This is a genomic window from Anabaena sp. AL09 (genome assembly GCF_001672255.1).
Taxonomy (GTDB): domain Bacteria; phylum Cyanobacteriota; class Cyanobacteriia; order Cyanobacteriales; family Nostocaceae; genus Dolichospermum; species Dolichospermum lemmermannii.
This window is the reverse complement of record NZ_LJOQ01000085.1, coordinates 1-57,671: the sequence shown is the minus strand read 5'-3', so window position 1 is coordinate 57,671 and position 57,671 is coordinate 1. Positions and strand designations below refer to the sequence as shown.

The window sequence follows — 57,671 nt, the reverse complement described above, 5'->3', positions numbered from 1 at the left end:
AATGGCGACAATTATCATTAAAACAACGCATAGAAAGATTTATTAGCCATGAACGAGGAGTAAAAAAACTATGTCTGATAGGAATTAAATCTCGACATCGGAATTTTACTATACAGGAAATTCGTAATTTATTTACCCGTGCTGTATTAGGAGAAAAATTTACTCCTGATTTTCAAGCAAAAGGTATTAATGAAAATATGTGGATTCAAGATTCAATTTCTTTAGCAGGAGAATTACATCAAATTTTGGAATCAATTAATATTGATTACCATGTTAATCGAGGTGTTGCTAGTTCTATTCATGGAGAACCCCGTTCTACTCGTGATTTAGATTTGGTAATAGAAATTAATCAAAATCAAATAGATTTACTGGTAAAAACTTTAGAAGCATCTGAATATTATTGTCCAGCAGGTGCGGTAGAAGATTTACAGCATGGTTGTGGAAATATGTTGAATATTACCCATACAGAAACTATTGCTAATGCTGATATATATATTACTGACAATTCACCTTTTGCAATATCCCAAATGCAGCGGAGAATATTAGTTGATTTAGATGGAATACCTGCTTTTTGGATAGCTTCAGCAGAAGATATTATTTTACAAAAACTTCGCTGGGGAAAGGGAAGTAAATCAGAAAAACAATGGCGTGATGTTTTGGGGATAATTAAGTTACAAGCAGATAATTTGGATTATGCTTATTTAGCCGAATGGGCAGAAAATTTAGATTTAGTTGCTGATTTAAGTGAGGTATTAACTCAAGCTGGAATATGAAAATCACTCATGGTGAAAAACCCAATCTTTCTAAAAAATCAATAATCTTATGTTGATCACCCACATAATTTGCTAAACTCCAAATTTAGAAAAGCAAACAAAAATCTGAGTATTGGGAATTGAGAGAGGTTCGCAAAGTGGTGGAAAGTGAAGACACAGAACAAATTTATCCCCAGGATTTTTCATGGCGGTTTTGGCCTGTTGTGCCAATTTACCCTTATGGTCAACGGCGCACTATCCGTAAAGAAGTTGTCAAAGATACTATCTTGACCTTTGATCAATTACAGGGAATTTTCTATGTAGTTGTGCCAATTCGTATGACTGTAGTTAAGCTAGAAAAAGGCGGTTTGCTGGTTTATGCACCTGTCGCACCCACAGGAGAATGTGTCCGGTTGCTGAATGAGTTGGTGGCAGAACACGGTGATGTTAAGTATATTATTTTGCCCACGATATCGGGAATAGAACATAAAGTATTCGTTGGTCCATTTGCACGACGCTTTTCCGCTGCACAGGTATTTGTCGCTCCCGGACAATGGAGTTTTCCGATCAATCTGCCTTTAAGTTGGTTGGGTTTACCCGGTAAACGTACTCATATACTGCCTGAAAATAGCCAGGAAGCCCCTTTTGCTGAAGATTTTGATTATGCAATCTTGGGACCGATTGATTTGGGTTTGGGTAAGTTTGCAGAGGTGGTTTTTTTCCACAAGCGATCGCACATTCTCTTAGTTACAGATACCATAGTTTCAGTACCAGCAGAGCCACCTGCAATTGTCCAACTTGACCCCTATCCCTTACTCTACCACGCGAAGGATAAAGCCTTTGACATCGTTGCAGATACCTCAGCAAACCGCCGTAAAGGGTGGCAGCGAATCACATTATTTGCCTTGTATTTCAGTCCCAGTGTGTTAGAAGTACCTACATGGGGTGAAGTATGGCGTGATGCCGAAAAAGCTCCAGAACGTTCGAGAAAAGCCTATTTTGGGTTTTTCCCCTTCCAATGGCGGGAAAATTGGCAAGATTCATTTGATATTTTACAAGGAAATGGGCGGATATTTGTTGCCCCAATTTTACAAAGTTTGATTTTAAATCGCGCACCCACAGAAACAATAAATTGGGCTAATAAAGTTGCTAGTTGGGATTTTCAATGGATTATTCCCTGTCATTTTAATGCCCCGATTAAAGTCGAACCGCAACAATTTCGTCAAGCATTTGCGTTTTTAGAAAAACAGCCTGTTGGGGGTTTAGTTAGTAGTAATAGCTATTCTTTGCCGGAGGATGATTTTAAGTTATTGAGAGATATTGATTCAGGGTTAAATAAGTTGGGTATTGTGCCACCAGCAAAAGAGAAAGTGTAATTATAAATAAACTGACAATGAGGTAGGTGTTTCAGATGTTTCAGTCTGTACACTTGGCATAAATAGACATCAGGATTTTTTATGAATATTTATCTGGGAATATTTCGGGTTTTAAAGATGAGTTTTTTTCTACATCCTGTACATCCTTAAATCCTGGAAATCTATCATTTGTCAATAGGTAAATGACAAAAATACCTTTGTTTCGGGTTTGATTTTTAGTTTGCCCCTTTGCCTTTGCAAGAAATAAAAAATATTAATAATTGCTATACTAGAAAAATTACAATTATCTCATAGTAACCGTAAAAATATATGACTCTTAGCCAATTTCAACCCTATATTTCCATAGAAGAATACTTACAAGCTGAAAAATCTAGCCCTATTAAACATGAATATATCCAAGGGCAAATTTACGCAATGGCTGGTGCTAGTGATGCCCATGTAACAATTACTGCTAACTTAGTTGCCCTTTTAAGAAATCATATTCGTGGTACAGGATGTCGGCTTTACGTCGCTGACATGAAAGCAAGAATTGAATCTCTAGATATTTTCTATTATCCTGATATTATGGTAACTTGCGATTCAAGAGATACACAGTTTGAATATTTTAAACGATATCCGAGTTTAATTATTGAAGTTTTATCACCTTCTACAGAAGCCTTAGATAGAGGTGATAAATTTAGTGATTATCAAGAATTAGACACTTTACAAGAATATGTTTTAGTTAGTCAAAATCGGCAACGAATTGATTGTTTCCGGCGCAATTCCGAAGAAAGATGGGTTCTTTATAGCTATAGAGGAAATCAACCATTAGAATTAACCAGTGTAAATTTTTCTTGTCTTCTCGCTGATGTTTATGAGGATGTTGCTTTTCCTCCAAATTTAAGTAAATAAAACTTTAAAGATGAGTTTTTTCTTCATCCTGTACATCCTTAAATCCTGGAAATCCTGATTCAGACAGTAGGGTGTGTTAGCGTTGCGTAACGCACCAAAATTGCTTAAATTTAATCTCATGAATTAATGTGAGTTACGTTTATGGGACAATTATTCATGTAGATATTAGAGATAGAAAAATTTGGATTCAGAGAGATTTTACAGAGGAAGGGGTAGCTAGTGAGTTGGTAGATTTGGGAGTACCAAAAACGGATATTGTTTTAGGTTTTAAGCCACCTTATATGAGACAGTTTACTGATTTTGCATCGGGTTAGATTTTTTATTCAATGTTTTATATTTTGGTAACTTGATAATAGCTTGTCCTTTTGGGATAGGCGTTTTACTTGTCCCTTTTTTTCGCGCAAAGACGCAAAGGAAGGAAGAAAATCTATAACTAAAAATAAAACAAGCTACCGCGAATTTTTTAAAGTTACAATTTAAACTACTTACTAGATAAAACAATTAACGTCTAGCAGGACGTTTTATTATGTCAGGAGGTAATTGCAGTCCATCAAATCTTGAAAGTCGCCGTACTCCAGACATGAAGATGGTATGTATAATATTTAGGGTATCAATAGCTTCTATAGACTCAACAGAACATAAGAAATTACCAAATTTTTCGCCATCAAGGTTTGCCCCAGTTATCAGTTTACCATTATAAATCGAGAAATTTGTGGGTATTTTTTCACAATGTTGGAGATATTCATTTATTGATATGCTTAAGTATCCATTTTTATAAAGTGCCATTTCTATAGTGAAAGGTTTTTGAAACATATCGACATTTACAGGAACTTTAATTGTTTTGTTCAAAGATGTTCTATTTTGGCTAAAAGTTTTAAAGATTAAAAATTTTAGATTGTGTTCACAAGATAAACTAATATTCTTTTGATGCCGATTACCATAAACAAATATAAACCCTTGCTGTAGAGTATTCAGCATCTGCAATTCTAAACAAATTCTAATACCATAATTTACTTGTTCAGCTATGGGGATTTGGAGGTATGAATGGTTAAATAAAAGAGTTGGATCACCATAACCATCTTCGATCAACTGGCCATTATTGACAATCATAGGTTGACGGCTCATAATATCAGAATAGCCATCATTATTACCATCAAATTTTTCAAAAATTCCTTTATACGCTGCAACAAGACAACGGGATATATCATGAATTAACCGTAAAGATGTTTCTGATATTTCACAAATAACATCATTATATAACTGATTTAAATTAGGCTGATTAGCCTCAAAACTAGGTTGCCAATGAATAGAACCACTGTAAGCAATTGCAAACACAAAATTTTGTAAAGTATATAATTCATTTTTGTACTGAATAATGGGGGCAGAGAGAAATTTTTCAACTGTTATTGACTTACTATCTTTATCATTATAAATTTGTGTGCAGCATTCGATATTGGGAGTAATACTCCATCTATTTGGAAATTTTTTATCTACTGGTACAAGTACAATGAGGTCATATTTACTTAACTCATGAGGTAATGATTTTGGAGTATCTTTCTCAAGAATTACATTTCTTATAAAAAGTGCTAAGTCTTCAAAGCGATTATCAAGTTCTTGTTCTGCAAAGACTTGTAATTTTTTATAATATTCTAATCCTCTTGTTGTTTTATTGAAAGGATTTTTGTTGAACTGCTTATTCATATTTATTTTCCCAATAACATACAATAACTGAGGAACAATACCTTAAATATGGGCTGATTTTGCTGATTTTATTTAAATATTATTATATGAATAATCTTGATATGTCAATAATAACACCCGGCGAATATAATTCGCGTCTACACAGACAAAACCCGCCTTCGCGGGTTCAAAAATCTTTCTTTTAGTCCACAAAGGTGGACTTCGTTTGTATAGCCGCGATTTCTAATCGCCAGGGCTTTTTCTGGAGAAATAATATGTATTTTCATCCTTATATCTCTCTCGCTTCACGCAACTTATCCCGCAATTGTGAAATTACAACTTCCCCATTAATACCTTCACCTCTATCTAATTGTTCAATAGCAACATCCACCTTTTCCCGTGTTTCTTCCACCCAATTCTGATAACCCTTATCCCACTCCAAAAGCAATTTTAACGCCTTACTAATTACATCTTCAGGATTTGTATATCTACCTGTGGCAATTTGCGCTTGAATAATTTGCTCTAATTCCGGTTTAATTTTGATATTCATAATTTTACCTTTTTATACTAATTGCTCAAAATCTGGAAGAGAAAAACCTTTCCACTTTAAAAGTGCATAGGCATAAGCTTTTTTTAACATTAAATAATCAGCACTCACTCGCAGAGATTTCAACAATAACCTATCAGATTCACTTAATTGATTATTTTGATTTTTTTCTAACAGTTGAAAATGTAATTCTTGCTGACTTTCTGGAACTTGACTTTGAGCAATATTTAATAATTCCTCAATCGTTAATTCTTGCATAACTGTTAATTCCCCTTGTAATTCCAGAGGTGCATAATCAACAGCAGGAGGAGCATTAATTTGAGTAGTCATACATTTTTATAATAATTTTGTTTTGATTATAACTTATTTTTGATAAATGCCATTTTCAACCCCAACCCTCAACTTCTCTTCCCTTCTTCCTTCGCTTCCTTCGCTCCTTCGTGGTTCATTAACTCTGCGCCTTTGCTCCTTAGCGACTTTGCGCGAAACCTTCATAATCCAGGGGCGGACAAACCGCCCCCATAAAAATCAGGTAACACCAAAAACAATCACCAAGCCCAAAACAGCCCCAAAAACGATCAAGGCATAGAATTGAACCCGACCATTTTCCAAGTATTTCAAACCTTCACCACTGACAAGAGTAAAGAAACCCGTGAGATTAACAGCGCCATCAACAACACGGAAATCAACTTCCATAACTTGTCTAGCCACACGACGCAAACCGAGAACAAAGACACGATGATAAATGTCATCAAAGTACCATTTGTTCAAAGATAAATCGTATAGCGGTTGAATGTTTTTAGCGATCGCACTAGGATCAATTTTGCGGGCTAAATACATCAACACAGCCAAAGTAATCCCAATCACAGAAACCGCCACAGAACTACCCGCCATAATGTAAAACTCATGGGGGTCAAATTCCGCAGCCTTTTCCATAACTTCCGCCAAAGTTTCGGTAGGAGGAAAGATAAACTGCTCAAAATAATTGGCGTAGGGAGTCCCCACCAAACCAATCAACATCGAAGGAATAGCCAACACCACCAACGGTAAACTCATCGTCCAAGGAGACTCATGAGGCTCATGGCTGTGGGAGTCATGGGAGTGACTTGCCAATTCTCCCTTTTTCATCGCCCCAGGACCAAAATTAGGCACTAGTTCTAATGTCCCTGACTTTTCAGCCAAAGCAGCAGCCGCATTTTTGAGTTTTACCTTGATTTTTTCGTCATTACCCCGGAATTTACCTTCAAATGTTGAGAAATACATTCTAAACATATAAAAAGCTGTAATCCCTGCTGTCACCCAACCAATAAACCACAGGAAAGGGTTAGCAGCAAAAGCCGCACCGAGAATTTCATCTTTTGACCAGAAACCAGCAAAGGGAGGAATCCCCGCAATGGCCAAGCAACCAATCAAAAAGGTGAAACTGGTCACGGGCATATATTTCCGCAGTCCGCCCATTAAACGCATATCCTGTGCTAATACAGGGTCATGACCAACAACTGCTTCCATGCCGTGAATTACCGAACCAGAACCCAAGAATAGCATCGCTTTAAAATAAGCATGGGTCATGAGGTGGAATAATCCCGCACTGTAAGCACCCACTCCCATAGCCATGATCATGTAACCAAGTTGGGAAATGGTGGAATAAGCCAAACCCTTCTTGATGTCGTTTTGGGTAATGGCGATAGTTGCCCCTAAAAACGCTGTAAATGCCCCAGTATAAGCAATTACGTTCATTGCGGCTGGGACATTTTCAAATACTGGGTACATCCGGGCAATTAAGAATACACCCGCCGCTACCATTGTTGCCGCATGAATTAGGGCAGAAATAGGGGTAGGACCTTCCATTGCATCTGGTAGCCAGACATGGAGGGGGAATTGGGCAGATTTAGCCACAGGACCCAGGAAGACGAGAATTGCCAACAGAATGGCGAGGAAATTGCTAATAGAGCCGGTTTCTACTAGGTTGGATAGGCGATCGCCCATCACCATAAAATCAAAGCTGCCTGTCGCCCAGAACAGCCCCAAAATGCCCAATAATAAACCGAAGTCACCGACGCGGTTGGTGACAAATGCCTTTTGACAAGCATCTGCTGCGGCTTTGCGGTCATACCAAAAGCCCACTAGGAGGTAGGAACACATCCCCACCAATTCCCAGAAAATATAAACTTGTACTAGGTTGGGACTGACCACCAAACCTAACATGGAAGAGCCAAACAAGCTGAGATAGGCATAGAACCGCACATAACCCGGATCATGCGCCATATAGCCATCGGTGTAAATCATCACCAAAACGGCTACGGTTGTGACAATTACCAGCATTAGAGATGTCAGGTGGTCAATAGTGTAGCCCATCGTCAGGTGAAAATTCCCGGCTGCTACCCATTCCACAGTCCAAAGATAAGACGCATGGCCTTGAAATTGACTCCACAGCAAAGCCAACGACAGTGCCATAGAAGCCCCCATGAGGGAGATAATAACTACAGCATTCAACTGTCGCAGGCGGTTTGTCACCTGATTTATCGAGATTAGCCCTAGACCGACCAGCATTGCTCCCAAGAGAGGTAATACTGGAATCAGCCAGGCATACTGATAGATTATTTCCATCACTAACGCCTACTTTTAGAATTCTGTACAAATAAATGAGAAGATGCCCAAAAAATGAAAATTCAATTGGGGATTGCTGATTGAAAAGAAATAAGCTACTTCTGATAGCCCAATACTTTCAAGTTAGCTTGAATTTTCCCACTTCAAACTTCAGTTAACTGAATAATCAGAACTGCTAATAATTGTGACACACACCGTTCTATAAAACTTACCCAAAATTACCAAAGTCTAGACACATCTGGACAGTCTTAGAATGGCTTCTAAGAGGTTTTTCCGCTCCACAGGCAATCTCGGTAGAACTTACCGTTTCTGACCGTAGTTCCTAAAAGGAACCCCTTGCTCCCTGCCCCCTGACTCCTGCTATATCTATTTTCTCGTGACTTGTATAGGTCAATTTAATTGCTTCTAAGGCTTGACGTAAATCGTCTTTACCGGGAAAACCTTCTAAACGTTGTTTGACTATACCTTTTTCAATTAATAGTAAAGTCGGTAGTGATTTCAGTCTATAGGTATTAGACAACTTAAAATTTTGGTCAGCGTTGACTCCCACCAATTTAAGTTCATCACCACATTCAGCCTGGAATTGTAATAATAGCGGGTGAATGATGCGACATAGTCCACACCAGGGCGCTTCAAAATTAACCAAAACAGGAACTGAAGATTCTAAAACTTCTTGAGTAAATGTCCGTTCATTAACCGACAACACCATGATGCCTCTCGTGATTATAAGGTTTTTATCTCAAAATTAGCTGTCAGCAGCAGCAAATTGGTAAGTTATCCCATTTTGGGGTTTAAATTTTAAATTGAGGATTTTCATGTTTTCCTGCTGACAAAAAAGCCACCGTGATTGTCGCGCTGGCTGTTCTCCATTTCCAATCCTGATTGCTATTGGTTCTGAAAAATTTTACAATGCTGAGAGAGCGGCTGGGTGCAGTCTATACATTGCTATTTATTTACCGTTTCCACTAAGGTAGATGGTGACTTTTTGTCTACGTCCATAAAACCCACTTCAGCCTGGCGGATAAATTCTTTCCCCAATGCCAGTTCTCAACAGTTTAATGATATATGTTTGAGTCTATCATACATTGTTTTGGTAGCAAGTGATCAGCACAAAGTTTTATTAGATTTATATGTTTTGTTGATCTTGGGGATCAGACTAAACTACCACATTATCCTACTTGTTGCCACTAATAACAAGGGGTGCGACCACCATAATAGACCAGTAAAAATGGCAACTCCTAAATAAGCAGGGCGGAGAAATTCTTCCCAGTTCCAAGATTGACGGCCATCAATAATCGCTTGAAAGGGGATAATCGAAGTCCGTTGTTTGACCATCTCAAAAGCTTCTCCATAGCGTTGACTTAAACGGCGATCGCCATGCCATACTCCAAATAGGTGATGTATTACTAAACCGATTGAGGTAACAAGAGTGAAACTAGTTCCTAACCACAGGGTATGGGCTACACACCAAATAACCTGTCCTACCATTTGGGGATGACGGGTAATACGGATAATCCCTGTTTCATAAAGATGAACTTGGGGCTTTTGAATAGCCGCAATTTCTAGTAGATTGAAGGTAGCAGGATATAAAAATAAAAAGGATATAGCTGATAGTACCCAAACTAATGCCCCCACTCCTGGTATACCTTGTACCTGCCAAAGTTGCCAGCCATCGTAACGGTGATTAAAAAAGTAAACAATTAAGATCACAGCCAAAGGCAGGCTAATTAATGCAAAGATAATGCGATAAAGCCTCGGTCCAAGGTATTTTTCTGCCCAAGGACGCACAGCAGCCCCCCCGCTATGGGCGATCGCAAAAACTAATTGTAACCCTAGTATGACAAAATGACTGGAGGTAAACCAAGGATTGGACATCATATATACAACTCAATTCAAAATTCAAATTCAAAGAAGCTACTATTGGTAAACATCTTGACTGGTGTAAGCTATCAGCTATCAGTAGTCAGCCAAGAACAGGAGTAAAGAAGACGAATTATTCATTTTCTTGAAGTTACACCCAGGCAATTAGTTTTAATTACCTGTATTTCCGTCTTAAAATCTGATAGCTGAAGGCTGACGGCTGAATGCTTGATTATATACAGGAAGATTTTTGTCAAGATGTTGTGGTAAGTATTTTAGTTAGTTGTTCAAATCTTAACAATGCCATAAATCATGCTTAGTCACCAAACTATTCATTTTGATTTATTTTTAAAGTTGCTCATGAATCCCAGGTTGTGGGTTAAGCCTTATGTCTGACCTTCCTTTTACTTTAGATCAGTTACGAATTCTCAAAGCGATCGCCCAAGAAGGGAGTTTTAAGCGGGCTGCTGATAGCCTTTACGTCTCCCAACCTGCTGTGAGTTTGCAAGTTCAAAACCTGGAACGACAACTGGATGTTCCCCTATTTGACAGAGGAGGCCGTCGCGCTCAATTGACTGAAGCGGGACATCTACTTCTGAGCTATGGGGACAAAATCCTCAGTTTGTGTCAGGAAACCTGCCGCGCTATTGAGGATTTACAAAATCTCCAAGGAGGTACATTGATTGTTGGTGCTTCCCAAACCACTGGCACTTATCTGTTACCAAAAATGATCGGCTTATTTCGCCAAAAATATCCAGATGTAGCTGTACAATTGCACGTCCATTCTACCCGTCGCACGGCTTGGAGTGTATCTAATGGCCAGGTTGATCTAGCAATTATTGGTGGGGAAATTCCCACTGAATTAGCGGAATCTTTAGAAACTGTTCCCTATGCTGAAGATGAATTGGCACTCATTTTACCCACATCCCATCCCTTTGCCAAATTAGAAACAATTCAAAAAGAAGACCTATATAAACTACAATTCATTGCTCTTGACTCCCAATCAACTATTCGCAAAGTCATTGATCAGGTTTTAGCCCGTTGTGATATTGACACCAGACGGTTTAAGTTTGAAATGGAACTAAATTCCATAGAAGCTATTAAAAACGCTGTCCAATCTGGCTTAGGTGCTGCCTTTGTTTCTACTTCAGCGATCGCTAAGGAGTTACAAATGGGTGTTCTCCATCGTACCCCCATCGAAGGAGTAGTGGTGAAGCGGACACTCTGGCTAATATGTAATCCCAATCGCTATAGATCCAAAGCCGCAGAAGCTTTTAGTCAGGAAATTTTACCTCAGTTTGCTAACCCAGCCTGGACACAGGAGATGTTAAAATTATCACAGATCAATGTAGTAGTAAATAATACATTTGATGTGACAATACCTAATGGTTCTGATGCTGGTTAAACATCTTGTCACCAGTTAAAAGTCATTAGTTAACCATAAGTTGCTAATGACCAGTAACTTGTCTGACCATTGACTCACCAAATAATATGGAAGTCTGCTGCACTCGTCCCCACTGTCAACATCCTAAAAATCACTTTCCTGATTTAGATGATATTCAAACACTAAAAACAGTACCGCAAAAATTTTGCGTTAACTGCGGTATGCCGCTGATTTTACGTGACCGATATTTGCCAATTAAACTTTTGGCTACCGGAGGATTTGGTGCTGCTTTTTTGGCAATTGATCGTGATACTCCGAGAATGCGTCAATGTGTAGTTAAGCAATTTCAACCAAGTGGTAATTTAACGGAAGATGCCTTAGAAAAAGCCAGAATTTTATTTACACAAGAAGCAGGAGTTTTAGAAGAAATAGGTAATGAACATCAGCAAATACCTAAATTATTTGCTTTTTTTACGATTACAGTTCCTAACCTAAAAATAAATAAGTCAGAGCAGTTTTTTTATTTAGTTCAAGAATATATTTCTGGACAAACTCTAGAAGAAGAATTAGTTGAACAGGGCAATTTTTCTGAGCTAAAAATCCTAAAAATACTCAGGGAAATTCTCCCAGTTCTCCAGTTCATCCATGACAAAGGTATTATCCATAGAGATATTAAACCTTCTAATATCATGCGCCATTGTGATGGTAGACTATTTTTGCTAGATTTCGGTGCAGTTAAATTAATTGCTAATACCTCTTCTAGTTCTACAGGAATTTATTCCCTAGGATTTGCACCCCCAGAACAAATGCAAGGTAGTCAAGTATTTCCATCTACAGATTTATATGCCCTGGCTGTCACCCTGATTACATTACTTACTGACAAGGAGGCGAATAAGCTATTTGATGCTTATACTAATCAATGGCAATGGCGTTCTCAAATCAGCATTAACCCCCGACTAGCTGATATTTTGGATAAAATGTTGCTACCTGCTGCCAGTCAACGCTTTCAGTCATCCCAGGAAGTGCTAGAAGCCCTTTTTCCTACCCCATCTGCACAGACGGTATTACCACCAACACAGCCACCTAATTTACAACCACCACAACCAATAAAATCAGTTCAACCGGCTTTTGCTACATGGGAATTATTAGCTGGGGCTGCTTTTAGCGGATTTGAAGGGGCATTAATAGCGATCGCTCTTTTTAGTTTAGTGAAAAACCCGATCATTACTTTAACTGTTGCTGTTGTAATTTTGAATGGTCTAATTTTTGCTCAAACTAAACGCTGGTTAGAAAAATTTGACTTGCTAATTATTCCCGCAGTCAGTTTTGCAATTATATTTTTTATTCCGTTTTTACGAAGTAATATTGCCATTGAGCAAGTAATTATGTTAGCAGCGATAGCTGCATTAATCTCTATAACAGTAACAACATTATTTCGACTTATTTATAAATTAATGTCTTCAATTCTTTAGAAAAAATAGCACTAAAGAAACCACCCATGTCTCAAAAAAAAGAAACTCTGTCACTGCTCTTATCTCTTGTTCTTACCTCTGGATTAAGCTTTGCTGCTTTCTGGTTTTTAATGGAACATTGGGGGCGAATTAACAACAATTCTAGTACCACTAACTCTGCTAATCAGAATCTCACTCAGAACCCCAGTAACAACATTATTAACCCTAATCCGCCACCAGTCAGTAATTGTAAAATCCCCAATTTACCACAAGGTATATTTAGTTATGGTGGTAGTACAACATGGGCTCCTATCCGTCGGGATGTAGACTCAGTCCTCAAAAATAGCTGCCCTCAGTTTGATTTACGTTATACCCAACCCATTAACGAAAAACCAGGTTCAGGAACTGGGATTAAAATGTTGATAGCAAATCAACTAGCTTTTTCTCAATCTTCTCGTCCCATTAAACCAGAAGAAAACGAAACTGCCAAAACCAAAGGATTTAGCTTAAAAGAAATTACTGTAGCCATTGATGGAATTGCGATCGCTGTTAATCATAACCTAAATATTCCAGGATTAACAGTTTCTCAACTCAAAGATATTTACACTGGCAAAATTACTAACTGGCAACAAGTAGGTGGTACAAATTTACCCATTATTCCCCTATCTCGCAGCAAAGAAGCCGGTGGCACAGTAGATTTTTTTGTCGAAAACGTTCTCAATAAAGATAAATTTGGCAACAATATTAATTACATTGGTACAACCACAGAAGCTATCCGCAAAGTAGCTATTGCTCCTGGTGCTATCTATTATGGTTCTGCTCCAGAGATTGTCCCTCAATGTACAATCAAATCCCTACCAATAGGACGGACAAGTGAGCAATTAATAGCACCTTACCAACAACCAAAAATAACTCAATCTCAATGTGCCAACAAGCCTAACCAGTTGAATTCTCAAGACTTTCGCAATGGCAACTACCCAATCACCCGCAATTTATTTGTGATCATAAAACAAAATGGTCAATCAGATCAACAAGCCGGGGAAGTGTATGCAAATTGGTTAGTTACATCTCAAGGTCAAGAACTGATTGAAAAAGCTGGATTTGTCAGAATCAAATAAAAGGAGCCAGGAGGAAGAAAGAAAAAAGAATTATCTATAACCTGGAAAAGTGCTTGGGTTTTCATGATACCAAAAGCCAAGATCAATAATTGGAACCAGGTGGGTGGCCCCAATTTGCCGATCTAGCGTTATGAGTGCCTTCATCATAAATGCGGCACTAGAGAACTTTTTGTCCAGGACATCTTCATTTCATACCCGATTACCCAAAATCTGTTTGTGGTGGTCAAACAGATTCGTAAAAATGAGGAGCAGGCTCACAGAACTAATTACCCAATTTGGACTAGTTAGAATCCGCTGATACCTGCCATTGGTGTGTCCGAGAGTGGCAAGCTCTCAGTCAACATCTATCAATTTGCTGCTCATTAAAGATTTGAACTAGATCCTAGCTGACTCTATTGATAGATTCAGCGGGTAGGCAAATCAGATTATCTCCTTGGGTCAGGATTAAGCCCCGTTGACGTAATTTACCCATTAAACGAGTGACAGTAACACGGGTTGAACCAATGGCGCTGCCTATTTGGGCATGGGTGAGGGGGAAGGGCAAGGAATAACCACGAATGACATCAGGATCAGTTTCGCTCATTGAAGGCTCTCCATATTCCTCAATCAGTAGGGTGAGAAATCCTAAGAGTCTGTCAATTGTGCGACGTTGTCCTAAAGCACTCAACCATAGCAACTTGCGCTGGTGCTGATATCTAAAAGCATCCATAACTTCACGGCGGAAGTGAGGCCAGTTGTCTAGGTCATGCCAGTACATCCACAGCACTGCTGTTTGGTCAACGTGGGCGTAGGACTGGAGTGTAAATGGAGACTGAGCAACAATTTCAAAAGGTTGACCTGCTCCCACAAAACCCAAGAAAGCTTCTTCTGGAGTTCTGTTAATCCGTCTAGATGTTAACTGACTAGCAGTAGCACTGACTTGGGCAGTTCCTACCATGCGAATAGCACCTCTTTGGACTAAATAGAGCAAACCAGGTCTAGCTGGAATCCGCTCATCTTTACTGAAGGTGCGGCAGCGGTAGTGTTCTTGGGCCCAGTCAAGGATTCGCTGCCAAGTTAAGAAAGGACGTGAAGCTTCGGAAAAGGAGGATTGAGATTGCATAGGTAACAAAGAGTGTTTGGCTGAGAACAAAGACGTGATAAGAAAAGTGCAAGGAGTGTCTTTGTGTTAACGGGGTAGGCATAACGCCTAACAGCGTCAGCCCTCCAATGGGATAGAAAGCTAAATTGCTCTCTATTTTTTCTTATACTTCCTACTGTACAACAAGCGTAGTAAAGATTACCCATTTTTTATACATTATTCATCAAATTTTATCCTACTCTCATTTTTCCTTACATAGACTAAACTTCTGTCTGAAGATAGATGGAACAGGATAAAATGATGCACACCATAAATTTTTTACAAAGAAATACGTGTGTTATAGACTACTTTTAGATCAAAATAAAGCAATTAAGCATTTAATAACTGGATATTTAGTGTCTTTCTTCAGTATTTTTACCAATAGTGGGGAAATTACAAGCATAAAAGGGAAAAAAGTTCCTCTCTATCAGGGAGGATATAATCAGAAAATTTTATATATCTCTGGTATGGCTATGAGCATATCAAAATCTCAGAATTCACCAGCGATGGAAATTGCTCAGGCGATTGTTGAGCATTTATCCCGAAATAGTGCTAGTTTATTTAACGTTAAAGTAGTTCCCCCCGGTTGGATTCATATAGAACTCGTTGACTCTACCTTAGCGGCTTGGTTACACTGTCTCACTGTCAGCGGAAATGAGGAATGCTCACTAGAACAAAGTGAACAGGAAAAAAGCAAAATTTCTGTTCCTAATCGCCAATTAACCAACTCATTAACAATTTTTAAAATTCAATACGCTCATTCACGATGCTGTTCTTTGTTGTGTGCAGCAGAAAAGGAAGGATTAATTGAACTTGATAGGACAAATATTAAAAGTTTTGTATCTGTCAACCCTATATCTTGGCTCAATTGTGATCAAAAACTTCGCCTTAATCACGCTGATGAGAGTTTTCTGATTTACCAATTAGTCAAGGTGGTAGATGATTTGGTTTGTGCTGATAGTGGTAGTTCCATTAACTGGTCAAAAGCAGGTGAGAATTTGAGTCAAGCTTTTGAGCGGTTTTGGTGTAATTGTCGGATTTGGGGGGAAGTGAAAATTCATGATCCAGAATTAGCTCAAGCAAGATTAGGATTGCTGATAGCGACTCAATTGGTTTTAAGGTCTGTGTTAGAAGACAAATTGGGCATTGTCGCACCTGTAGAACTTTAATAGCTAAAATTCAAAAATTCAGATCCCCGACTTCTCAAAGAAGTCGGGGATCTATCTTTCTATCTTGTCGGAATTTTACAAAAACTTTGAGAAATTCTCTTGACAAAATAAATATCTCCGACTACAATCACAGGTGTGTGAGGAGCGAAATTAGGAAGGACACCGAGACGAAACACGGCCAGTCGTCGGTGTCTTTTCTTATTTTTGGATTTTTAATTAAGTAAGAATTTTTCCATTGCTATGGCTGCACCATCTAACTCTACACTAGGTGCTACCCAATCAGCGATCGCTTGCACTTGGTCTGGTGCGTCACCCATAGCGACACTAATGCCAGCATAACTGAGCATTTCTACATCATTGAAATTATCACCGATAGTCATGACATTATGACTTTCTAAACCTAGCATTTCTTCAGCTAGATAACGGACAGCATTGCCTTTATTAACATGAGTGTTAGCTGCTTCTATGAAGGTGGCTACAGATGTTGTCATATATAATTCTGTGGGTTTATATCTATGGCGTAAATTAGTCAAAAGTTGTTGAATTAGACTCGCATCATCACACAAAGCTAAAATTTTAGTGGGTTCATGATCTAATAATTGACGTAAATCACCAACGGGAATAGCATTCACACCACAGCGTTGTTGATAACTTTCCGTTTCTTTGGTAATTTCTCGCACATAAAGCTGGTCGTTGATGTAAAAATGGACTGAGAGGAGCGATCGCAAATCTGGCTGTTCAAAGTATTCTAGGAGTTGCAGGGCAATTTCTCTAGATACAGATAAATGACGGTGAATTTCCTGAGTATTTGGATCTTGAATCCAAGCTCCCTGATAAGCTACTAAAGGCAGCGTAGAGCCAATTTCTTGATGAAACCGCAAAGCTGAACAATACATCCTTCCTGTGGCTATAGCTACCTTAATTCCCTTGGCTTGTACAGCAGCAATCACTTCCTTGACAGGATGACTGAGAGTATTGGATTGTCCAGCAATTGTCCCATCTATATCTAAAACCAACAGTTTAATATCTTTTTCGTCTTGACTCTGATTTAAAGGCATTGTATCCATAAACTCCCCAGTTTTTAGTATTGTTTAAAATTATACGGGTATAAATAGCTCATTTAACCCAACACCATCCCAAATTTGCCCTAGAGATAAGCCATTTCATTGATAAACGCAAGTAACTGATTCGCATTACCGCAGAATCAGGATTTATTCCCTCAAGAATGTAATTTGTTAACTAAGGGACTTCCAATTACAATATAACTAAAACTTATAAAAAACCAATAATAGTTTTAATATTCATAACTTATGATAATTCAGCTTTAGATTTTCTTAAGAATTAATTGAGAATAATTTTTATTTAGCAACGAGCTTGCAATACTTTTGAGAGTTTGCTACAATTGTCGAGAATTTCATAATTGGGTTATTGTTGTCAATTTTCTAATTGACTGATAAGGCTATTTCCAAAAGCCTTTATTTATGGTTATTACAGAAATAAATCCCGAAAAATAATACAAAACTTTACAAATTAACAGCAAGTTCCGAGACGAATTTTTAGACAGCAATTATCCAAAGAATTATATAGGACAAATATACTATTGACATACAGAATATTTTATGATGTGCGACAGTAATTTTCGGTTGGATATAAAACCTTTAAATCACTATGTTGTATATTAAATCTGGAGAAAAAAATTAGAATAGACAATTACCAGAAACCAGCAGGAAATAACAATGGATAATTTTTCGTTTTTGACCAGTGTATTCCCATCAGTTGATATTTTTATAGGATTTAAACCAGCTTTAAAAAGAAATACAAAAGGCAAAACAATTTTTACTTTTTCTGATGTTGATGACAATTTATTAGGGAGTCGGGTATTAAAAGAAGCAAGAGGTCTAAAAAAACTCGCAGTTCCTTCCATAACTCATAAGATACATATTAAATCATTCAATGAAGATTACTATCTCGCTGATGTCAAATTAATGATTGAGGACTGCATTAAAGATAAAATTGCCTATGTCAAGAGAGATTATGGGTTAACACCTGAAGAATATTATCAAGAAATACTAGAAACTCGTGCAAAAGCAAATTTAATTAAAGAGGCTGCTTTAAAAATTGATAAGTCTAAATTTCCCAGTGGTGAGGAATTTGAAGTTGAAACTGAGTAGTTGACACTCTCAAGGTATTGTCTCTATGCTGTACTGATAAATCCAAACTAAATAGTTGCCATAATTACACGCCCAAAGAGGGTGCTAGGGCTAACGTTTTTGTCAGATCAGCAAGGAGAAAGAGATCGCAGAGGTTAAACAGTTCTACTTCAGTCTGCGCCCGTCTCATCAGCCGCAGGAAATTACCTTCAGTGTCAACACTTAAAGCAATGTAGTTAAGGAACATTTTCAGGTAGCCTACCCGCGCTCGCTCTGGCATAGTTGAGGCTGTGGGAGTTTGACATAAACGATCAATATAATTGCGTACATCTGCTAAAGGAACAGGTGTGATCTGTTCTCCTCGCAAAGCCTGGCGAATTTGATTAAACAGCCAAGGATTGCCAATTGCCCAGCGTCCCACCATCACACCCGCTGCACCGGTTTGCGAAAGCACTTCCAGGGCAGTTGTCGCCGAGTTGATATTACCATTGGCAAGCACTGGACAATCTACCCGTCTTACCGCTTCCGCAATCAAATCATACTTAACTTCCCCGTGATACATATCTTTCACCGTGCGACCATGTAAACTGAGCAAATCAATATTGTGGCGATTGATTATATCGAGAATTTCGGAAAAGTTATCTGTATTTTCAAAGCCTACACGCATCTTCACGGTCAAAGGTTTATCATTCACAGCAGCACGCAGTTCTCCCAAAATCCGCTCGACTTTTTCCGGTTCTCTCAGCAATCCACCGCCAACATTTTTGCGATAGATTCTCGGCGCGGGACAGCCCATGTTTAAATCTACTCCCGCGATATTATATTTGCAGAGTTCCTTTGCTGTTCTCACTAAATCGGGAATACTTTCGCCAATCATTTGTGCAAAAACAGGGCGACCGGTATCATTTTCGGTAATTGCTGCCAGAATTTTAGAATTGAGCCGTGAGGTATCATTGACGCGGAAATACTCGGTAAAGAAGTAGTCAGGACTGCCGTAGTGGGCAATAACTTTCATGAACCACAGGTTTGTCACATCTTGCATGGGCGCAAGAGCAGTGAAGGGTAGGTTTTTCTGAAGCGATTGGGGGAGCGATACCTGGAACATAGAGATGAAGAGCTTTCAACAAAGCATCACTGGATCAAAAAATGGTGACTTAGCTTCTTCAACATAACGCATAAAAAAAATTAGAATAGATTATAGTTTCCCGATTCGGTTAAGCAGTTGACTTTTAATTCTTCAGTTATCAACAAGCCTACATTCATCTTAATTGATGGACACTCACTAGCTTTTCGTTCCTATTTTGCTTTTGCTAAAGGTAGAGATGGTGGACTTCGTACAAAAGCTGGCATTCCTACCAGTGTTTGCTTTGGTTTTTTTAAATGTTTGTTAGAGGTAATCGCTACACAACAGCCCCAAGCAGTAGCTGTGGCTTTTGATTTGGGTTCACCTACTTTTCGTCATCAAGCTGATGATACTTATAAAGCTGGACGTGCAGAAACTCCAGAAGACTTTATTCCCGACTTAGAAAATCTCTATGAGTTACTGCAAAGCTTGAATTTGCCCATACTTACTGCACCTGGTTATGAAGCAGATGATGTATTGGGAACATTAGCACAAAAAGCCGCAGCGTCTGGGTATCGAGTTAAAATACTTTCCGGGGATAGAGATTTATTTCAATTAATTGATGCTGATAAAGAAATTACAGTTTTAAATTTTACTCCAGAAGCTTTAAAACATTCTACAAATAGTATTGCTGAATTTAAAGCAGAAGAAGTTAAAGAAAAATTAGGAGTATTCCCGACACAAGTTGTTGATTTTAAAGCCTTATGTGGTGATAAATCAGATAATATTCCGGGAGTAAAAGGAATTGGTGAAAAGACAGCAGTACAACTATTAAATACTTATAATTCCCTGGAAGAAATTTATGCAGCTATAGATGATATTAAAGGTGCAACTCAGAAAAAACTAATTACTGGTAAAGAAGACGCGGAAAAATCTCGCTATTTAGCCAAGATAGTTTGTGATGTTCCTTTAGAAATTGATTGGGAAGATTGTCAATTAACAGGTTTTGATAATAGCTTACTCATCCCAATTTTAGAGAAATTAGAATTTAAAAGATTTTTAGAGACAATTAATGAGATCCAACTAAAGTTTGGTGGAGAAGTTGTAGAAAATAAAGTATCGGAAATAATCGCCGAAACAGACGATGATTTGTGGTTTTTTAGTGCAGAAGACACAGCACAAGAAATAAAACAAAATGCTTCACCGATTCAACCACGCATTATTAATACAGAAGCTAAATTAACGGAATTGGTAGAACTTTTAAGAAAGTTCACAAATCCAGAAAATCCCGTTTCTTGGGATACAGAAACTACTGCTTTAGAACCACGAGATGCAGATTTAGTGGGAATTGGTTGTTGTTGGGGAACAGAACCAAATGAACTTGCTTATATTCCTATTGGTCATAAAAACGGTGATAATTTAAATCGAGATTTGGTATTAGCAGCACTGCGGCCAATTTTGGAAAGTGCTGATTATCCCAAAGCTTTACAAAATGCTAAATTTGATCGGTTAATTCTGCGGTGTCAAGGCATTAATTTGGCTGGAGTGGTGTTTGATACTATGCTAGCCAGTTATTTGATTAATCCCGATAGCAGTCATAATTTAACTGATTTATCTTTGCGATATTTGGGATTAAGTGGAAAAAGTTATGGAGATTTAGTTCCCAAAGGGAAAACTATTGCTGATATTAGTATTTCTGCGGTTGCTGATTATTGCGGAATGGATGTTTATTCCACATTTGGCTTAGTACCAAAATTACGGGATAAGTTAGCAGAAACACCAACTTTATATAAACTGTTGAATGAAGTTGAACAACCGTTAGAAGCAGTTTTAGCGGAACTTGAATATACAGGAGTTCGCATTAATTCAGCTTATCTCAAAGAACTTTCACAGCAGTTAGAAATAGAATTAGCAAGGTTAGAAATAACAGCTACCGAAATTGCTGGGGAAAAATTTAATTTAGGTTCTCCTAAACAACTGAGTCATATTCTCTTTGAGAAATTATGTTTAAGTACCAAATATTCTCGCAAAATTCAAACTGGTTATTCTACAGACGCTGCAACTTTAGAAAAACTTCAAGAAGTTGATAATACTGGATTTGTAGAAGCGATTATTGAAAATCGGACTTTATCAAAATTAAAATCTACCTATGTAGATGCTTTACCAGCTTTGGTACATCCCAAAAGCCAAAGATTACATACTGATTTTAACCAAACTGCAACTTCTACGGGTAGGTTATCTTCTTCTCATCCCAATTTACAAAATATCCCCATTCGGACTGCTTTTAGCCGACAAATTAGAAAGGCGTTTTTACCGGAATCAGGTTGGTTAATGGTAGCTGCTGATTACTCACAAATTGAGTTAAGGATTTTGGCGCATTTGAGTCAAGAACCTGTATTAATTCAAGCCTATCAGCAAAATGAAGATATTCATACTGTAACGGCAAAATTAGTCTTTGAGAAAGAAGATATTAGTTCAGATGAAAGACGTTTTGCGAAGACGATTAATTTTGGGGTAATTTATGGTATGGGAGCGCAAAAGTTTGCCAGAGAAACGGGAATAAATCCGATAGATGCGAAATTGTTTATTGAGCGATTTAATGAAAGATACGCCAATGTTTTTGCATATTTGGAGAAAGTGAAAAAAGAAGCTATTGCTTATGGTTATGTGGAAACTATTTTGGGTAGACGACGTTATTTTGAGTTTACTAGTAATAGTTTACGGCAGTTAAAAGGTAGTAAGTTAGAAGATATTAATTTGCAGAAGTTAAAGAATTTAGGTCAATATGATGCTGGGTTACTCCGTTCTGCTGCCAATGCACCAATTCAAGGTTCTAGTGCGGATATTATCAAAATAGCAATGGTGCAACTCCATGCAGTTCTGAGGAACTATCAAGCGCGGTTATTGTTACAAGTTCATGATGAATTAGTCTTTGAAGTTCCTCCCCAAGAGTGGTCCCAATTGCAACCACAAATTAAGTCGCTAATGGAAAATGCTGTTTCTTTATCTGTTCCTTTAGTCGTTGATATTCATGCGGGGGATAATTGGATGGAAACTAAGTGAACTACCTATATCCCACATTCCGTAATCTCACTTTCACAATTGGTAATTATTGCCGAAAAAATGTAAATCAAGCATAATTAACCCTCAATACCTTGGCCATTTTTCTGCTGTGTTGGGTTTGATGCTATTGCTTTGTAAACGTTCCACAACCCAATCTATAAATCAATATTTTTTTCCATTTGGCAAAGGTATTGATATAATAGTGGTTTTATCTGAAAATTTAGGTTTATGCCGCTTTACTAAATTAATTATGAACACACAACCAACAAACCAACCTATTCGCGTCGGAGTCCTGGGATTTGGTGGACTCGGACAAGCAGCAGCAAAACTCCTCGTCAGCAAACGAGAAATGATCTTAGTTGCAGCCGCAGACCAAAAGGGCTACGCTTATTCCACCCAAGGCTTAAATACTCAAGCTTGTATTACCACTTACCAAAATCAAGGTACAGTCGGTTATTTAGAACCAGTTGGAACATTAAGCAATAGCAGTATTCAGGATTTAATCGCCACCGGTCAACCTGTAGATGGTTATTTTCTGGCTTTACCCAACCTTCCTAATGACTTTATTCCCTCGGTAGCCAAAGAGTTCATTAAAGCAGGTTGGCGCGGTGTCCTAGTGGATGCCATTAAACGCACCAGTGCAGTCGAACAACTCCTGGCCATGAAAGACGAACTGCAAGCAGCGGGAATTACATACATGACTGGCTGTGGTGCTACTCCTGGACTGTTAACCGCCGCCGCCGCTTTAGCTGCCCAAAGTTACGCCGAAATTCACAACGTGGAAATTACCTTCGGTGTGGGAATTGCTAACTGGGAAGCCTACCGCGCCACTGTTCGGGAAGATATTGGTCATATGCCAGGTTATAGTGTAGAAGCCGCTAGAGCCATGACTGACGCAGAAGTAGAAGCATTACTCGATCAAACTAATGGTGTGTTAACTTTGGTAAATATGGAACACGCCGATGATGTCATGCTAGAAGTCGCGGGAATTTGTTCACGGGATAGAGTCACAGTTGGTGGTGTTGTTGATACCCGCAACTCTAAAAAGCCCCTAAGTACCAATGTGAAAATTACAGGACGTACCTTTGAGGGGAAGATATCCACTCACACCTTTACATTAGGCGATGAAACCAGCATGGCCGCTAATGTCTGTGGTCCTGCCTTTGGTTATCTCAAAGCCGCTCAGGAATTGCATCAACGCGGCATTTATGGCTTATTCACGGCTGCGGAAATCATGCCTAAATTTGTGAAATAGGTCAGTTGTCAGTTGGAGAAATCTACCATCTACTCCCTGCGGCTGCTTCTGCTTCTTTCTCTAAGGGGGTGTTTGAAAAGTCTAATTTATTACACCCCTAGGTGTAGTAGCGATTTATAATCGCCGGCAACTTTTCAAACACTTTCCGGTGTGATGAGGTACTTATGTAGCGGGCAAGATGCCCGCACTACAAGAGTTTCATAATTCAAGTTTGTATCTCATTAGAGTGTCAATCAGCAGTTACCAATTCAGTGCTACCTTTTGTCCGTTTCCGAGTCATGGCATTGTAAACCATGATGCCAATCGCTTTAATCAAATTACCTTCCAACTCTTGGAACATCTTCATGTTCACACCAAAAGCGGCATTTGCTTCTTCAGTAATGCGATCGCCTGTAGTATCATCAATAGGCATAGCATCTAAATTGGCTCTATACTTAGCCTTAAATGCCTTCTCATCGGTAATATCTGCAAATTCATAAAAAGCAGTTCCTTCACCTTCACCCAATTTCATCGCCGTTTGGGCAATATTTTTGAGGATTTGTCCCCCGGATAAATCACCTAGATAACGGGTATAGGAATGAGCAATTAATAATTCTGGTTCAGTCGCAGAAATTTCCCGAATCCGGTTTACATAAGCCGCACCCGCAGCAGATAATTTAATTTCCTCTCGCCAATTGTAACCATAGTAGTAAGTTAAGTCTTGCTCCAAGGTATGCTTGCGGTTAAGTTCAGGAAAGTAAATTTTGCTCAAAATTGGGTGATGCTTGTGTTTTTCCATTTCCTCTTCCATAGCCGAGTAAATGAAGTAAAAGTTAGCAACCAACTTGCGGTAGGAGTTTTTTTCCACAACTCCCTTCAAAAAACACTTGACAAAACCCACGTTTTCTGCCATGGTGTGTGCTTTCTTTGTACCTATGCGTAATTTGCTTGCTAAATTGCTGCTCATATTAAAATTCTCAACTGTAAAAAAATTAACTGTGAAAGTTTTCTGCCCATAATGGTGAAAAAACCCCATTAAAACGTAAGATTAAAACTATTTGATGAGAATTTATATTAAAAATAATTAAGCAATGAGTTCCTTTGGCGTTTTATTAACGTCAAGGATAATGGAAGAAAGTGCTATTGTCCTGTGTGATTGTGTGGAGTTTTTAAATTTATGGTTTCATCAATGGCTCGAACTCAAGACTGCATTTCCGAAATTGAAAATAGTGGGATGTTCAATTCCATACCACTACCAACCAATGCTTTATTTGGTACAGATGGCATTCGCGGCAAGGTGGGAGACTTACTGAATGCACCTTTGGCTTTACAAGTGGGTTTTTGGGCGGGAATTGTCCTCCGTAATTATGCCACTGATCTAGGACCAATTATCCTAGGACAAGACTCCAGAAACTCCAGTGATATGTTAGCCATGGCTTTGAGTGCTGGGTTAACCGCTGCTGGTTTAGAAGTGTGGTATTTGGGATTATGCCCCACACCTTGTGTAGCCTATCTGGCCAGCATCACTAATGCCATTGGGGGAATCATGATTTCCGCCAGCCACAATCCCCCAGAAGACAATGGAATTAAGATCTTTGATGCCCAGGGTGGAAAGTTATCCAAAGCCCTACAAGGGGAAATTGAGGCGGGATTACGAGGTCAATTATCCCCCGATTTGAACATAAATAATTGCGGCAGACATTATTCACGAACAGAGTTAATTAAAACATATAGCCAGTCTATCCAAACACCTTTAGCATCTGGACTGACTCTCCAAGGCATGAAGATTGTTTTAGATTTAGCTTGGGGTGCAGCGGTGGGTTTAGCACCGGCGGTATTTACAGAAATGGGTGCGGAGGTCATTTGTTTACATAATCAGGCAGATGGCGATCGCATTAATGTCAATTGCGGTTCTACACATTTGGATATTCTCCAAGCCGCTGTAGTCGCCAATCAAGCCGATATGGGTTTTGCTTTTGACGGCGATGCAGATCGGGTTTTAGCTGTGGATAATACGGGCAGATCCGTTAATGGTGATTACATTCTTTACCTGTGGGGTCGCCATTTACAACAAAAACAACAACTCCCAGATAACTTGATAGTTTCCACTGTTATGGCTAATTTAGGCTTTGAAAGAGCTTGGGAACAAATAGGTGGTAAATTAATTCGTACCGCTGTTGGTGATCAATATGTGCAAGCGGAAATGCAGAAAACTGGGGGAATGTTGGGAGGAGAACAATCGGGACATATCCTGTGTAGTCATTATGCCATGACTGGAGATGGTTTATTAACAGCTTTGCATATTGCAGCGCTAGTGAAAGAGGCTAATCTTTCCTTGGGAGAAATGGTAGATCAAAGTTTCCAAACCTATCCCCAAATCTTACGGAATGTGCGAGTATTAGATCGGGAACGACGCTTAGGATGGGAAAGTTGTCAACCTGTGCAACAAGCGATCGCTAAAGCCGAAGTCGCAATGGGTGATAATGGCAGAGTCCTCGTCCGGGCTTCGGGAACAGAACCTGTAATTAGAGTTATGGTAGAGGCCGCTAATGCTGAACTTGTCCACCATTGGACAAATGAATTAGTCTCAAAAGTTGAGGAACACCTAACTTAAAATTTTGTTGCAAACCGCGATAGCCCGATAGGATAATCGGTCTTTTGTGTCATAATGTCACGGTAGAATATAGATGTCTTTTTAGAATACAGGGAATCTTACATGACTCTTCGTCTTGGTGATACAGTACCTAACTTTACTCAAGCCTCTACTCATGGGGAAATTGACTTTTACGCCTGGGCTGGTGATAGCTGGGTGGTACTATTTTCTCATCCTGCTGACTTTACACCAGTTTGCACCACCGAACTCGGCACAGTTGCCAAACTCAAACCAGAATTTGACAAACGCAATGTGAAAGCGATCGCATTGAGTGTTGATGATGTAGAATCTCATAATGGCTGGGTTGGTGACATTGAAGAAACCCAAAGCACCACTCTCAATTACCCAATTTTGGCAGATCCAGATCGTAAAGTTTCGGAACTTTATGATATGATTCACCCTAACGCAGCGGCGACTGTTACCGTGCGTTCTGTGTTTGTCATTGACAACAACAAAAAACTCCGTCTGACTTTCACCTATCCTCCCAGCACTGGCCGCAACTTTGATGAAATCTTGCGCGTCATTGATTCTCTGCAATTAACTGATAATTACAGTGTTGCTACCCCCGCAGACTGGAAAGATGGTGAAGATGTGGTGATTGTCCCTTCTTTGAAAGATCCTGAAGTCCTCAAGGCTAAGTTTCCTAAAGGTTATGAAGAAATTAAACCTTATTTGCGGATGACTCCTCAACCTAACAAATAGGTTTTTATAACAGCAAATATTGCTTTCTATTGTAGGGTGGGTTAGCAACGGTGTAACCCACCATTACTTGTTTTTTGTTTTACACTCTCGTTGCATTACTTATTTTTTGTTGAAGAGAAGTAATAATTTCAGGAGTTAATTCTGCTTCTGGTTGTACCACTTCACGTTCGGCTAAAACCGATTTAATTTGACTTTCGGAAGCTTTTCCTAAACCTTGTAACAGTGTTTTAAAGCTTTGATTACTAGCTGTGTTAGTTGTCATAATTTGATATTTGGTTATTTGAAAACTTGATTGCTAATCTATTTATTAGATTAAGTAACTTTAATTCTTTTTCGATTTTTCCTTTGTCTTCAGATTCTTTTATATTAATTTTAATAAATTGCCTATTTGATACTAAAGTTACATGATTGATATCATTTGATAATAAATAGTTGATATAAATTCCTTCTCTATCCTGACCATTTGAAAAGTTTTTAGAATAATATTCATCTTGTATGCGTTTTGGTAATGCTCTTGTTGTTAAAATTTCTTCAATAAATAAAGTATTTGATTCAGTAATTTCTTGATGATTATATTTGTCCGTCCATTCATTTAACTTAGAAACATAAGGATATAGTTCAGCCTTATTCTTATATTGAATTGGTAAAATAATGAAACCTTTTAAAGCCTCTTCGGCTATTTCTTTCTTGGGAACTCTTGAAGTAAATGGAGTTAATAAAATTCCTTGAAATTTAATTTTTAGTTTTGTAGGTAAATGATCAGAAATTTCACTTTTTAAAATATCTCTTAATTCTAAAATTTGTTCTATTCCATGTTTCAACTCATCACTACTTTTACCTTTCATTTCAATAATTGTACAAATGCAAGATTTAGAATCAATATAAAGAGACATATAATCTGCTCTTTTGACTTTTTCACCTCTTATTAAAGGATCATTTTTACAATGATCTCTATCTATTTTGAATAAAATACATATAGCATCATTTTGAGAATCTAAAGTTATACGAAAATGTACTCCACTTTCTTGTGGAGCATTTCTTCCTGGCATTGTACGCATTGTAGCAAAAACCAGCATATTTTCTAGAAAATTAAAATTTTGCCAATTGAGTTTATCTTGTTTGTCTTTGAGAATTTGAGCAGGATTATTCTTCTGTTTCATCTGCTTTTCCTTGTCCTGCTTCATAAATTTGAAAAAACTTTTGTTGAATATCTACAGAAACATCACTTAAAGTATCCCATTTAATACCGGAATCTGGATCATTTAATGAAACTAATTTATTATCTTTCATTTCATACGCGCTAACTTGATCAATAGGTAAAAATGCTCTTTCATCTTGAAGATATAAATATGAACATTGATGTTTTAATAGTTCAGGATTGTTATGATTACCATTAACTAAATTTTCCAGATGTGCCATAATATATGGACTATGGGTTGTGAGTAAAATTCTTACACCAAGATTAACAAGAATAGATAATGCTTCCAGCAGCTTTGCTTGTGATTCTGGGTGTAAGTTCATTTCTGGTTCATCTATTACCAGAAAATCACCTTTACTTGCACGATATCTTAAATATAAAAGTAATGGTGCAAGTTGCCTGATAGAAGAAGAAGCATTATATAGATCAATTTCTAAACCTTTTTTAACTAAAACTTTTATTTCTTTTCCACCTAGCTTAGTAGGTTTTAAATTAGTTTTATTTTTGTTTTGTAGCTGTTTTTCAATTTCATCTGCTAATTTCTGAAATTCGTTTTTATTTATTGGATTAATCTTCGGTATTGTTTGAAGTTCTATTTCAGATAATAAATGTAAAAAATCTTCCACTGGTTGTGGATAACGAACATCATCTTGATCGCTTTCAGATAATAAATTTAAAAAATCTTCTAAATCTTCTACTGCTTGTGAATAACGAATATCATCTTGATCGGTTTGATCTTTTAACACATCAAATAAACTAAGCTGTTTTACTGAATCACTGTTACTAAATAATTCTCTTTTATTTTTTTTAAGAAGTTCATATCGTCTATTCTGTAAGATTTTATAGGTATTTATAAAAGCATTTCTTTCCGCAGGGAATGGGTAGCTGCTACCAAAAAGTTTCCGTTTAATGTTAAGGATAAATATTACATCAGGTTTATGTTTAAAAGCACGCATAAATTCTGATATATTTAAGTTATTTTGTTCAGTTTTAGCTAAATCTCTAGATTGGAGTTCAAAGCATAAAATATCATCTTGATAACTTATTTTATAATAAGTAGTATCTGCTAAATGTAAATATTCTTCCTGAATTAATTTATTGATTGCATTTTTGACTTCTTGGCGAGAAATTATCATCTCAAATGATGTTTGATAAAAAAGTTTACCACTTGAATCTTGAAAAAATGATTTTAGAATTTCTCCTTTAAAAACCCTGGACATCTCTTCAGACTCTCTGATAAAAAAATCCAGCAGCTTATTATCTATTTTCAGTGACCAAAGACCTTCACCTTTCTGTTCAATCCCTAATTGATCAGATGTAATATTGGTTGAATTGATATTTGTACCAGCACGCTGCCATAAACCATAGGTAGAATAAGCAATATAAGTTTTACCTGAGTTATTAGGTCCAATAATTACTGTCAAAGGACGCAAATCTAACTCTGTTTCTTGAATACTGCCTAAGTTAGAGAATTTGATTTTCATTTTTCGTCTATATTCCAAATAGAAAATACCATTTTAGTATCAACGGCGTTCATGCAGCATCTCCCGTGTAAAATGAGGTGCATTTAATGGAATCGGATTTTGCTGCATTCGTGAAATTAGAGATTTGAGAAAACGTTGTTTACTTTCTACATCGGAAATGGGAGGTAAAACAACAAAATTTGATTGGATGAGTAATTCCACTTCAGAACCTTCAGGTAAATTACAGGCTGTTTCCAAAATGAATGTGCCGTTACGATAGACTGCTTTTAGGGTAGGGGGCATAATAAAAAACTCCATAACTTAATTATTGTAGAGCAAGTTAAGCCAATAATCAGAATCACCCATCAATTAACAAGTTAATATTACATTCAAATACAACCATTTTGCCTATCTCTCACATTGTCCCTAGCAGTTATAGAATAATAACGATATCCTTGTAAAGCCTACCAAGAGCAAAAGGTAGAGGTTAAGTAGCAGATTTGACAGAATTAAAACACCAAAACTCTGTATCCAGAAGAAATTAGTAGCATTTTAGAAGTTAGTAAGATTTTTATGGTTTCCCAAATTCGGTTTTTGATGTGCGCTCCTGACCATTATGATGTGGATTATGTGATTAATCCTTGGATGGAAGGGAATATTCATAAGTCATCACGCGATCGCGCCGTAGAGCAATGGAATAAATTATACAATGTAATTAAAAATCACGCCATTGTTGATTTAGTGCCTCCCCAAAAAGGCTGGCCTGATATGGTATTCAGTGCTAATGCGGGTTTAGTCCTTGGTCAAAATGTCGTTCTCAGCCGCTTTTTACATAAAGAACGTCAAGGTGAAGAACCGTATTTTCAACAGTGGTTTGAACAAAATGGTTTTAATGTTTACACACTTCCCAAAGACCTCCCCTTTGAAGGTGCTGGTGACGCACTCCTCGACCGAGAAGGACGCTGGTTATGGGCTGGATATGGTTTTCGGTCAGAATTAGATTCTCACCCCTACCTGGCTAAATGGCTGGACATTGAGGTGATTTCTCTACGCTTAATGGATGAGCGTTTTTATCATCTTGATACCTGTTTTTGTCCTTTGGCGAATGGTTATTTGCTGTATTATCCTGGTGCATTTGATTCCTACTCCAACCGCGTGATTGAAATGCGCGTCGCACCCGAAAAACGGATAGCTATTGAAGAAGCTGATGCTGTCAACTTTGCTTGTAATGCGGTGAATGTGGATAGCATCGTGATTATGAACAAAACCAGTGAGAGTTTAAAATCACGGTTAGCAGAGGTTGGTTTTCAAGTTATTGAAACACCATTAAAGGAATTTCTCAAAGCCGGTGGTGCGGCTAAATGCTTGACTTTGCGGGTAACAGAACCTATTGGCGAGGAAATTCACGCTAATGCTTCTGTAGAAAGTCGTGTCATCCGCATGGAAGGACACTTATTAGATGCAGGTTTAATTAACCGCGCTTTAGATTTAATTGTGGAAATGGGGGGAAGTTTCCAAGTTCTCAAATTCAACTTGGGAGAACAACGTCAAAGTACATCTGCGGCTGAGGTGAGGGTATCTGCACCATCTCACGATGTGATGGAAGAAATTATCTCCCAGTTGATTGATTTGGGTGCGGTTGATTTACCCCAAGATGAACGAGATTCTAAGTTAGAACCTGTGATCCAAGCGGGTGTTGCTCCTGATGATTTCTATGTCAGCACGATTTATCCCACTGAAATTCGGGTAAATGGACAATGGCTGAAGGTGCAAAATCAACGCATGGATGGAGCGATCGCTATTTCCACAACTCCTAATGGTATAGTAGCAAAATGCAAACTCCTCCGTGATTTAGAAATAGGCGATAAAGTAATTGTGGATGTGTTCGGTATTCGCACCGTTCGCAAAGCCGAATCACGCGAACAACGCAATTCCCAAGAGTTCAGCTTTATGTCTTCCGGTGTTTCCAGCGAAAGACGGGTGGAATTAGTTGTGGAACAAGTGGCTTGGGAATTACGTAAAATCAAGGATAGCGGTGGTAAAGTAGTTATCACTGCTGGACCCGTTGTGATTCATACAGGTGGGGGTGAACATCTCTGTCGCTTAGTGCGAGAAGGCTATGTACAGGGTCTTTTGGGTGGAAATGCGATCGCTGTTCATGATATGGAACAAAATATCTTGGGTACTTCCCTGGGTGTGGATATGAAGCGGGGTGTAGCTGTGCGTGGTGGACACCGACATCATTTAAAAGTAATTAATACTATCCGCCGTTTTGGTAGCATTGCTAAAGCTGTAGAAGCGGGAGTGGTGAAAAGTGGGGTGATGTATGAATGTGTGAAAAATAACATTCCCTTTTCCCTCGCTGGTTCAATTCGGGATGATGGTCCCTTACCCGATACCCAAATGAACCTGATTTTAGCACAACAGGAATATTCCCAAATCATCCAAGGTGCAGACATGATTCTGATGCTGTCTTCCATGCTGCATTCTATTGGGGTGGGAAATATGACTCCGGCTGGTGTGAAGATGGTTTGTGTGGACATTAACCCGGCTGTGGTGACAAAATTGAGCGATCGCGGTTCAATAGAATCTGTAGGTGTGGTGACAGATGTGGGTTTATTCCTCAGTTTGTTAACTCAGCAATTGGATAAGTTAACGAGTCCTTATGTTGCTAATGTAGGTTAATATCAACCGCATAGTTTTTTAGTCAAAATTGCGGGCTTTTGCCCGCATCACAATATGGAAATTTGTTATTATTACAATAGTGATGGTTAAATGAGGATAATATTATGGCTATCCAAGTTAATGATAAAGAAATAATTTCCCTAGAAATTAGCACAAAAGATAAAAAAAGACTAGAACAAATTGCTTTAGTTAAAGGAGTAAGTCTGAATGAATATTTATTAGCAATTGCTCTCAATGAAGCTGAAAAAATCGAGAATAATTTAATTAGTGAGGAAATTAATCTTTCTGATAAAGATTGGGAAATTGTGATTTCATCTATAGAAAATCCATCAGCAATTAATCCTAAATTAAGAAAAGCGATTGAACGTTATCAAAAAGAATATCAATAATAAACATGACATATATAATTTGTTCTATAAATGACAAAAGAGTTATTAGGGATAACTTTGATTGTGGTGTTTCCGAATTAAATGAATATCTGAAAAAATATGCTAAACAAAATGATAAAAAGGGAATTGCTAAAACTTGGATAGCCATTTTAGACGATAAAGAGGGAGATGCTTTAGGTTATTATTCTATAATAATCCTGAACAACTTTGGCTACGCTGGTGGGATTTAGATAGTAATTTGTTATTGGTAGGTCAGGAAGAAGCCCAATTACAAAAATTAAGGGCTGAAAAAGCAGAAGTTAAAGCTGCAAAATTAGCAGCACGTCTACGGGAAATGGGTATAAATCCAGATGATGATTTATAATTAAATAAACGAACCACTCCAGGCACAGAGGACACAGAGAAAAATGCAACGGGCTATTTTACTAAGAGATTTACAGTTTAAACAAGTTAATTGGGTAAGTTTTTTGGCTGATTTCCTGTTAGCTGGGATGGTTTTTGGTCCCCCTATTGCACCTTTTTTGGCTGCGTCTGCTGTGTTTTTGCTTCCGGGGATTGCGGACATTATTTACTTTATGGGTAATCATGTATGTCCGCAGCCTACTATGGGTTTGGAGTTATCTCCACCTTTCATTATGGCGGTTTGTATGCGCTGTTATGGAACGGTATCAGGTTTATTGATGACTCGGATTTTGTATGGTTTAACTAATGGCAAAGGCGTTTTTTGGTTAAGTCAATATGCTTGGACTGGTGCGGCTTTTGCTAGTGTGTTGATGATGGCTTATCCCTTGGAATTAGCAGCGCAGATTTTCGGTTTATGGGATTTTAATAATTATATTGTTACCCCTTTTGGTTTAATTACGGGTTTGGCTTGGGGTTTATTTGCTATGCCAATTTTGCATTTTCGCAGATAGGAAGAGGGAGATTTACTCCCTATTTATCAGTAGTATTCTTTGAGGAATTAGGGATCAATAAATTAAATAAAAATTTATCTAACCTACCAATTTTTGCCAAGTAATTGCCCCAATAATACCATCAGCAGTTAAACCGTTTTGTTGTTGAAATTTCTTGATTGCTGCTTCTGTTTGTGGACCATAGATACCATCAGGATCAGCACCGACACGATATTGTAAATATCTGATAATTACACCACTAGTATGAGTTCCTTGCACAACTCGTTTAGCTAATATTTGATTGAGGGCATCCCAGGTGGTATTACCTGCTATTCCTGTGGGTAAAACTCCCACAATTCTCTGAAATTTTTCCGTTGCGGAAGATGTAGCTTGTCCCATGCTATTATCTTCGACTAGGGTCCGATTATTTTTATCAGTAATTTTCAGCCGATTTAAAGCTTTTTGTAGTCTGAGAATGCTCTTATCTTTATTCTGTTCTTCATCTATAACAGTATTTACAGGAGCATTAGGCACAGGATTTACAGGCACATCAGAAGCAGGATTTACAGAAGTATTTGCTACTTTACCTGTCAACCCGGCAACTATCGCATTAGCCATTGTTTCACCATCATATAGTTGTATATCTTTGGCAGAATCAATGAAGCAACATTCTATAAGAATTCCTGGCATATTTGTTCTTCTGAGAACATACAAATGTGAGCCACTTTTAACACCACGATTAAAAAAGCCCAATTTGACAATTTCATCTAATACTTTTTGGGCAACTTTTTTGCCAGCGTCGCTGATAGCAAATACTTCTGTTCCATTAGCTTGTCCATTAAAAGCATTAAAATGAATAGAGACAAAAATATCTACTCGGTTACTATTGGCTTTTTCGCACCGGCTACCTAAAGATTGATTTACTGTCCTGGCACTATTCGGTTTACAGGCAATTACTGTATGTCCTAAATTTTCTAATTTAGCTATAACCTTATTACCCACTTCCATTGTTAACTTATTTTCGGATTTAATTCCCTTTGCACCACTATCGGGAGGGCAATTGTGACCAATATCAAGACCGAATTTCATTTGTATCTCCTTAATTGACTTTTTTACTATGCCAAGAGTCTGCTACTGGTTAATATAGTTCCAAAAAGCATAGACATTATTTTAATCTCTAGGTAGAGATTCCCCCATTAATCTCCAAAAATGTTTAAGATCAATGTAAAGAAATATTTCGTAGCAAAAGCGCATGAAACGCATTGTCTTGATTGCTGGGTTTGAATCGTTTAACGCGGACTTGTACCGAAAAGCGGCTGATTTGGCTAATTCCCGGTGTCCAGAGTTGGATATTCGAGTATTTAGCGATCGCAATATTACCACCAATAGCACGGAAGTAGCAGCGGCACTTAAAAACGCAGATGTATTCTTTGGTAGCTTACTCTTTGATTATGACCAAGTTGTATGGTTGCGGGAGCGTGTCGCTAACATCCCTATCCGGCTCATTTTCGAGTCAGCACTGGAATTAATGAGTTTAACCAAAATAGGAGCATTTGCGATTGGTGACAAACCCGCAGGAATGCCCAAACCCATTAAATTCATCCTGGACAAATTCAGCAACGGTAAAGAAGAAGACAAACTTGCCGGTTATATCAGTTTCCTGAAAATCGGACCAAAGTTATTAAAATTCATCCCCGTCCAAAAAGTCCAAGACCTTCGTAACTGGTTAATTATCTATGGTTACTGGAACGCCGGCGGTTCAGAAAACGTCGCTTCCTTATTTTGGACAATTGCGGAAAAATACTTAGAGTTAAAAGTTGGAGATATACCCCCACCCATGGAAACCCCCGATATGGGGTTATTACATCCTGATTATCAAGGATTTTTTACATCACCCAAAGCATACTTAGAATGGTATCAAAGAAGGAGTCAGGAGTCAGGAGTCAGGAGTCAGGAGAAAGAAAGGAATAAAATTACCCAGTCCCCAATCATCGGTATTTTACTTTACCGAAAGCACGTCATCACCAAATTGCCCTATATTCCCCAACTAATCCGCTATTTTGAAAAAGCGGGTTTGACTCCCTTACCCATCTTTATCAACGGTGTAGAGGGACACGTAGCCGTTAGAGATTGGATGACCAGCGACTACGAAACCCAAGAACGTCAAAGAGGTAAAATTGAAACCCTTTCCCTTTCCGCAGAATCGGTAAAAATTGATGCCATAGTTTCTACCATTGGTTTTCCCCTGGTTGGTGGTCCGGCTGGTTCAATGGAAGCCGGAAGACAGGTGGAAGTAGCTAAACGCATTCTCACAGCCAAAAATGTTCCTTATATAGTTGCTGCACCCTTATTAATTCAAGACATTCATTCTTGGACAAGGCAAGGCGTAGGCGGTCTGCAAAGTGTTGTCTTATATGCTTTGCCAGAATTAGATGGCGCAATTGATACAATTCCTCTCGGTGGTTTAGTTGGGGAACAAATTTATTTAGTTCCTGAACGAATACAGCGATTAACTAATAGAGTTAAAAGCTGGATTTCTCTCCGCCAAAAACCTATTTCTCAACGGAAAATTGCCATTATTTTATATGGTTTTCCCCCTGGTTATGGTGCTGTAGGAACTGCTGCATTATTAAACGTTCCTCGCAGTTTAATTAAATTACTTCATGCACTGAAAGAACAGGGTTATACAGTTGGTGAAATTCCCGAAGATGGTGAAGAATTAATTCGCCAAATTAAAGCAGCGGATGAAATTAATCCCCTGGTAGAAAATAACATAAAAGACATCACAACTGTTAATGCTAGAACATTAGAAAAATGGTTGGGCTATCTTTTTACATCTCGCATTGAAAAACAATGGAAATATCTGACTGGTAGCGGCATTAAAACCTATGGAGACGAGTTTAATATTGGTGGTGTGCAATTAGGAAATGTGTGGATAGGTGTCCAGCCACCTTTGGGAATTCAAGGAGATCCCATGCGGTTAATGTTTGAAAGAGATCTAACCCCCCATCCTCAATATGCAGCTTATTATAAATGGTTACAAAACGATTTTCAAGCTGATGCAGTTGTTCATTTTGGAATGCACGGAACCGTAGAATGGTTGCCCGGTTCACCATTAGGAAATACTGGCTATTCTTGGTCTGATATTCTCTTAGGAAATCTGCCCAATCTCTACATTTATGCCGCAAATAATCCTTCAGAATCAATTTTAGCCAAACGTCGCGGTTATGGCGTGTTAATTTCTCACAATGTCCCTCCCTATGGACGCGCTGGTTTGTATAAGGAATTGGTAAATATCCGCGATTTAATTGCAGAATATCGAGAAGATCCAGAAAAGAATTATCTGTTAAAAGAAGGCATTTGTAAAAAGATAGTTGATACTGGATTGGAGGTGGATTGTCCTTTTGATGATGCGAAAAGGTTGGGTATTCCCTTTACGCCGGAAAATGTGAGGATGTTTAGTAATCACGCTTTTGATCATTATTTGGTGAAGTTGTATGAGTATCTCCAAGTTCTCGAAAATCGTCTTTTTTCTTCTGGTTTACATACTTTAGGTGAAGCACCAAATCAGGAGGAGTTAACTGGTTATTTGGATGCTTATTTTGGGGGAGAGAATGAACCACGTTCGCGCAGCGTCCCGGAGGGATATAGAAGCGAAGAACACGAAGGAAGAAAGGAAGAAGAAAGAAAGGAAATTACAAGGTTATTAAATCAGTCTACTGATGAGTTAACGAATCTTTTAAGGGGTTTAAATGGTGAGTTTATTCCTCCTGCACCTGGTGGGGATTTGTTAAGGGATGGTGCTGGGGTGTTACCTACGGGTAGGAATATTCATGCTTTAGATCCTTATAGAATGCCTTCTCCTGCTGCTTTTGCACGGGGTAAGGAAATTGCTAAGAAAATTATTTCTCAGTCTTTAGATGAAAATAAGAAATATCCCGAAACTGTAGCAGTTTTATTATGGGGTTTGGATGCTATTAAGACTAAGGGTGAATCTTTGGGAATTCTCTTGGAATTGGTGGGTGCTGAACCTGTGAAGGAGGGAACTGGACGCATTGTTAGATATGATTTAAAACCTCTTGCTGATGTTGGACATCCCCGTATTGATGTGTTAGCAAATCTATCGGGAATTTTCCGGGATAGTTTTGTGAATATCATTGAATTGTTAGATGATTTATTTCAACGGGCTGCGGAAATTGATGAACCGGAGGAAATGAATTTTATTAGAAAACACGCTTTGATTTTAAAAGCCCAAGGTGTGGAAAATTCTTCCGCAAGATTGTTTTCTAATCCCTCTGGTGATTTTGGTTCTTTGGTTAATGATAGAGTTGTTGATGGTAATTGGGAATCTGGAGAAGAGTTGGGGGATACTTGGGAAAGTCGCAATGTTTTTAGTTATGGTAGAAATGATAAAGGACAAGCTAGACCAGAAGTATTGCAGACATTATTAAAAACTAGCGATCGCATTATTCAAGAAATAGATTCGGTAGAATATGGTTTAACCGATATTCAGGAATATTATGCCAATACGGGAGGTTTGAAAAAAGCTGCCGAAAAGCAAAGTGGAAAAAAAGTACAAGCCAGTTTTGTCGAAAGTTTTTCTAAAGACACCACACCCCGCAATTTAGATGATTTATTGCGAATGGAATACCGAACTAAGTTATTAAATCCCAAATGGGCTGACGCAATGGCTAATCAAGGTTCTGGTGGTGCTTTTGAAATTTCCCAACGCATGACGGCTTTAATTGGTTGGGGTGGTACTGCTGATTTTCAAGATGATTGGGTTTATGATCAAGCCGCAGAAACTTATGCTTTAGATCCAGAAATGGCGGAAAAATTACGCAAAGCCAATCCTGAAGCTTTTAGAAATATTGTGGGGAGAATGTTGGAAGCATCGGGACGCGGTTTATGGCAAGCTGATGGAGATAAGTTGGATAAGTTGCGAAAGTTATATGATTTGACTGATGAGGAATTGGAAGGAGTGACGTAAAAAATCTCAATAATCACCCACTTCTTAGGGCAACAATTGGGTCTAACATCGCTGCTTGTCGGGCCGGAAATACACCAAAAATCAAGCCTATACTCCCGGATATTCCCACCGCGACAACAATCGCATATAGAGGAAATTGAGGAGTCAAAGGCGTGAAGAAGGCTAACGGCATAGTTCCCCCAACTCCTACAATTATGCCCAGCAGACAGCCAGAAAGAGAGAGAATAATTGCCTCAATTAAAAACTGCGCTAAAATATCATTCTGAGTTGCCCCAACTGCCTTACGCAACCCAATTTCTTGAGTACGTTCAGTCACAGAAACTAACATAATATTCATAATACCAATTCCCCCAACTAACAAAGAAATAGCCGCAATTAAAGCTAATAATAATGACAAAACACCAGTTACCTGAACTACCAATTCTTGAAACTTCTTATTAGCAAAAACAGCCACATCATTTTTCCCATGTAGTCGAGCCAGAATATTAGTAATTTGAAAACCTGCGGCGCGAATACTATCTCTATTTTTGGCAGTCACTAAAATATAACTGAGAGGAATATCAGATATTGATCTGCGTCCCACTAACCTATTAGCAAATGTTGTGAGGGGAACAATAGCAGTTTGATCAGAATTCTCCCCACCAAATGCACCCTTTGATTGCAATAAACCAATAACTTGAAACGATATATTATTAATAAGAACTTCTTGCCCTACAGGATTTTCATCGCCGAAAAGTTTCCGACTAGTTTCTGCACCCAAAACAGTAACTTGAGCCTGTTCTTGCTGTTGTATTTGGTTAAACATTCTGCCAGTGACAAGAGTAAGATTCTGCACAGCAAGCAAATCAAACGTAGTGCCTTTAACAGTTGTTGATGTTAACTTGTTATTAAAACTAATTGACATTTTTTGCTCATCTATAGGCGCAACTTTGCTAACACTAGGAACTTGAGCCTTAATTGCTTCTGCATCTGAAAGCACCAATTGAGCATCAGGAAATTTCATGCCTTCATCATCTTCAAAAGTGCTATATACCGTCAGTTGATTTGCTCCAAACGCCTCAAGTTTACCCAACACAAGATTCTGTGCGCCCTGTCCAATCCCAATCATACTAATAACTGAAGCATTGCCAATAATTATTCCCAACATAGTTAATCCGCTACGGAGTTTATTAGCAGCGAGAGTTGCAAAAGCCATATTCACACTTTCCAGCAAATTCATAATTCATAATCCCTTCCCAGCATAAAATTACTTAATTTCTTCCTTCCTTCTTTCTTCTTCCTTCTTTCTTCGTGTTCTTCGCTCCTTCGTGGTTCATTTAATCAATATTCTTCCAGTAGAAAGAGAGTAGACTAAGATCCAGTAACACGATCAATACCATCAATTAATTGATTAGCTGGTGGCTGAATAAAAACCCGTTCACCTTCGGAAAGTCCGCCTAAAATTTGGGTTTTATCACCAGAAGTAATTCCTACCTGTACAGGATGAAATTTTGCTTGATTATCTTTATCTGGTAACAGTACACCCACCTGCCCTCCCTTCCCAGAAACCACCGCAGCCGAAGGAATAACCAAGGCATTGCGAATGTCATTCACCAAAAAAGTTAACTTCACATTTAGCCCTACCTTGAGTTTATCTTGACCCGTTGCCAAAGCAATCTTGACTCGCATAAAAGTGACATTTTCTTCCTTAACTCCTCTAGGAGCAATCAAACGGACTTTCCCTTGAAAAACTTGATCAGGAAAAGCATCAAGGCGAATTTCTACAGGCTGATTTTTCTGAATTTGCGCCATATTCACTTCGGGAACTTTAGCTTCTATTTCCAAACCACTGGATAATTCAGCAATGGAGGCACTAGTTCCCCCTTCATTGGTAGAAACAGAAGTATTTGGAGTTACGAAGTCCCCCGCTTGGGCAAAACGTCGGGTAATTAAGCCAGCAAAAGGGGCGCGAATGAAAGTATTTTCTAATTGATTTTCGTAAAATTGTAATTGGGCAGTTGCTTGAGCTACTTCAGCACCAGCTTTGGTAATTTCCTCAGTTTGATAACCGGAAAGTAGTTTTTTCACTTGTTGTTGGGCAGATATCAGACTAAATTTAGCTTGTTGTAAGTTATCCCTAGCGCTTTTTTCTTCGTTCAAGACGGCATCTAAATCATCACGGGATACTGCTCCTTGAGATGTAGGATATTGCCTGCGCTTGACTCGTTGAGAGGCTAATGCCAAGCGAGATTGAGCTTCCCTCACTTGCGCCGTGTACTTACGCACATCAGCTTGAGCGATCGCAATTTCTTCCGGTCTGTAACCCTTACGCTTTTCTTGTAATTCGGCTTTTGCCTTCCATAACAGCGCTCGATACTGATTCACCTGGGCTTGAAAGGCTTGACGCTCCATTTCTGCGATTAATTGCCCTTTTTGAACAGAACTACCTTCATCTACATAGAGTTTGGCAATTCGACCGGCTTCTCTTGGGCTAATATTAATTTTGCGAACTGGTTGGACAACTCCATTGGTTTTAATTTTAATGTTTAAGTTGCTGGTAGTGACAGGGACTGTCAAATCTGTAATATCATTTTTGCTTGGTTGATACCAATGGCTGAAGTAAGCAATACCCATTCCAGATAAACCAAATGCAGTCAGCCCAATTAGCCAAGGAATCGGATTTTTGATCTTCATAGCTGATGTGTACCTTGCATACTGAGGAATCTAAAACTTTGCGTCTTTGCTCCTTTGCGTCTTTGCGCGAAACATAATTCTGTGCAGCCTCAGATAACATTGGTATTACACCCCATATTGTTCTACCTGCATATTCCAAAGCGCGGTATATTCTCCTCCCAGTTGTAAAAGTTCTTGATGAGTACCATCCTCAATTAAATGACCATCTTTGAGGACTAAAATCCGGTCAGCCATTCGCACCGAGGCTAATCTGTGGGTAATCAGAATGGTAGTTTTGCCTTCCGCTAGTTCCACAAACCGCAGGTAAAAATCACACTCGCTGCGGGGGTCAAGGGCTGCGGTAGGTTCATCCAAAAGTAGTAATTGGGCTTCTTTGCGAACAAAAGCACGAGCTAGAGCTAATTTTTGCCACTGTCCTCCAGAAAGTTCTGTACCGCCAAACTGTTTACCCAATTGTGTATCTTCCCCACTGGGAAAATCATCAACTAGTTTGACGATATCGGCTTTTTCTACTGCATATCTAAGAATCTCTCGATGTTCTAACGCTGCTAAATTTCCTAATGCAATATTTTCGCCCAAGGTGAGTGAGTAATGGCCAAAGTCTTGGAAAACCCCCGCAATTTGCCGCCGCCACTGTTCTAAATTTAAATCTCTCAGGTCTATCCCATCAACGATAATCCGTCCTGTGGTGGGGTCGTAGAGCCTCGTTAATAGCTTGACTAGGGTGGTTTTACCTGCGCCATTTTCGCCAACGATAGCGACTGTTTGTCCTGGGTAAAGTGTAAAAGAAATGTCCTTGAGTGCTAATCTACCATCTGGATAGTGAAAATCAACTTGCTCAAAAGTAATACCTGCACGAATCGGAGTGGGGATTTTTTCTCCGGGTATGTTCAATACCATGGGGGTAGGACTGTCGAGAAAGTTGAAAAACTGCTGCATATAAATAATATTCTCGAACAAATCCAACCAATGACTGACAAGTCTAAATAAACTATTCTGGAAGTAAGTTAATGATTGTACGAACAGAAGTACACTTCCTGGGCTTAACAGTCCTCTAAAGGCTTGTTTGACTACCCAATAGAAAGAAAATCCGTTTCCTAATGTACTCAAAATAGCTAAACTAGATGACCAAAATGCTTGTTTACCTCGCAAATGACGCATGGATTGATGTAACGATTGAAATGCTTGTCCGTAAAGCTGCATGAAAAATGCACCTAGCTGAAATAATCTAACTTCTTTGGCATAGGTGTCAGTCAGCATTAAAGAGGTGTAATACTGCATTTTTCGGGCTTGAGGACTGTTTTCAAATAAAGTGATCCAAATCTCTCTACCATATTGGGAAGAAACTACTATTTGGGGTATAGTAGCGATCGCAATTACCAATGGTATCCAAAAAGCCAGGGGAATCAATAGCCCAATTACTACGATTAAAGTAATCAATGAGCGACTTAATTCCACCAAGTTCTCAACTAAGTTTAAGGGTTTATAGCTAACTTGTTGTTGCAGAATTTGTAACTCATCATAAAATTCAGCATCTTCAAAACGGCTCAAGTCGGCAAAACTATCAGCTTTTCGCATTAATAATAAACTAATATGCGCCGCTAATTTATCATTGAGATTTCCTTGAAGTGCCAATATCCAAGGATAGAGAAGGTTTTCTAATAGCAAAGCTCCCACCCATGCTGCTACCAAATACCACAAAATTGAATCATCTAATGCTTGACCAGTTGTTAAGGCTGTAGCCACAGTATCTACTACCAGTTTGGTAATCCAAACACTAACCCCAGGAAGAAACCCTTGCAATAAAGTCACAGCAATTAAAAACACCATTTCTTGAGGTGCTGCTGTCCATAATAAGGGTAAAGAACGAAATAAAATTCTAGTGTAGTCTCCAGCCCAAACTCTTAAATCGCTCATTAATTAAACCTGAATTTTTATAAAGGGTTAGATAATTCTCTGATTTCCAAAAGTTTGATATTTTCTGAGTAATAACTAGATTTATCACTTGAGAGAGTTTATTTTTCAAGAATCAAATTTTATCCTTTTCCAACTTAACCAGCAATCAGTCGCTGCAAAGTTGATCAGGAATTTTTTCGGATTCTGCTATCTATTACTTTAATATTCTACTTTTGAAAAATTTTGTTCTCCACTTCTTAGGGATGAATATTTCAAAAATTTTCAAATGTCTGTTGTTCAGAATTTTCACGGATATCAAAACAGCCTAGAACCAATATAACCTCGATCATTAAAGGATGATCAGATATTTTATTTGCTATTTTTAGATAAATCCTGAAAAGTAATCAAGTCTGATAACCTTACTAAAGGAGTAATTATAAAGAAATAGAGCTACGCTTTTAAATCGGTCATAAGCATTATTTTAAATTCGCTTTAACTATAAAATTATTCTATGTTACAAGAATTCTCATTCACCATTAGCACAATTTCATAAATTGATTCCTCCTCTATCAAAAGATAAAATAATACTACTTAAGAAAGAAGAAAATTATCTAGAAAAAGATATTCTTGTAAGAATCGGATAAGCAAACAAAGACATAATTGGCGACTCTGAAAAGAGCAATTTTCATAAAAGACAAGGTTTTACAGAATATAAATCCCATCTGATAGTTCTCCACACTAATCAGAAAGTGGTTTTGCTCTTTTGTGGACTAATACCGCAGGGCGGAATTAAAAATTAACAATTAAAAATTAAAAAAGCAGATTGTATAAGCTTTTTATGAATCTTTAATGGTTAGTTGACTTACGCCGTTGTGGACTAGTGTAATTTTGAAGAATTTGTGAAAACTGGTTGATTTAAAAACATCATTCCAGCTTTCTATCAACTCGAATAGAGATTTGCAAACAGGTTATTAAATTTAAGTTGAAAGGAGTAGGTGACAATGCTTGCAGAAAAAACACTCGACCAACCAATATATGTAGAAATGCGTTTGGTAGATCAAGCAGACAAACTAGAAAGACTTCTGTTGTCTGAGGAGGAAATAGCAGCTTTAGAAAAATTAGCAATATCGGGAGAATTCGACTCTGAAACCACCCAAAGATGGTTTGCTAATTGGGGTGGTGGTGGTGGTGGTGGTGGATGTGGACACTGTAGACACTGTAGACACTGTAGACATTGTAGACATTGCAGACACTGTAGACATTGCGGCGGTGGCGGTGGATGTGGTGGTGGTGGTGGATGTGGTGGTGGTGTTGGTCATGCAACAGTATCAGGTGTATTGGAGGACACTGATGAAATTGGATTTGGATACTAACTAAACCTAGAGAAATAACAGAATGTAGAGACGTTACATGGAACGTCTCTACATCTAGAAAACGCACTGACAAGCATTCAATTCCTAAAACCAATTTTATGAAATTAAATGATGGTAAGCGGTTACGGCTACTAGAACACGTTGTTATTAACGTGATGCCGGCAGATTGTAGTGGCGAAGAAAGTATGATATTTAATACAACACGACGAACCCTGAGAGTCCAGGGTCAAGCTCTGCATAATGTAGAAAACATTGTTTTACCTTTACTAGACGGCTCTCGAACCATAGGAGAAATCCGCAATGCAATTGGCGAACAATTGACAGATTCTTCCCTCAATCAATGTTTAGAGTTTTTGATGGACAATCGCCTAGTAGAAGAGCCTCTAGAAAATACAGATGATTTAGATAGTCGTGCTTATTTACTTCCTCAAATCAGCCTTTATCATGAATTAGGCTTTGACCAAAAAGATGCTCGAAAAAACTTAGCCAATGCGAGGATTGCTGTTTTTGGACTGGGAGGTTCGGGACTGATAGCAGCAATTAACCTAGCTACTGCTGGGATTGGTTTTGTCCGTTTGTGTGATGATGCCTGTATCCTGCCGGCGGATTCCCTGATGATGTCAGGTTCGGGATTGAATAAAATTGGCACTTTTCGCAGTGTGGAAGCAGCGCGACAGATTGAGTCCATTGGCGGAATCACCGAGGCTGAGATTGTCACAGATGGTTTAAATGACGACGCAACCATCAATTCTTTGCTGGAGGACGTTGACCTTGTAATTGTCGCTACTGATGCCGTATCTGTGAATCTAGCCTATCGTCTGAACAGACTATGCCTGAAGATGCAGCGCCCATTACTACCCGGTGGAGCGGCTGGGGTTGAGGGAACTGTCGGTCCGCTGGTTTTTTCCCAGGACAAACCCTGTTATCTATGCTATCGAATGCGGTCTATGGCTTGTTCCAAGTTTCCAGAGGCGGAATTGGCGGTTGAACAGTTGCTCAACCGAGAACGACGTTCTCAACCAAGGCTACGGGAAAATTTACCGATAGGTCAGATGTTGGTGGGTAGCTATTTAGCTCTTGAGGCTGTGAAAATGATGCTCGGTTTGGCGATCGCTACTGACGGAAAACTACTACATATAGACTTACTTGGCACAAAACTTACTCATAACGTTGTCCTCAAAAAACCAGGTTGTCCCCATTGTTCAGTCAAGATAGGGAACGGAAAAAGATAGGAGAGAACACAGTGAATACAGCGATTGCACGTCCCCGTTGGCAAGATCTAGTCAGCCCCCATACTGGCGTTATCCGCTCCTTAGATAGATTCACCAAGCCTTATACAGAGTTCGATTTTCCCGTTTTGTGGCAAGCCGAATTAGCCAATTTTCAGCTTCGTAAACAGTCTGATGATTTACGCTACGGTGTCGGTAGGGGCATGACAGATGAACAAGCCATTTTTGGGGCTGTGGGCGAAGCTATAGAAAGATACTGCGGTGGTATTGTTGATTATCGGCAAATAATTGTTAGTAGCTACGAAGAATTAGGTAATCGTGCCGTCCCTTCGACCGTTTTTTCTCCTTTTTCTGACCAACAATACTCTCACCCAACTTTCCCTTTCCCGGCCTTTAATCCCACAACGCAGACTTCGTGGATGAATGCCCTTTCCTTAACCAGTAAGCAACAGGTTTTAGTTCCAGCCTTCTTGGTTTATTTAGACTGGGGTGGCGACCAACCAGGAGATCATATTTTACCTATTAGTTCTAACGGTATGGCTAGTGGACCATCTTGGGAGTTTGCTGCCTACCGGGGTTTGTGCGAATTAATTGAGCGTGATGCTTTCATTATTACCTGGTTAAATCGCCTCCCTGCCCCACGCATCTATTTTGACCACCTACCAGGAATTGAGACGGAAATTGCTCGCCACTACGCCCGATTTGGCATTGAGTTAGTTGTCTTCGAGTTAACTACTGATATTCAAGTCCCGGTTTTCATGGCCATGTTAATTGACCGTTCGGGCAAAGGTCCCGCTGTGTCCACTGGTATGGGATGTCATCTTGATGCACCAACGGCTTTCCACAAGGCAGTTTTTGAAGTTTGTCAAGCTCGCTTTGGTGACATAGAACGGATGAAAACTGGCGCTGGGGCTAATCTCCATCAATATAGTGATATTCAGAATTTAGATGATCACAACGCTTTTTTTTACACGACGGCTCGGCTAGGTGAGTTGGATTTTCTATTTCACCATGACCAATCTTGCCAAGTTGAATATTTACCAACTTACGAATCTGAGTCTGAAGCAGAGAATTTGCAATCAGTAGTTGCCAAGTTAAATTCAGTAGGTGTTGAACCTTATGTAGTGGAAATTACTGCCCCTGATATCGCCTCTCTTGGTTTTCGAGTGGTGCGGACTTTAGCCAGTGAAATAGTCCCTATATATTTTGGTTATGGACAAGAACCACTGGGGACTCGGCGGTTATTCGAGGTCCCAGAAAGGTTGGGTTATGGTGGCCGACGGACTAAAAATGACTTAAATCCCTGCCCACATCCTATGGCTTAAAACGAGGAAATTAGCACAATGCACACAGCCAATGAACCTCTGGAGTTAGCTCTTCTCTATCATTTAAACTCTCCAGTCCCTAAAAGTTATGTTAAGCGGGTTCCGGCTACTGAACTGCGATATCTGCCAGAAGCTCCTTTTCTGGAATTGCCAAAAGCACCACGTGATAACCCGCTGTCTGAGCTTTTAGCGCGACGTACTTCTGTCCGATCATTTGAGCGTCAGGTAATGCCACTTGTCGCCTTAGCTCAACTGCTCGACTCAGGATGTGGACTCAACGGACTGCGGGAAGTGGATGGTCAATGCTATGAGGCTCGTAACTCTCCTTCTGCGGGGGGACTTTATCCCCTGGAGGTGTTCGTATCCACACAAGCGGTAGCAGGTTTGGTTAGCGGACTATATCACTATGAACCTCGCGGACACGGGTTACATTGGGTAAATGATGCAGTCCCAACAGATTTTGTAGAACCATTATTGCAGCAAGATTACATTCTCAATGCCAATGCTCTGTTTGTATTCACATCGGTTTTTATGCGCTCAATGGGCAAATATGGGGCGCGGGGCTACCGCTTTGCTCTTTTAGAAGCTGGTCATCAAGCCGAAAATATCTGCTTAATGGCTGGGCAATTGGGGCTGGACAGTCTTTGTATTGGTGGATTTCATGATCTGGGTTTAAATGCTATGTTGGGTATTGATGGAGAACGTCATGCTGCTCTTTATTGTGTTGCTGTCGGGACTGGTCAAAAAGAACTTTAAAAGATGCTGCTGCTGTTAATTCTACAAGGTGGGATTTATTTCCAACTTTGAAATAAACAAAGATTACCAATTATAATGGCTTATGGGGGAAAAAAAAATTTAACAAAGGTATGGTATCTACTCCTATAAGATTCTCGGATATTCAAGGTCATTGGTCCCAAGGGTTTATTGAAGCTTTAGCAGCACGGCGAATTCTCAGTGGGTATTCTGATGGAACTTATCGCCCTAATAACTCTGTGACTCGTGCTGAATTTGCAGCTATTATCGCTGCAATTTTTTCCCTGCCTGTCAAACGGGAATATGTACCTTTTGTAGATGTTCCCCAGACGCATTGGGCGATAAACGCGATTAAAAAGGTCTATGAAACTGGATTTTTAACGGGTTATCCAAATCGGCGGTTTGGGATAGATGAAGGTATTGCTAGAGGTGATGCTTTAGTAGCAATGGTCAATGGCTTAGAACTTGCTGGTCAAGTTGACCTAGATTTAGTAAGTAAACTAGCAGAAATTTATCAAGATGGATCTTTAATTCCTTACTATGGGATTAATCAAGTCGCGTTAGCAACTCGTGCTGGTTGGGTAGTTAGTTATCCGAACAGAAAAATACTTAATTACAAAACAGCCGCTACTCGTGCAGAAGTCGCAGTAATGGTTTATCAGGCTTTAGTATATTTAGAAAAAGCGGAAAAAATCCCGACTGATTATATTGTTGTTCCTCCAACCATCCCTAAACCTACCACTGCTCATACTGTTAAGCTAAATCATCGGCGGGAATTTCGGGGGGCTTGGGTTGCGTCTGTATGGAATAGTGATTGGCCTTCTCGACCGGGACTGGCTGTGGAACAGCAAAAAGCGGAATTATTAGCGATTATTAAACAGTTACAAGCTTTGAATTTCAATGCTTTAGTTTTGCAGGTAAGACCAGAAGGTGATGCTTTATATGCTTCGGAATTAGAACCTTGGAGTGCTTGGATAACGGGAACTCAGGGAAAAGCCCCATCACCATTTTATGATCCTTTGGAGTTTGCGATCGCCGAATGTCATCAACGCAATATTGAATTACACGCTTGGTTTAATCCTTATCGTGCTAGAGCAAATAGTCGAGTTTCTACCGTTCGTCCCCACATTGCAGTTACAAACCCCGAAGTTGTTTATCAATGGGGTACTCAACAATGGATGGACCCCGGTGCAAAAATCGTTCAGGACAGAGCATACAACGTCATTATTGATGTTGTCCGTCGTTATGATTTAGATGCTATTCATTTAGATGATTATTTTTACCCCTATCCCATATCTGGTCAACCTTTTCCTGATCATAAAACCTACGCAGCATATCAAACCAGTGGGGGTAAACTAAATATAGAAGATTGGCGACGCGAAAACGTCAATCAAATGGTATTGCGACTTTCTCAAGGAATTAAAGCCACCAAACCTCATGTAAAGTTTGGAATTAGTCCCTTTGGTATTTATCGTTCTGGAGAACCTGGGGGAATTGTCGGTTTAGATGCCTACAGTGTCCTCTATGCAGATTCTAAAAAATGGTTACAGCAAGGCTGGATAGATTATATTGCTCCTCAACTCTACTGGCGTACTGACCAAACCAAACAAGCCTATCAAACTTTACTGCAATGGTGGACCGAAATCAATACTAAACAGCGTCACATCTATGCAGGTAATAATCTCGGACAATTAGATGGTAAGGAATGGAAAAATAGCGAAATTGCCAAGCAAATTCAGATTTCTCGGAATTTAGCAGGTAATTTGTCTTTAGGTAATATCTTTTTTAGTATGACTGGCATTCAGGAAAATCGCCAAGGCATCGCTGACCAATTTAAAACCTATTATCCCACACCTGCCTTAATTCCCACTATGTCATGGCAAAGTTCCATTACGCCACCACCTCCCAAAAACCTCAAGTTTATGGATGGTAAATTAAACTGGGAAGCAGGAGATGATCAACCTGTGCGTTCTTGGACTCTGTATTTGCAAAATAGCAATAATTGGCTAATTCAACGCATTTTATCCGCTGGTACTACCTTTGCGACAGTTCTACCAGGAACTTATGCAGTCTGTGCTGTGGATAGATTAGGGAATGAAAGTGCAGGTATGATGATTACCGTAACTTGATAATTAGCAAGTTGGGTTTTCTCGTGTCAACCCAACTACTTTTTAACTTATGGTTTTTTCCAAAACCTATAAGTTTTTTCAATCAGATTTTCAAAAAAAAGCGCATTCCTCTCTATTGTCAATAATCTTGAGAATATTCTCAATAATTGCCCCTAAAAACGTTCATTTCCGGACTTGATATTCTCAACTATTTTTTTTACAATAATTTTGATTATGATCCAACGGGTGTTTTTTATTTAATTTATTAACACATCAAACTAACATTTAGCAAAATTCTCAAAATAAATATAAACTCGGTAGATATATAATTAGTCTACTGAGTTTTTTTATTTATTGGTACTGAGTAATTATATGAATGAAAGTAGTTCTTCTATTCCTCATAAAATTATTGGTGTTGCTGTTATTTGGAATGACCAAAAACAGATTTTAATTGATAGACGACTTCCTACAGGGACAATGGGTGGTTTATGGGAATTTCCAGGGGGGAAAATTGAAGTTGGTGAAACTATTCAAGAATGTATTAAACGAGAAATTTCGGAAGAGTTGGGTATAGAAATTGTAGTTGGAGAACATCTGATTACTATTGACCACACTTATGCCCATTTGCGGGTGACTTTGACAGTTCATCATTCTCAACATTTAGCGGGTGTTCCTCAAACCATAGAATGTGATGAAATTCGCTGGGTAAGTTTGGATGAATTGGATAATTTTACTTTCCCAGAAGCCAATGGGGAAATTATTGCGGCTTTGAGGAAATATCATCAGGAGAATTGATAAATTAGATAGTTATTAGGAAGGGTTTAGCAATGCTAAACCCCTACGAAATCTGAATTTAATTATCAATTTTGATTTTAACAAAAACCTGTTCCTTGGCATTTTTGACATTTGGATAATCTGCGTGAACCATAAGAGGATGTTTGAAAATTACGGAATACCACTTTTCAAACACCCTCTTAGCACTTAGTTCTGCTCTAATGAAATCTTTGGATTGACAAGCCTCGGAAATCGTTTTGATATATCCGCTTTCAACATCATAAAGAGTTCTTTTTGCTCGGTCACTGGTGAGTTCATTTTCTGATGCTGAAGCAAGGCGATCGCATTGAGCAATCGCCTGAGAATCATGATTCAAAGCCGGAGAATCATGAATTTTTATCGTCCGCAATACCAAGAATACGGGTTGTATCTATCTTCCCAACTGTGGGAGATTGTATTTTCCGCATTGCCAAGAAACCGGTTCGCGATCCTCATCATAATCATGAGATCTAAGAACAAAAATCCCATTGCCTTTCTTTTTCATACAAGAACTCAAGTCAATTCGATTCTTATTTATTCGTCCATTAGGCAGACGTTCGGCGCAAGCCCAGTCATACGTAGTTCTACCGTCAGGCTTTATCGACGCAGTCCCGTTTAGTAGATGATACATATATTTATAGCAGTCGCTTACAGTTGGTAAACTAGGATCAGGATCAATAGGATTAGCTAAAGCGGATGAAATTGAGCCGATACCAATGGAAGATGCGAATGCAACTCCAGCGGTTGCTGCAACTGCTTTGATAAAACGGTTTAGATTCATAAGTCTCTCTTTTGTTAACTTTGATTTATCGCTCAACACTGGGTTGTGTTTTGCAATAAATTGATTAGAACACTGATCTCAATTGACGTACACCCACGTATTCCCTTATTTATACTGAGAGAATTTTGATTTTGCATCGGATTCCCTCAAATTGCCCTGAGATTGCCCTAAAATAAACGGTAAATTAGCGATCGCAGCCAAGCACCAGGTGGTATAATTCGATCAGGAAAATTAGCACCTGTATTGAAATTGTGAGATTTTCAACTGAATCACCTAAGTAAGTAGACGAAAATAAATCAAAGTTGATTAATAGAGTTTAAGGAGGGTATTTTGATGGACTGGGCTGAGTTTATAAAAGAAATTGCACGTCAAAAATTACATAAAGAGGTGCATCGGTTGACTTTTATTGAAATATTTGGAGACAACGAATCACCAACAATAGATAAAACAATAGAGGGTCATTTGAAAGGAATATACGCACTCTTTGAGGCAGAATGTTCAGCACTTATAAATCCAAAAAGAGGCAAAAAGGAAATATTAAGGAAACATTTGCAAACTCTATATGCAAGTCAGAAAGATGCTGGTGAAATTAGCGATCGCAGTGACAGCATCTTTTCCCTTAATACATCTAACAAGCAAGACACCCATACTCAGGAATATGATCCTAACTTCGTAGGTCGGGAAAGTGCGATCGCTACACTAATTGCTAAACTTAGCGGAGATTGTCGAGTATTAATACTTACTGGGATAACTGGCATTGGTAAAACTGCTTTCGCTGGCCGATTGACAGCAGAATTACTAAGGAATTTCCCTGAATCTATTAAAATCAATTTTGACCATTACCAAGATACAGATTTTGCCAGTGTAGCGGCTTTCATCCTCACCAATTCAGGCGAAATACTCACACCAGAAGACCGCAACGATTCACAGCTATTGTTTAACTGGATAGTTACCCGCTTAGAAAATAATCCCTATTTGCTGGTGATTGACTCTTTGGAATTCATCCTCAAAGGAAATGGTGATTTTCACGATGAGTATTGGGAAAAGTTCTTTAATTATTTGCTGTCTGCAAACTCTTGTAAAAGTAGAATTATCATTACTTCTCAGGATTTACCGCAGGAATTATATATTATTGGCTCGCGTTATCCGACTTATTGGCATTGTGAACCGCTGAAAGGATTTAATGATATAGAGCAATTAGAATTTTTTAAACAAGCTGGGCTAAATATTGGCACAGATTCAGATAAGTCAGATAGTAGAACCTATCTAAAACGAATTGGTGCTGCTTATGAAGGACATCCCTTAGCATTGAGAGTAATTACTGGAGAAATAACCAGTCATCCTTTTTATGGAAGTATTGTAGCTTACTGGAAAAAATATAGACATGAAGTAGAAAAAGTTGAACAAAGTCAGAAAGAAGAAAAAGCTAAATCAGATCATGATGAGATGAGGCTAGATAGATATACTAGCAGTTTGCAAATGGCTGTAAAAAAGCGTGTTGAAAAGACGTTTAAGAGACTAGCTAATGATGTGCCAAATGCTTATTTTATGCTTATATTTGGCTCTGTTTATTCCTATCCAGTAGGAGAGAATTTTTATTTTAATACTTTGGAAACTTTGGGTTTAGAGGAAGAAGATAAATATGCAGTGTTAAATACATTACGTGATCGTTATCTAATCGAAGAAATGATTGATGATAATGATGATTATTTATTGAGACAACATAATTTAATTCGTACTGTAGCTTTAGAACACCTTAAAAAGTCGAAAAATGGAAAATAAGCATGACGAATAACTTTAATGAAGTAGAGTTAAAAACTCAACAACCTTTAGAAACAATTGATTTCACACAATCTGGAGAATTAGATGGGTTAATTTAGCATAGTAAGTACCGAAGAGCCAAAAATATTTTTCGAGAAATTAGTAGTATAATAACAAAAGATATTAAGGAGCTAATTATATGCAAATAAAACTTAAATCAAAAGTTGATGCAGAAGGTAAATTATTTCTACAACTTCCCCAACAATTAGCTAATCAAGAATTAGTAATTATTATTACTGATTCTTCCGAACAAACAATACCAACACCAGAAGAATTAGGATATCCTGCTGATTTTTTTGATAAAACTGCTGGAAAATGGGAAGGTGAAGTTTTAGTTAGAGAAAATTTAGTTGATTGTGATCAAAGAATTTGGGATATTGAATAATGATTTACTTGTTAGATACTAATACCTGTATTCAATATTTAACCGGACGTAGTGAAAATGTAATTAATAAATTTAAAACTACTCATCGTGAAAATATTTATTTGTGTGATGTTGTCAAAGCAGAATTATACTATGGAGCTTGTCGTAGTGTAAAAAAAGAGCAAAATTTAGCTTTATATGAGTTATTTTTCTCTCAATATATCAGCTTACCTTTTGATGGAAAAGCAGCTAAAATTTATGGTGAAATCCGTTCTCAACTATCAAAATTAGGCACTCCTATCGGTGCTTATGATTTTCAAATTGCTGCTATTGCATTAGCTAACAATCTTATTTTAGTAACTCATAATACTAGAGAATTTCAAAGAGTTAAAAATCTACAACTTGAAGATTGGGAAGTACAGTATTTGCAGTAATATTAGTTCCTGATTTTAGGAGAATCATATCTATACTCAGCACAAAATAATAACTTGATGGCTTTACAGAAGCTTTTGGAGGCAATATTCAATAAATGGTAAATTAGTTGATGCGATCTCTGTACGTGGAGATATTTATGGTTTTAATTAATTAAAAATTTAGGCTTTTATGGTACAATGGCATTGCTAAAAATGCTTTTTAAACAAAAACAACGTTTATTTTTAAAATGAAAAGTAACAATCTATTAACTGTATTTTATTTGTTACCAATAATTTCCTACAATAGTTAAAAAGACTTTTATAAAAGGTGCAAGTAAAAAAATGTCTAAAACCGTTGCTGATGTGATGAGTCGTGATCCTATCCTCGTCCGTCCTCAAACTCCCTTAAAAGAAGCTATCCAAATTCTGGCAGAAAAACGAATTAGCGGTTTACCTGTAATTGATGACGCAGGTAAATTAGTCGGAATTATCTCAGAAACAGATTTGATGTGGCAAGAAACTGGTATAACTCCCCCTGCATATATCATGATTTTGGATAGTGTGATTTATTTACAAAATCCTGCTACTTATGAACGAGATTTACATAAAGCTTTAGGACAAACAGTACGGGAAGTTATGAGTAAAAATCCCCTAACTATTTCTCCTGATAAACCATTAAGAGAAGCTGCAAAACTAATACAAGAACACAAAGTTCATCGTCTCCCAGTCCTTGACAATGCGGGTAAGGTAATTGGTATTCTAACTCGTGGTGATATTATTCGCACTATGGCCGCAGAGTAGCAAAGGAGAGAAATATTATCTGACAACTAACAACTGTACGGGCGAAGCCGCCCCTACTAACAACTGTACGGGCGAAGCATTTGGAGAACTATTTTTGGCAATGACCGATAATTTATCTTCCAAATGCTTCGCCCCTACTGACAATTGACAATTGACAAAGGACAATTAAATGAGTGTGTCTGCTGATAGTATAAGAGAATTACTGCGTTCTGACAATTTAGGCGATCGCTTGCGTGCAGTCAATCAAATTCGGGAACTAGAACCACAAATCGGTTTAGAATTAGTACAAACTGCCATCCTTGACAGCAGTGCGCGTGTGCGTTATTCGGCCGTAAGTCAAATGGATACCCTGGGAACACAGGATTTACCATTATCCTTGAATATCCTCCGGGGTTTACTTCATGATCCAGAAGCAGATGTTCAAGCAGCCGCAGCAGACTGTTTAGGTGCGCTGAAATTACATGACGCTTTTGAAGACTTACAACAGCTTTACCAAGAAACACCAGAATGGCTGGTACAGTTTAGCATTATTGCGACATTAGGAGAATTAGGAGATCCGCGAGCCTTTGAATTGCTTACCCAAGCACTTGCTTCCGATAATGGCTTAATTCAAACTGCGGCCATTAGTTCCTTTGGTGAATTGGGAGATCCAACAGCAGTTCCTCTCCTAGTTCCATACAGCACTAATCCAGATTGGCAAGTACGTTACAGAGTAGTACAAGCTTTAACTCGTTTGGGTAGTGATGAAGCTAAATCTATTCTAGCAACCTTGGTAAATGACGAAGTAGAGGCGATCGCCAAAGAAGCAAAAGCTGGTTTACAGTTAGTTTAATTTAGTAGTTGCGTTTACGTAATCAAGCGCAACTGCTCACCTAATTTTAGCAAATAGCTAAATTTTTGATTGATACAAAAACTCTATCTAAGTTAAAAAACCAACCATCAGCCTATATTACTACTGACGACTATTTCTGTGAGTCAGTGAATTCTGCTTAGTGAATAGTCCTAAAAAAGTAGTACATTGAAAAGTGCATCTAGTAGCATTAAAATCTTGATTAAATCACCTGTGCGGAAAATCGTTATTGCTGGAAACTGGAAAATGTTTAAAACCCAGGCAGAATCCGCAGAATTTTTAAGCGGATTTTTGCCTCACCTGGAGGAAACCCCCTCAGAACGAGAAGTGGTATTATGTCCTCCCTTCACCGACTTAAGCCTGCTGTCCAAATCTTTACATGGTAGCCGTGTAAATTTGGGCGCGCAAAACGTCCACTGGGAAGAACATGGAGCATATACAGGCGAAATTGCTGCCCCCATGCTCACGGAAATTGGTGTGCGCTTTGTCATTGTTGGACACAGTGAAAGACGGCAATTCTTCGGAGAAACTGACGTAACTGTCAATCTCCGTCTTAAAGCCGCCCAAAAGCATGGACTCACACCCATTCTTTGCGTTGGGGAAACTAAACAACAACGAGACGCAGGGGAAACAGAATCAATAATTAGCAACCAATTAAAAAAAGACTTGGTAGATATTGATCAAACTCACCTAATTATTGCTTATGAACCAATTTGGGCAATTGGTACTGGTGATACCTGTGAATCCAAGGAAGCAAATCGGGTAATTGGCTTAATTCGCAGTCAATTAACTAATCCCCTAGTTCCTATCCAATATGGCGGTTCAGTCAACCCGAATAATATTGATGAAATTATGGCACAACCAGAAATTGACGGCGCTCTCGTTGGTGGCGCTAGTCTAAAAGCTGATAGTTTTGCCAGAATTGTCAACTATCAATAATGGGGATTGGGGATTGGGGATACATCAATTAAAAGTTAAAAAATTTCATGTCTAACAACTTAACTATCCGAGATCACTGTTTTACCTGGGGAAAGCGGACTTATCTCATGGGAATTTTGAATGTCACCCCGGATAGTTTTAGTGATGGTGGTAAATTTAACACCACCTCAGCGGCTTTAACCCAGGCACAAGCAATGGTTTCGGCTGGTGCTGATATCATTGATATTGGTGGACAATCAACCCGTCCAGGGGCAGAACAAATATCCCTAGAAGCAGAACTTGAGCGGGTGCTATCTGTCTTGGAGTTGCTACGTCCAGTTATTGATATTCCTATTTCTATAGATACAACTAGAGCAGAAGTAGCTAAAGCAGCAATTATCGCTGGAGCAGATATAGTTAATGATATTTCTGCTGGAACATTTGACCCCCAAATGTTGCCAACTGTGGCTGGTTTAAATGTGCCGATTGTGTTAATGCACATCCGAGGAACTCCCCAAACTATGCAAAAATGTACTGATTATGAAGATCTAATTGCTGATATTTATCAATTTTTATCTCAGAAAATTACCGAAGCTACACTTTTGGGAATTGACAAAAATAAAATAATTATTGATCCTGGTATTGGTTTTGCTAAAAACCATGAGCAGAATTTAGAAATTTTTCGCCGCTTAAAATCACTAAAAACACTTAATTCTCCAATTTTGGTGGGAGCATCTCGTAAGAGTTTTATAGGTAATATTCTTAATCAACCAGATCCGAAATTGCGAGTTTGGGGAACAGCCGCAGCCTGTTGTGCAGCGATTTTTAATGGTGCAGATATCCTCCGAGTTCACGATGTTCAAGAAATGCAACAAGTTACTTTAGTAGCAGATGCCATTTATCGTGAAGGTTAGGAGTCAGGAACAAGAAAGAATATAGAACCAGAAAAAGGGGTTGATGTTTAGAGGTTGTTTGATAGCGAAGCGTGGCGTTAGCCATAAAGTATTAGATGAAACCCATAATCTGTGAACTACCCACACTGACCTGACGGTACAGTGTGGGCTTCCTGCCCAACAGAAAGCACAGTAGTAGACTTCTTTCGTCCTCTATTACTG

52 protein-coding genes and 1 pseudogene (1 of these 53 running past the window's edge) are annotated in these 57,671 nt (G+C 38.6%); 32 read left to right on the top strand and 21 right to left on the bottom strand.

Annotated elements, in window-relative coordinates:
* From AN490_RS16815 to AN490_RS16800, 4 genes and pseudogenes are all read left to right on the top strand, one after another.
* Positions 1-773 carry the 3' portion of a hypothetical protein gene (locus tag AN490_RS16815; RefSeq protein ID WP_300005663.1) on the top strand. Its footprint begins 103 nt before the window's first position, so the window shows 773 of its 876 coding nt (coding positions 104-876); its start codon lies off the left edge, out of view; the stop codon is at positions 771-773.
* Positions 774-910: 137 nt separating this feature from the next.
* Complete coding sequence (locus AN490_RS16810) at positions 911-2,128, top strand: DUF4336 domain-containing protein (RefSeq protein ID WP_300005661.1); 1,218 nt, start codon at positions 911-913, stop codon at positions 2,126-2,128.
* Between the two features lie 309 nt (positions 2,129-2,437).
* Positions 2,438-3,019, top strand: coding sequence for a Uma2 family endonuclease (locus tag AN490_RS16805; RefSeq protein WP_300005659.1), 582 nt, complete (start codon positions 2,438-2,440; stop codon positions 3,017-3,019).
* A 140-nt stretch (positions 3,020-3,159) separates the two neighbouring features.
* Positions 3,160-3,333 (top strand): annotated as a pseudogene (locus AN490_RS16800) (element excision factor XisI family protein); the annotation flags it as partial.
* A gap of 187 nt (positions 3,334-3,520) precedes the next feature.
* Here AN490_RS16800 and AN490_RS16795 read toward each other — a convergent pair.
* From AN490_RS16795 to AN490_RS16770, 6 genes are all read right to left on the bottom strand, one after another.
* Positions 3,521-4,720 (bottom strand): hypothetical protein, encoded by a 1,200-nt coding sequence (locus AN490_RS16795; protein ID WP_300005657.1) that lies wholly within the window; start codon positions 4,718-4,720, stop codon positions 3,521-3,523.
* A 268-nt stretch (positions 4,721-4,988) separates the two neighbouring features.
* A complete protein-coding gene (locus AN490_RS16790; protein ID WP_300005654.1) occupies positions 4,989-5,249 on the bottom strand; it encodes a type II toxin-antitoxin system ParD family antitoxin in 261 nt (86 codons plus the stop codon).
* Between the two features lie 12 nt (positions 5,250-5,261).
* A complete protein-coding gene (locus AN490_RS16785) occupies positions 5,262-5,576 on the bottom strand; it encodes a hypothetical protein (RefSeq protein ID WP_300005651.1) in 315 nt (104 codons plus the stop codon).
* Positions 5,577-5,774: 198 nt separating this feature from the next.
* A complete protein-coding gene (locus AN490_RS16780; RefSeq protein ID WP_300005649.1) occupies positions 5,775-7,853 on the bottom strand; it encodes an NAD(P)H-quinone oxidoreductase subunit 5 in 2,079 nt (692 codons plus the stop codon).
* Between the two features lie 322 nt (positions 7,854-8,175).
* Positions 8,176-8,562 (bottom strand): thioredoxin domain-containing protein, encoded by a 387-nt coding sequence (locus AN490_RS16775; protein WP_300005646.1) that lies wholly within the window; start codon positions 8,560-8,562, stop codon positions 8,176-8,178.
* A 452-nt stretch (positions 8,563-9,014) separates the two neighbouring features.
* Positions 9,015-9,731 carry an NnrU family protein gene (locus tag AN490_RS16770; protein WP_015081038.1) on the bottom strand — a complete coding sequence of 239 codons (717 nt, stop codon included), beginning with the start codon at positions 9,729-9,731 and terminating at the stop codon, positions 9,015-9,017.
* A 370-nt stretch (positions 9,732-10,101) separates the two neighbouring features.
* Between AN490_RS16770 and AN490_RS16765 the strand changes: the two genes are divergently transcribed.
* The 3 genes from AN490_RS16765 (at position 10,102) to AN490_RS16755 (ending at position 13,666) form a co-directional block, all read left to right on the top strand.
* The gene (locus tag AN490_RS16765; RefSeq protein WP_300005643.1) at positions 10,102-11,118 is read left to right on the top strand and encodes a LysR family transcriptional regulator; all 1,017 of its coding nucleotides are present in this window, start codon (positions 10,102-10,104) and stop codon (positions 11,116-11,118) included.
* A gap of 86 nt (positions 11,119-11,204) precedes the next feature.
* Entirely contained in the window at positions 11,205-12,569 is a 1,365-nt protein-coding gene (locus AN490_RS16760) for a serine/threonine-protein kinase (RefSeq protein ID WP_300005641.1), read from the top strand.
* 26 nt (positions 12,570-12,595) lie between these two features.
* Entirely contained in the window at positions 12,596-13,666 is a 1,071-nt protein-coding gene (locus AN490_RS16755; RefSeq protein WP_300005638.1) for a PstS family phosphate ABC transporter substrate-binding protein, read from the top strand.
* A gap of 382 nt (positions 13,667-14,048) precedes the next feature.
* Here the strand turns inward: AN490_RS16755 and AN490_RS16750 are convergent, their stop codons facing one another.
* Positions 14,049-14,768 carry a Crp/Fnr family transcriptional regulator gene (locus tag AN490_RS16750; RefSeq protein WP_015081034.1) on the bottom strand — a complete coding sequence of 240 codons (720 nt, stop codon included), beginning with the start codon at positions 14,766-14,768 and terminating at the stop codon, positions 14,049-14,051.
* Positions 14,769-15,079: 311 nt separating this feature from the next.
* On the opposite strand from AN490_RS16750, the gene AN490_RS16745 reads away from it, so the two are divergent.
* Positions 15,080-15,955 carry a DALR anticodon-binding domain-containing protein gene (locus AN490_RS16745; RefSeq protein ID WP_300005633.1) on the top strand — a complete coding sequence of 292 codons (876 nt, stop codon included), beginning with the start codon at positions 15,080-15,082 and terminating at the stop codon, positions 15,953-15,955.
* Between the two features lie 212 nt (positions 15,956-16,167).
* On the opposite strand, the gene AN490_RS16740 is transcribed toward AN490_RS16745, so the two are convergent.
* A complete protein-coding gene (locus AN490_RS16740; RefSeq protein ID WP_300005631.1) occupies positions 16,168-17,022 on the bottom strand; it encodes a Cof-type HAD-IIB family hydrolase in 855 nt (284 codons plus the stop codon).
* A 669-nt stretch (positions 17,023-17,691) separates the two neighbouring features.
* On the opposite strand from AN490_RS16740, the gene AN490_RS16735 reads away from it, so the two are divergent.
* Entirely contained in the window at positions 17,692-18,126 is a 435-nt protein-coding gene (locus tag AN490_RS16735; RefSeq protein WP_148764412.1) for a hypothetical protein, read from the top strand.
* A 64-nt stretch (positions 18,127-18,190) separates the two neighbouring features.
* Here AN490_RS16735 and AN490_RS16730 read toward each other — a convergent pair whose 3' ends face one another.
* Positions 18,191-19,210, bottom strand: a complete 1,020-nt coding sequence (locus tag AN490_RS16730) for a tRNA-dihydrouridine synthase family protein (RefSeq protein WP_168634006.1) — start codon at positions 19,208-19,210, stop codon at positions 18,191-18,193.
* A 117-nt stretch (positions 19,211-19,327) separates the two neighbouring features.
* Here AN490_RS16730 and polA point away from each other — a divergent pair, with 117 nt between their 5' ends.
* Positions 19,328-22,231 carry a DNA polymerase I gene (gene polA, locus AN490_RS16725; RefSeq protein WP_300005627.1) on the top strand — a complete coding sequence of 968 codons (2,904 nt, stop codon included), beginning with the start codon at positions 19,328-19,330 and terminating at the stop codon, positions 22,229-22,231.
* A 121-nt stretch (positions 22,232-22,352) separates the two neighbouring features.
* The gene (locus tag AN490_RS16720) at positions 22,353-23,486 is read left to right on the top strand and encodes a saccharopine dehydrogenase-like oxidoreductase (RefSeq protein WP_300005625.1); all 1,134 of its coding nucleotides are present in this window, start codon (positions 22,353-22,355) and stop codon (positions 23,484-23,486) included.
* A 229-nt stretch (positions 23,487-23,715) separates the two neighbouring features.
* Here AN490_RS16720 and AN490_RS16715 read toward each other — a convergent pair whose 3' ends face one another.
* Positions 23,716-24,432: a heme oxygenase (biliverdin-producing) gene (locus AN490_RS16715; RefSeq protein ID WP_300005623.1), complete on the bottom strand. Its 717-nt coding sequence runs from the start codon at positions 24,430-24,432 to the stop codon at positions 23,716-23,718.
* 210 nt (positions 24,433-24,642) lie between these two features.
* Here AN490_RS16715 and glmM point away from each other — a divergent pair, with 210 nt between their 5' ends.
* Complete coding sequence (gene glmM / locus AN490_RS16710; RefSeq protein WP_300005621.1) at positions 24,643-26,079, top strand: phosphoglucosamine mutase; 1,437 nt, start codon at positions 24,643-24,645, stop codon at positions 26,077-26,079.
* Between the two features lie 102 nt (positions 26,080-26,181).
* Entirely contained in the window at positions 26,182-26,820 is a 639-nt protein-coding gene (locus AN490_RS16705) for a peroxiredoxin (RefSeq protein ID WP_053538479.1), read from the top strand.
* Between the two features lie 79 nt (positions 26,821-26,899).
* On the opposite strand, the gene AN490_RS16700 is transcribed toward AN490_RS16705, so the two are convergent.
* The 4 genes from AN490_RS16700 to AN490_RS16685 are packed head-to-tail and all read right to left on the bottom strand — an operon-like array spanning position 26,900 to position 29,784.
* The gene (locus tag AN490_RS16700; protein WP_168632986.1) at positions 26,900-27,082 is read right to left on the bottom strand and encodes a hypothetical protein; all 183 of its coding nucleotides are present in this window, start codon (positions 27,080-27,082) and stop codon (positions 26,900-26,902) included.
* Positions 27,072-27,980 (bottom strand): hypothetical protein, encoded by a 909-nt coding sequence (locus AN490_RS16695; RefSeq protein WP_300005617.1) that lies wholly within the window; start codon positions 27,978-27,980, stop codon positions 27,072-27,074. Before AN490_RS16695 ends, AN490_RS16700 begins: the two co-directional genes overlap by 11 nt.
* Positions 27,964-29,502, bottom strand: coding sequence for an AAA family ATPase (locus AN490_RS16690; protein ID WP_300005615.1), 1,539 nt, complete (start codon positions 29,500-29,502; stop codon positions 27,964-27,966). Before AN490_RS16690 ends, AN490_RS16695 begins: the two co-directional genes overlap by 17 nt.
* A 39-nt stretch (positions 29,503-29,541) precedes the next feature.
* Positions 29,542-29,784: an antitoxin family protein gene (locus AN490_RS16685; RefSeq protein WP_300005613.1), complete on the bottom strand. Its 243-nt coding sequence runs from the start codon at positions 29,782-29,784 to the stop codon at positions 29,542-29,544.
* Positions 29,785-30,054: 270 nt separating this feature from the next.
* On the opposite strand from AN490_RS16685, the gene AN490_RS16680 reads away from it, so the two are divergent.
* The 5 genes from AN490_RS16680 to AN490_RS16660 all read left to right on the top strand — a co-directional run bounded on the left by AN490_RS16680 (position 30,055) and on the right by AN490_RS16660 (position 33,469).
* A complete protein-coding gene (locus tag AN490_RS16680; protein ID WP_300005611.1) occupies positions 30,055-32,166 on the top strand; it encodes a TIGR00300 family protein in 2,112 nt (703 codons plus the stop codon).
* Positions 32,167-32,270: 104 nt separating this feature from the next.
* Positions 32,271-32,555 carry a DUF1778 domain-containing protein gene (locus AN490_RS16675; protein WP_300005609.1) on the top strand — a complete coding sequence of 95 codons (285 nt, stop codon included), beginning with the start codon at positions 32,271-32,273 and terminating at the stop codon, positions 32,553-32,555.
* Positions 32,556-32,560: 5 nt separating this feature from the next.
* Positions 32,561-32,785 (top strand): hypothetical protein, encoded by a 225-nt coding sequence (locus AN490_RS16670; RefSeq protein ID WP_300005607.1) that lies wholly within the window; start codon positions 32,561-32,563, stop codon positions 32,783-32,785.
* Between the two features lie 8 nt (positions 32,786-32,793).
* On the top strand, positions 32,794-32,919 hold the full coding sequence (locus AN490_RS16665) for a hypothetical protein (RefSeq protein ID WP_300005604.1): 126 nt from the start codon (positions 32,794-32,796) through the stop codon (positions 32,917-32,919).
* Between the two features lie 43 nt (positions 32,920-32,962).
* Complete coding sequence (locus tag AN490_RS16660) at positions 32,963-33,469, top strand: DUF2085 domain-containing protein (RefSeq protein ID WP_300005602.1); 507 nt, start codon at positions 32,963-32,965, stop codon at positions 33,467-33,469.
* A gap of 78 nt (positions 33,470-33,547) precedes the next feature.
* Here AN490_RS16660 and AN490_RS16655 read toward each other — a convergent pair whose 3' ends face one another.
* Positions 33,548-34,537, bottom strand: coding sequence for an N-acetylmuramoyl-L-alanine amidase (locus tag AN490_RS16655; RefSeq protein ID WP_300005600.1), 990 nt, complete (start codon positions 34,535-34,537; stop codon positions 33,548-33,550).
* A gap of 163 nt (positions 34,538-34,700) precedes the next feature.
* Here AN490_RS16655 and bchH point away from each other — a divergent pair, with 163 nt between their 5' ends.
* Complete coding sequence (bchH, locus tag AN490_RS16650; protein ID WP_300005598.1) at positions 34,701-38,438, top strand: magnesium chelatase subunit H; 3,738 nt, start codon at positions 34,701-34,703, stop codon at positions 38,436-38,438.
* 13 nt (positions 38,439-38,451) lie between these two features.
* Here bchH and AN490_RS16645 read toward each other — a convergent pair whose 3' ends face one another.
* The 3 genes from AN490_RS16645 to AN490_RS16635 form a co-directional block, all read right to left on the bottom strand.
* Positions 38,452-39,657 carry an ABC transporter permease gene (locus tag AN490_RS16645; protein WP_300005596.1) on the bottom strand — a complete coding sequence of 402 codons (1,206 nt, stop codon included), beginning with the start codon at positions 39,655-39,657 and terminating at the stop codon, positions 38,452-38,454.
* Between the two features lie 131 nt (positions 39,658-39,788).
* Positions 39,789-41,111 (bottom strand): efflux RND transporter periplasmic adaptor subunit, encoded by a 1,323-nt coding sequence (locus tag AN490_RS16640; RefSeq protein ID WP_213714131.1) that lies wholly within the window; start codon positions 41,109-41,111, stop codon positions 39,789-39,791.
* Positions 41,112-41,216: 105 nt separating this feature from the next.
* Positions 41,217-43,028 carry an ABC transporter ATP-binding protein gene (locus tag AN490_RS16635; RefSeq protein WP_300005593.1) on the bottom strand — a complete coding sequence of 604 codons (1,812 nt, stop codon included), beginning with the start codon at positions 43,026-43,028 and terminating at the stop codon, positions 41,217-41,219.
* Positions 43,029-44,008: 980 nt separating this feature from the next.
* Here AN490_RS16635 and AN490_RS16630 point away from each other — a divergent pair.
* The 6 genes from AN490_RS16630 (at position 44,009) to mutT (ending at position 50,590) form a co-directional block, all read left to right on the top strand.
* Complete coding sequence (locus AN490_RS16630) at positions 44,009-44,380, top strand: hypothetical protein (RefSeq protein ID WP_300005591.1); 372 nt, start codon at positions 44,009-44,011, stop codon at positions 44,378-44,380.
* A gap of 98 nt (positions 44,381-44,478) precedes the next feature.
* Positions 44,479-45,612, top strand: a complete 1,134-nt coding sequence (locus tag AN490_RS16625; RefSeq protein WP_300005589.1) for a TOMM precursor leader peptide-binding protein — start codon at positions 44,479-44,481, stop codon at positions 45,610-45,612.
* Positions 45,613-45,623: 11 nt separating this feature from the next.
* Entirely contained in the window at positions 45,624-46,934 is a 1,311-nt protein-coding gene (locus AN490_RS16620; protein WP_300005587.1) for a YcaO-like family protein, read from the top strand.
* A gap of 18 nt (positions 46,935-46,952) precedes the next feature.
* Complete coding sequence (locus tag AN490_RS16615; protein WP_300005585.1) at positions 46,953-47,690, top strand: SagB/ThcOx family dehydrogenase; 738 nt, start codon at positions 46,953-46,955, stop codon at positions 47,688-47,690.
* Between the two features lie 110 nt (positions 47,691-47,800).
* Positions 47,801-49,816: a family 10 glycosylhydrolase gene (locus AN490_RS16610; protein WP_300005583.1), complete on the top strand. Its 2,016-nt coding sequence runs from the start codon at positions 47,801-47,803 to the stop codon at positions 49,814-49,816.
* A 351-nt stretch (positions 49,817-50,167) separates the two neighbouring features.
* On the top strand, positions 50,168-50,590 hold the full coding sequence (gene mutT / locus AN490_RS16605) for an 8-oxo-dGTP diphosphatase MutT (protein ID WP_300005581.1): 423 nt from the start codon (positions 50,168-50,170) through the stop codon (positions 50,588-50,590).
* A 58-nt stretch (positions 50,591-50,648) separates the two neighbouring features.
* Here mutT and AN490_RS16600 read toward each other — a convergent pair whose 3' ends face one another.
* Together AN490_RS16600 and AN490_RS16595 are read right to left on the bottom strand one after the other, a co-directional pair.
* Positions 50,649-50,978 carry a hypothetical protein gene (locus AN490_RS16600; RefSeq protein WP_300005579.1) on the bottom strand — a complete coding sequence of 110 codons (330 nt, stop codon included), beginning with the start codon at positions 50,976-50,978 and terminating at the stop codon, positions 50,649-50,651.
* 21 nt (positions 50,979-50,999) lie between these two features.
* Positions 51,000-51,389, bottom strand: coding sequence for a hypothetical protein (locus AN490_RS16595; RefSeq protein ID WP_300005577.1), 390 nt, complete (start codon positions 51,387-51,389; stop codon positions 51,000-51,002).
* A 333-nt stretch (positions 51,390-51,722) separates the two neighbouring features.
* Between AN490_RS16595 and AN490_RS16590 the strand changes: the two genes are divergently transcribed.
* The 4 genes from AN490_RS16590 to AN490_RS16575 all read left to right on the top strand — a co-directional run bounded on the left by AN490_RS16590 (position 51,723) and on the right by AN490_RS16575 (position 54,788).
* A complete protein-coding gene (locus AN490_RS16590; RefSeq protein ID WP_300005575.1) occupies positions 51,723-53,171 on the top strand; it encodes an ATP-binding protein in 1,449 nt (482 codons plus the stop codon).
* Between the two features lie 178 nt (positions 53,172-53,349).
* On the top strand, positions 53,350-53,595 hold the full coding sequence (locus AN490_RS16585) for a hypothetical protein (protein ID WP_300005573.1): 246 nt from the start codon (positions 53,350-53,352) through the stop codon (positions 53,593-53,595).
* Complete coding sequence (locus AN490_RS16580; protein WP_300005571.1) at positions 53,595-54,008, top strand: type II toxin-antitoxin system VapC family toxin; 414 nt, start codon at positions 53,595-53,597, stop codon at positions 54,006-54,008. Before AN490_RS16585 ends, AN490_RS16580 begins: the two co-directional genes overlap by 1 nt.
* A gap of 321 nt (positions 54,009-54,329) precedes the next feature.
* Positions 54,330-54,788 carry a CBS domain-containing protein gene (locus AN490_RS16575; protein ID WP_300005569.1) on the top strand — a complete coding sequence of 153 codons (459 nt, stop codon included), beginning with the start codon at positions 54,330-54,332 and terminating at the stop codon, positions 54,786-54,788.
* Between the two features lie 15 nt (positions 54,789-54,803).
* On the opposite strand, the gene AN490_RS16570 is transcribed toward AN490_RS16575, so the two are convergent.
* Positions 54,804-54,932, bottom strand: a complete 129-nt coding sequence (locus tag AN490_RS16570; RefSeq protein WP_300005567.1) for a hypothetical protein — start codon at positions 54,930-54,932, stop codon at positions 54,804-54,806.
* Between the two features lie 25 nt (positions 54,933-54,957).
* Between AN490_RS16570 and nblB the strand changes: the two genes are divergently transcribed.
* From nblB to folP, 3 genes are all read left to right on the top strand, one after another.
* Positions 54,958-55,620, top strand: coding sequence for a phycobilisome degradation protein NblB (gene nblB / locus AN490_RS16565; RefSeq protein WP_271822511.1), 663 nt, complete (start codon positions 54,958-54,960; stop codon positions 55,618-55,620).
* A gap of 231 nt (positions 55,621-55,851) precedes the next feature.
* Entirely contained in the window at positions 55,852-56,577 is a 726-nt protein-coding gene (tpiA, locus tag AN490_RS16560; protein ID WP_015080065.1) for a triose-phosphate isomerase, read from the top strand.
* A gap of 47 nt (positions 56,578-56,624) precedes the next feature.
* A complete protein-coding gene (folP, locus tag AN490_RS16555) occupies positions 56,625-57,470 on the top strand; it encodes a dihydropteroate synthase (protein ID WP_300005564.1) in 846 nt (281 codons plus the stop codon).
* The last annotated feature ends 201 nt before the right edge of the window (positions 57,471-57,671 follow it).

Excerpts from the sequence above, each read along its gene's own strand:
- AN490_RS16805 (WP_300005659.1), top strand. The coding sequence starts at position 2,438 with ATGACTCTTAGCCAATTTCAACCCTATATTTCCATAGAAGAATACTTA.
- AN490_RS16795 (WP_300005657.1), bottom strand. The coding sequence starts at position 4,720 with ATGAATAAGCAGTTCAACAAAAATCCTTTCAATAAAACAACAAGAGGA.
- AN490_RS16790 (WP_300005654.1), bottom strand. The coding sequence starts at position 5,249 with ATGAATATCAAAATTAAACCGGAATTAGAGCAAATTATTCAAGCGCAA.
- AN490_RS16785 (WP_300005651.1), bottom strand. The coding sequence starts at position 5,576 with ATGACTACTCAAATTAATGCTCCTCCTGCTGTTGATTATGCACCTCTG.
- AN490_RS16780 (WP_300005649.1), bottom strand. The coding sequence starts at position 7,853 with ATGGAAATAATCTATCAGTATGCCTGGCTGATTCCAGTATTACCTCTC.
- AN490_RS16775 (WP_300005646.1), bottom strand. The coding sequence starts at position 8,562 with ATGGTGTTGTCGGTTAATGAACGGACATTTACTCAAGAAGTTTTAGAA.
- AN490_RS16770 (WP_015081038.1), bottom strand. The coding sequence starts at position 9,731 with ATGATGTCCAATCCTTGGTTTACCTCCAGTCATTTTGTCATACTAGGG.
- AN490_RS16765 (WP_300005643.1), top strand. The coding sequence starts at position 10,102 with ATGTCTGACCTTCCTTTTACTTTAGATCAGTTACGAATTCTCAAAGCG.
- AN490_RS16760 (WP_300005641.1), top strand. The coding sequence starts at position 11,205 with ATGGAAGTCTGCTGCACTCGTCCCCACTGTCAACATCCTAAAAATCAC.
- AN490_RS16755 (WP_300005638.1), top strand. The coding sequence starts at position 12,596 with ATGTCTCAAAAAAAAGAAACTCTGTCACTGCTCTTATCTCTTGTTCTT.
- AN490_RS16750 (WP_015081034.1), bottom strand. The coding sequence starts at position 14,768 with ATGCAATCTCAATCCTCCTTTTCCGAAGCTTCACGTCCTTTCTTAACT.
- AN490_RS16740 (WP_300005631.1), bottom strand. The coding sequence starts at position 17,022 with ATGGATACAATGCCTTTAAATCAGAGTCAAGACGAAAAAGATATTAAA.
- AN490_RS16735 (WP_148764412.1), top strand. The coding sequence starts at position 17,692 with ATGGATAATTTTTCGTTTTTGACCAGTGTATTCCCATCAGTTGATATT.
- AN490_RS16730 (WP_168634006.1), bottom strand. The coding sequence starts at position 19,210 with ATGTTCCAGGTATCGCTCCCCCAATCGCTTCAGAAAAACCTACCCTTC.
- AN490_RS16720 (WP_300005625.1), top strand. The coding sequence starts at position 22,353 with ATGCTATTGCTTTGTAAACGTTCCACAACCCAATCTATAAATCAATAT.
- AN490_RS16715 (WP_300005623.1), bottom strand. The coding sequence starts at position 24,432 with ATGAGCAGCAATTTAGCAAGCAAATTACGCATAGGTACAAAGAAAGCA.
- glmM (WP_300005621.1), top strand. The coding sequence starts at position 24,643 with ATGGTTTCATCAATGGCTCGAACTCAAGACTGCATTTCCGAAATTGAA.
- AN490_RS16705 (WP_053538479.1), top strand. The coding sequence starts at position 26,182 with ATGACTCTTCGTCTTGGTGATACAGTACCTAACTTTACTCAAGCCTCT.
- AN490_RS16700 (WP_168632986.1), bottom strand. The coding sequence starts at position 27,082 with ATGACAACTAACACAGCTAGTAATCAAAGCTTTAAAACACTGTTACAA.
- AN490_RS16695 (WP_300005617.1), bottom strand. The coding sequence starts at position 27,980 with ATGAAACAGAAGAATAATCCTGCTCAAATTCTCAAAGACAAACAAGAT.
- AN490_RS16690 (WP_300005615.1), bottom strand. The coding sequence starts at position 29,502 with ATGAAAATCAAATTCTCTAACTTAGGCAGTATTCAAGAAACAGAGTTA.
- AN490_RS16685 (WP_300005613.1), bottom strand. The coding sequence starts at position 29,784 with ATGCCCCCTACCCTAAAAGCAGTCTATCGTAACGGCACATTCATTTTG.
- AN490_RS16680 (WP_300005611.1), top strand. The coding sequence starts at position 30,055 with ATGGTTTCCCAAATTCGGTTTTTGATGTGCGCTCCTGACCATTATGAT.
- AN490_RS16675 (WP_300005609.1), top strand. The coding sequence starts at position 32,271 with ATGGCTATCCAAGTTAATGATAAAGAAATAATTTCCCTAGAAATTAGC.
- AN490_RS16670 (WP_300005607.1), top strand. The coding sequence starts at position 32,561 with ATGACATATATAATTTGTTCTATAAATGACAAAAGAGTTATTAGGGAT.
- AN490_RS16660 (WP_300005602.1), top strand. The coding sequence starts at position 32,963 with ATGCAACGGGCTATTTTACTAAGAGATTTACAGTTTAAACAAGTTAAT.
- AN490_RS16655 (WP_300005600.1), bottom strand. The coding sequence starts at position 34,537 with ATGAAATTCGGTCTTGATATTGGTCACAATTGCCCTCCCGATAGTGGT.
- bchH (WP_300005598.1), top strand. The coding sequence starts at position 34,701 with ATGAAACGCATTGTCTTGATTGCTGGGTTTGAATCGTTTAACGCGGAC.
- AN490_RS16645 (WP_300005596.1), bottom strand. The coding sequence starts at position 39,657 with ATGAATTTGCTGGAAAGTGTGAATATGGCTTTTGCAACTCTCGCTGCT.
- AN490_RS16640 (WP_213714131.1), bottom strand. The coding sequence starts at position 41,111 with ATGAAGATCAAAAATCCGATTCCTTGGCTAATTGGGCTGACTGCATTT.
- AN490_RS16635 (WP_300005593.1), bottom strand. The coding sequence starts at position 43,028 with ATGAGCGATTTAAGAGTTTGGGCTGGAGACTACACTAGAATTTTATTT.
- AN490_RS16630 (WP_300005591.1), top strand. The coding sequence starts at position 44,009 with ATGCTTGCAGAAAAAACACTCGACCAACCAATATATGTAGAAATGCGT.
- AN490_RS16625 (WP_300005589.1), top strand. The coding sequence starts at position 44,479 with ATGAAATTAAATGATGGTAAGCGGTTACGGCTACTAGAACACGTTGTT.
- AN490_RS16615 (WP_300005585.1), top strand. The coding sequence starts at position 46,953 with ATGCACACAGCCAATGAACCTCTGGAGTTAGCTCTTCTCTATCATTTA.
- AN490_RS16610 (WP_300005583.1), top strand. The coding sequence starts at position 47,801 with ATGGTATCTACTCCTATAAGATTCTCGGATATTCAAGGTCATTGGTCC.
- mutT (WP_300005581.1), top strand. The coding sequence starts at position 50,168 with ATGAATGAAAGTAGTTCTTCTATTCCTCATAAAATTATTGGTGTTGCT.
- AN490_RS16595 (WP_300005577.1), bottom strand. The coding sequence starts at position 51,389 with ATGAATCTAAACCGTTTTATCAAAGCAGTTGCAGCAACCGCTGGAGTT.
- AN490_RS16590 (WP_300005575.1), top strand. The coding sequence starts at position 51,723 with ATGGACTGGGCTGAGTTTATAAAAGAAATTGCACGTCAAAAATTACAT.
- AN490_RS16585 (WP_300005573.1), top strand. The coding sequence starts at position 53,350 with ATGCAAATAAAACTTAAATCAAAAGTTGATGCAGAAGGTAAATTATTT.
- AN490_RS16580 (WP_300005571.1), top strand. The coding sequence starts at position 53,595 with ATGATTTACTTGTTAGATACTAATACCTGTATTCAATATTTAACCGGA.
- AN490_RS16575 (WP_300005569.1), top strand. The coding sequence starts at position 54,330 with ATGTCTAAAACCGTTGCTGATGTGATGAGTCGTGATCCTATCCTCGTC.
- nblB (WP_271822511.1), top strand. The coding sequence starts at position 54,958 with ATGAGTGTGTCTGCTGATAGTATAAGAGAATTACTGCGTTCTGACAAT.
- folP (WP_300005564.1), top strand. The coding sequence starts at position 56,625 with ATGTCTAACAACTTAACTATCCGAGATCACTGTTTTACCTGGGGAAAG.